This window comes from Cryomorphaceae bacterium, assembly GCA_007695365.1.
In the GTDB taxonomy this organism is placed as follows: domain Bacteria; phylum Bacteroidota; class Bacteroidia; order Flavobacteriales_D; family SKUL01; genus SKUL01.
In genome coordinates this window covers 1-57671 of record REDV01000078.1, presented here as the reverse complement: position 1 = coordinate 57671, position 57671 = coordinate 1, and the positions used below count along the sequence as shown (strand labels likewise).

Sequence of the window (57671 nt, the reverse complement as noted above, 5' to 3'; positions counted from 1 at the left end):
GCAAACGCAAGACTTTGGGTGCATCGGGCTGAGCAGGAATGACAAAACGCAGGTACATGGGGTTGAGAGAGGCTATCAATGTAGCATCCACGTTGGTGTAAGCCGAAACCTGATCGAAGGTGAGACGCTGACGCACGTGCACGGTGTCAGTTTCATAGTATGCACAGGCATTGTAGAGGGGGTACAGGTTGTGCTCCTGGTGGTAGGTCATCATGTAATTTACCGCGATGAATGCAGGCACATAACCCCGTGTTTCTCTGGGTAAGTAGTTGCGTATGGCCCAGTAATCGCGCTTACCTCCTGAGCGACGTATGGCTTTGTTCACGTTTCCCGGACCTGAATTGTAGGCTGCCAGCACAAGATTCCAATCTCCGTACAGACCATAAAGATGGCGAAGGTAGCGGCAGGCGGCAACGGTACTTTGCAATGGGTCGAAGCGGTCATCTTCAAATGAATTCACCTTCAAATCGAACATCTTACCGGTACCATACATGAATTGCCACAAACCTTTGGCCCCGGCACGCGAGCGTGCGGTAGGGTTGAGCGCAGATTCAACAACGGCAAGGTGTTTCATTTCCTGCGGAATGTCAAAGCGATCGAGCATTTCCTCAATCATCGGATAGTAGAGTTCCGACAGACCCAAAACCCTTGACGACAACTCGCGCTTTTTGGACACATAAAGCTCAATAAAGCCGCGGATGTGCCCGTCATAGCGCATCTCCATGATGGTTTCCTCATCCATTTGCCTCACGCGCTCACGCATTTCGTCGTCCGATACTTTTGGCACCACAGAAGGTTCGTAACCGTAGATATTCAAGCACGCCGTGTCACTGTGTACAAACCACGCCTGATGTGCTATGGATTGCCACTGAGCATCTATTCGCTCCAGAAACGGATCGTCCGGAGCGATTTCTAAAGCAGGTGTTTCGGCACTATCGACTGGCTCGGTGTATTGCGCGAACAGCGGGAATGCAAGAAGAAGTGCAGGTGTCAGAAAAAGTTTGTGCATGGCAGCAGAATGATACGTTTATTACGGAATTAACCACGTTTTGTTATCCAAGCTTCAAAGATCAAGCTTAGACCTGATTTTTACTGATGCTGCCATGAAGCTTATGCACGGAGCCGTGTTAATCTCATTTTCCATGGAGGCCAACAAAAGAATCCCAAACCATACAGGGCGGGGTTTTCATTGAAAGATCCAATCTTATTTCTTCAGCAAATCGCGAATTTCGCCAAGCAGCTCTTCGGCAGTAGGCCCCGGAGGTGGCGCAGGAGCGGCCTCTTCGGCTTGCTTGTTTCGGTCTTTTATTTTGTTGTACGTGCGAATCAACATGAAAATGATAAAGGCAATGATGATAAAATCAATAACCTTCTGAATGAATGCGCCGTACCGAATCTGAACGGCTTCAACTGATACCGATCCATCGGCGGATAACTGGCCTTCCTGAATGGTAATTGCCAGGTCAGCAAAATCAACCCCGCCCAGAGCCAACCCGATAGGGGGCATGATTACATCGTTGGTAAAAGATGCGACTACAGCGCCAAAGGCACCGGCAATGATTACGGCTACGGCAAGCTCAAGTACGTTGCCCCGCATGATGAAATCCCGGAATTCTCTTAACATAACGTTGGTTTTTGGTTTGGTTATTTTTGGTGCAATCCATCCCAATGGATTGATTGCATGAGGCAATGTAGAAAGATTTTGCGTGCGGTGGCCGGAACCCGAGAAAAAATAATTTGGGCTTGCAGTTCCCGGTTTGCACGCCTTATGGCTTAACCAAAGCGAGGAATAGTTCTATCTTCACGGCAAGATTTACCAGATTATGTCCGATAAGAAAAAGCTGTACCTCATTGATGCCTATGCCTTGATATTCCGTGCGTATTACGCGTTTATCCGCGCACCCAGAATCAATTCAAAAGGCATGAACACTTCTGCTGTGTTTGGGTTTACCAATGCCCTGGTGGATGTGCTCAAAAACCACGAACCAACCCACATTGCCGTGGCGTTTGACCCGCCCGGGGGTAGTTTTAGGGTAGAAGATTACGCCGAATACAAGGCCAACCGCGACGAAACCCCCGAGGATATTAAACGGGCAGTGCCTTATATTAAGGCCATTGTTGAGGGGTTTAACATACCGGTGTTTGAGGTGGCAGGCTTTGAAGCAGATGATGTAATTGGTACCCTTGCCCACAAGGCCGCAGCAGACAATTTTGAGGTATACATGGTAACGCCCGACAAGGATTTTGCGCAGCTGGTCACCGATAAAGTGAAGATTCACCGACCGGCCAAAAACGGAGGTAGCGTAGAGATATGGGGCGTGGATGAAGTAAAGGAGAAGTTTGAGGTTGAAGACCCGCTTCAGGTTATTGATATTCTGGGTATGTGGGGTGATGCCGTCGATAACATTCCTGGCATTCCCGGTGTGGGCGAAAAAACCGCTAAAAAATTCATAGCGCAGTACAAAAGCATTGAGGGTTTGCTGGAGCACGCCAACGAGCTGAAGGGAAAAATGAAGGAGAAAGTGATAGAGAATGCCGAGCAGGCATTGTTGTCGAAACAGTTGGCCACCATTCGGCTGGATGTGCCTGTAACCTTCGAGCCGCAATCGCTCGAAGTGGAAGAGCCAAATAAAGAGAAACTACAGGAAATTTTTACCGAGCTCGAGTTTCGGACGCTGAGTGAGCGTTTACTGGGTGAGAAAATTCCTGTTACAGGGGGCAGAGGAACCCAGATGGATCTCTTTGCTCAACCTGCTGAAAACTCCGGCGAACCTCCTGCTGCATCAACCCAGAATGAAGGCTATGAACTGTTAGATACCGCTGAAAAGCGCGCCCGACTGGTGAAGAAGCTTTTATCGTCAGAAGCCTTTTGCTTCGACACCGAAACCACCGATATTGATGCCCACGAAGCCGAATTGGTAGGTGTGGCCTTTTCCACAAAGGCTGGCACAGGGCACTATGTTCCCATACCCGATAACCCAAAAGCCGCCAAAAGAATCCTGGAGGACTTCACTGAAGTATTTACCCATCCCAACATCACCAAAATAGCGCACAACCTCAAGTACGACCTCACCGTGCTGAAATGGTATGGGGTTGAGATTGAAGGCCCCGTGTTCGATACCATGCTGGCTCACTACCTGTTGGAGCCCGATATGCGCCACGGCATGGATATGCTTGCCGAAACCTATCTCAACTACCGACCTACCTCCATTGAAACACTAATCGGCAAAAAAGGCAAAAACCAAAAGAGCATGCGCGATGTGCCTGTGGAGCTGGTAAAGGATTACGCAGCTGAAGATGCCGACATTACCTTTAGACTCTACAAACTTTTTGCGCCTCAATTGGAGGAAACAGGTACATGGAAGCTTTTTAACAACATTGAAATGCCGCTGGTTAAAGTGCTTGGAGCCATGGAGGCGGCCGGTGTAGCCATTGATATCTCCCAGCTTAAGGTGTATTCTCAGGAACTTACCCGCGACATTGTGCAGTTTGAAAAACGAATCAAAGAGTTGGCCGGAACAGATTTCAACATTGCATCGCCCAAACAACTGGGAGAAATATTGTTTGACCACCTCAAACTGGTTGACAAACCCAAAAAGACCAAAACCGGGCAGTATGCCACATCGGAGCCTGTGCTCGAAACCCTGCGCGGAACGCATGAAATCATTGACCAGATTCTGGAGTACCGGCAAGTAGTGAAACTTAAGAACACCTATGTGGATACGCTCCCCGAACTGGTGAACCCGCGAACGGGGCGAATTCACACCACCTTTCATCAGGCCGTAGCTGCTACCGGGCGACTCAGTTCGCAGGGCCCCAACCTGCAAAACATTCCGGTGCGAACAGAGCGCGGACGAAAAGTGCGCCAAGCCTTTGTGGCCCGCGATAAAGAACACGTGCTTCTTGCCGCTGATTATTCTCAAATTGAACTCAGGGTTATTGCTTCCTTGAGTGGCGATAAGGCCATGATTGAAGCCTTCAGAAACGACGAGGATATCCACGCTGCCACTGCCGCTAAGGTTTTCGGAGTGCCGCTGAACGAAGTGACCAGAGAACAACGAAGCAATGCTAAAACGGTAAACTTTGGCATTATCTACGGCGTATCCGCATTTGGTTTAAGCCAGCAAAGCAGCTTGAGTCGCACCGAAGCGGCAGAGGTGATAGAGTCCTATTTCAAAACCTACCCGGGTATTAAAAAATACATGGACAACCGCATTGAGTTTGCCAGGGAACACGGCTATGTTGAAACCATCATGGGGCGGCGTCGCTATCTGCGGGATATTAACTCCAAAAACCCTGTGGTTCGAGGGCAGGCCGAACGAAACGCCATCAACACACCCATCCAGGGAAGCGCCGCCGATATCATTAAAAAAGCCATGATCGACATCTACAGGGAGTTCAGGGAAGAGAACTTCAAGTCGAAAATGGTGCTTCAGGTACACGACGAACTGGTGTTTGATGCGCAGAGAGATGAGCTTAACATCATCAAGCCCATCATCATTCAGAAAATGCAGGAAGCTGTAAAACTGGATGTTGAACTGAAAGTAGATATGGGCACGGGCAACAATTGGCTTGAAGCACATTGATCATAAGCAAAGTAAGGTGAGAGGCCTGGGTGTGAATATAAATTGTTTGAAAAATGCACTCAAAAACGAAACCGGGTGTACAGCCGCACCGTATGCATGCCTCAACAGAGTTCCGATGAACAGTATATTGTTTATAGTTTAACCCCTGAAATAGTGGCTTTGCGCCGAATACTACTAATTTTGTTATCCTAACCCCTAACGCAACCAATTATGTACAACTGTCGAAATCTCATCAGCGTTGTTCTTATCGCAACAATCGCAGTTGCTTTTAGCTCTTGCAAATGTGAAAACGGAGACTCAAGAAAAGCAATTAGCGAAGTAGATGACGATGTACGAGCAGATGACTCTGCTGCGAAGAAATTGCAGAAAGTACAGGAAATATTCTACACCATTCCTTCACCTATGGAGATGGCATCTCTTCTGAAAAAAGCCGGTACAACCTACGATGCAAGCATGCTAAACGATGTAAGCAACGTGGTTAAGTACACGTCTTCCAAAAGACAGGCCCTCAATTTGGGAATTTACGGAGCCAATCTCAGTTATGCTAGTATCTTCAATCAGAATCAGGAGAGTATTATTTACCTGTCTTGTGCGAAACAGCTTGCCGACAAGTTGGGAGTAACCAGTGCTTTCGATAATGAAACGATGGATCGCATCGAATCCAACATTGAGAACAGAGACTCGCTTATTGATATCATTTCAGACTCTTTTTACACACTTGATGCATACCTGAAGGAGAACGACCGCCAAAATGTGTCTGCATTGGTCATCACCGGAGGTTGGATTGAAGGCCTTTACCTGGCTACTCAAATCGCCAAAAACTCGAAGGATGTACCTCAGGAAATCATTCAGCGCGTCATAGACCAAAAGTACTCCCTGTCAGATTTGCTCGAACTGGTAAATGCATACAACGACGGAGGTAACCTCGATAGCATCATTGCCGACCTCGAATCCCTGAAAGTACTTTACGATCAAATTGACATAAACCGCGAGGCGGGTGATGTTACGACGGACGAGTCAACCGGTGTAACGGTGATTGGGGGAGCCTCCACTTACAGCTACACTGCAGATGATATAGCCGCTATTACAGCGCGTGTTAAAGAAATTCGTACTTCCTTCATACAATAAAACCGACCGAAAATGAAAACTGCATTCGCAATTATTCTCGCGCTTATCCTTACCGGATCGGCCTTTGGACAGTGCAAAAGCTTCACACGAAACTCGTGCAGGCCGGTACTTGAGGACTTTATTCCCAATGAAAACTACAACAGCACACTTTTGGTGCCCGGAGATGAAGCTGAACTGAATCTCACTTTTTTCAGTGGGCAGGAATACCGCCTTCTTGTTTGTAGTCATCCTCTGCTCGGAGAGGTAAACTTTACGATTCTGGACGACCGAAAGAATGAGATTTATGCCAGAAAATCTGACGATCAAAGTAATTATTTTGACTTTCGGCCGGAATCAACCCAGAAACTGAAGTTGCGTATCAACGTGCCCATGAAAGACAACCCCAACGAGCTTATTCATGAGGGTTGCGTTACTGTAATGATCGGCTTTAAGGAACTGTAATGACGGGATAATGTCATTCATAATAAACCGGCCCATTGAGGCCGGTTTTTTTTATGTCTTGTTCCAACAATGGCTTAGCGGGCGAGTACTACGCGTTTCACTGCACGTTGCCCCTTGTCATTTATCAGCACCAAATGATACATACCCGCTGCGTATGACCGGGTATCAAGCGTAATTTGTGCACTCCCTCCCGGGAAAGCGTTCTGCCCTGAGGCGTGCACCAATTGACCAACGGGGTTGAATAACTCAATGTGGTACATATAGGGGTCAGCTCCGTAAAGAGCAATATTCAATACATCGGTGGCGGGAACGGGAAACACAGATAAGTTCTGTGAAATGTCCATGTTCTCAATACTCGACACGAGTGGGCCGCTGATGTTTATGTCATCAACGAAGAAATTGTTACCGCCGTCGCTTTCAAAGGAAAACTTAAAACGGAAATTCTCTACAAGATGATTCTCCAGAATATTGGTGATTTCCACTTGTTCCCAATGGCTTGGGCTGTTCGGGAACCAATTCACATTTGTGAAAGGCGCTGTGTCGAAATTATTGCTCCAAATTCCCCTCAAACTCCAGGTTTCGCCACAATCGGCAGATACCCAAAAGCGCAGGCGCTCATTATTCGAAGGGTTTCGGCGTGCGTAGGCGTATTTGAATGAAATGGTAACATCGGTGGTGGTGTTCGACAGGTCAATGGGTTTACTGATGATTTCACTTACCGAACCGGCCGGCAGATTTCGGTTGGGCAGTCGAAGTGTGTGCGTTCCCGATGCCCCGGTTGCAAAGCTGGTAACTTCCCATGACGAAGATGTAATGGTATTCCCGTATTGCCAATCCAATTCAAAGTCAGCAGGGTTTGGTGATTGCGCATCATAAGACTCGAAATCCTGAGAGTAAGGCAGCGGCACTCCCACTGTGGGGCGCACGTGTACAAATCCTCCTTCGTTGGAACTGACAGAGTTGCTTCCGTCAGAAACCTGCAGGGTTACATTATAGGTTCCGGGCTCGTTGTAATAAACCACCACTTGCTCACCCGTAGCAGTTGAAGGTGTGCCTCCCTCAAAGGTCCAGTTTCTGGTGGTTACGTTGTGGTAAGACATATCTGTATATACCACTGAATCACCGGCGCAAATTTCACGCTGGCTTGCCGAAAACTTCGCATTACAAAGCACGCCATCTGTTAAAACCCCGGTTTCTGCCAGGTTGTTGGCAGTCCATAGGTTGCTTCGGCTGGCCGTGTTGCTGTTCAGTGCAGCCAGCATCCGTGTGCGCTGTCCGTTGGTGAACATCCTGGAGCAGAATGAGTATTCCATGAAATTCTGCACATTATCCAGCGAGCCACATGATGATCCATTGAGGTTACAGGATGTCCATCCGATGGTGTTTGGCGTATCGGCAACATCATCGTCTATGTCACAATTACTTGCGAGGCCGGGAGTATTGGAACCACCCCAGGGGTGACGCAGGTTGATCCAATGCCCAACTTCATGGGTCATGGTTCGGCTTGTAGTGGAATTGGCTGTACCAATGCTTCCCACATAGCTGTGCTGAACAACAATACCGTCGGCAGCAGCTCCCCAGGGGCCGGCTACAGTTCCGGGCGTATAGGTATATCCCGCGGCATTGCCTGAGATGTTGTTGCAAACCCAAACATTCATGTATTTGGCTCTGGGCCATGCCGGCGAAATGGATTTGAGGTTTTCGCCGCCATTAAATGTTGCCTGATTCTCAACACGAACTATTCCGTTGGTACAGTTTCCGTTAGGGTCGAGTTTGGCAAGGCGGAACTCTACACCTACATCAGCAGTAATGTTTTGGAAAGCAGGCACAACAAGCGAAATATCGCTGTTTTGAAGTGTAAAATCCTCGGTCATAATGCGTATGCAATCCTCAATCTGCTCTGCACTAATGTTTTCCGGGCCGTTGGCGTGAATCACGTGAAAAACCACAGGAATGATTTTCACGCTTCGCTCTCCGGCAGCACCACTCTCTTCAAATTCGCGGGTAAAGCGCTCTAGTTCATTGTTGGCTTCTTCAACCAGTGGAATCCACTCAGGATTTTCCTGCAGGAGTTGCTCAGTTCGCTCGTCTGTATGGCAAGGATGTATGGTTCCATCATGGTGATGATGGCTGTTTTGGCCAAAAAGGTTGACAGCACTCAATGCAAGGAGAGCGCCGAGAGTTAAGCTTAAATACTTCATTGGGGTGATTTGCAGGTAATGTTGCAAATATAAGCAAACGGGCCACCATTTGCAATGATAGCCTTGGCCAATATTGGAATTCTAAAACTAAGCCAGCGCTTGCTTCAGGTCTTCGAGCAGATCTTCTATGTCCTCAACACCAACGCTCAAACGTATCAGGCTATCCACCAATCCGGCTTTGAGGCGCTCTTCGCGTGGAATGGCAGCGTGGGTCATGGAGGCAGGATGGCCTGTTAGCGACTCAACCCCGCCAAGCGACTCCGCAAGCGTAAATACACGCGTTTTCTCAAGGATTCTGAAAGCTGCATCCTGCGTATCGTCTTTCAGGCTGAAGGACAACATCCCGCCAAAGTCGCGCATTTGCCGCTTGGCCACATCGTGGTTGGGGTGGTTTTCGAATCCGGGCCAATACACCTTTTGAACCCGTGGATGGCCGGCCAGATAATTCGCAACTGCTTTGCCGTTTTCGCAGTGGCGTTGCATACGCAAGTGCAAGGTTTTGATGCCTCGCAGTACCAAAAAAGAATCCTGAGGGCCAGGCACGGCACCGCTGCTGTTTTGAAGAAAATAGAGTTTTTCGGCGAGCGCATCGTCGTTGCACACCAGCGCGCCCATTACCACGTCAGAGTGACCACCGAGGTACTTGGTTACACTGTGCATCACGATGTCCGCACCCAAATCGAGCGGGTTCTGCAAATAGGGCGACGCAAAGGTGTTATCCACCGCCAGCAAACAACCGTTTTTCTTTGCTATGGCGGCCATGGCTTCAATATCAATGATGTTGAGCATGGGGTTGGTGGGCGTCTCGACCCAAATAATTTTGGTTTTTTCATTCATCAGCTCCTCTACCTTTTTGGGGTCACTCATAGAGGTAAAGTGAAATTTGAGTCCGAAGGGAGCAAACACCTTGTCGAATAATCGGTACGTGCCGCCGTAAAGGTCGTTGGTTGAAACCACCTCATCGCCGGGGCGAAGGCTTTTCAATACGGCATCAATGGCAGCCAGGCCAGAGCCAAAACAGAGACCGTGTTTGCCGTTTTCCAGGGCAGCAAGACTGCGCTCAAGTGCATTTCGGGTAGGGTTTTGGGTGCGAGAGTATTCATAGCCCTTGTGTTTTCCGGGGCTTTCCTGTACGTAGGTTGAGGTTTGAAAAATAGGAGTCATGATAGCTCCGGTGGAAGGATCGGGCTCTACACCCGCGTGTATGGCTTTGGTTCCGAATTTCATTTGTGAATGCTTGAATTAAATGTGTGCCCAAAGGTAAGGTTCTAAAAAGACTCTGGTTTGGGTTGGGATTTTCTACGGCGTATTTCAATGGCCGTTCTGCGCAACCACCGTGGAAGCACAATGACGCCAATAAAGATGTAAATGTAGTAGGTGAGCAATCGCCAGATAAAAGCAAGGGCACCGGCCAGTCCGAGCGGAATGAAATCGGCCAGAAAACCTGTAAAGGCAAATTCGGCCAATCCGCTGCTGCCGGGAGTAGGGCTGATGAGCATAATGACCCACATCACCAGCTGCCTTCCGTACAAAAGGAAGTGGTCAGAAACGGGAATCACGGCCATGATAAGCATGTTTACCAGCAAAAAACGGGCAGTCCAGCTAAAGTATGTGGCCCCGAGCGCCCGTGCCCAAAATCCTTTTGATTTCCCTTTCAGCTCGCGCGAAGTGATGATGATGTCATTTCCCAGCGCGATAATATCATAGCGCCACCTTCGTAAAAAAGGAAGGCGGAAAATCTGGAGCAGCACAAACTTGAACAATCGCGGTCGCCAGAATACAGCCAGTGCGATGATGGTGGTGAGCATCACAATAAAAAAGTAGCCCAGCCAGAAAATGCCTTGCGTGCCAAAAGTGATGCCCAACAACTCTTTCTCCATGTTCACCGGAAACAGCTGCCCCGTGCCAATCAGCAGCAAAATAGCCGGAACCATGGTGATGTAAAAAAGCTCATCGAGTAGCGCCGTAACCATCACCACCGCCGTGCTTCGCCCCATCTTGATGCCTTCCCTGTTCAATATAAAGAGCGCAATGCCCGAACCCCCCACTATCGATGGGGTGAGCGCGGACGCAAACTCCCACAGCATGATGGTGTCAAAGGACTTTCGCCACGACAATGCCTTGTCAGTGAGCACGCGTATGCGGTACATATATCCGGCGTCGCGCGCAGCCACACAGCACAGGGCCATAAAAAACCAGAACGCAGAATACCAGCTCCAGTCAAGGCTGCGCAAAATCTCCCGATAGGTCAGACGGATGTAATCTCCGCCTTCGGTGGGGGCGAAACTTTTTTCGTCGTACACATCGGGCTGCAAATCTCCTTCGGGGTTGAGCCACTCATAGGTGCCTGTGCCGGGCTCTACCGCCTCAAAGCGAACCTCGTTGAGGTTGCTCACCAGCAAATAGGTAGCCACCGCCAACCCGATAACAACCGGAATCATAATGCGCCGGAAGCCCAGCTTGGATCGAATATCGCTTTCTTGGGTTACCAATTTTCTTTGCAGATATTTGGGCCTCAAAGTTTCCCATTTTTTGACGATTTACCGCCATGAAGAAGGTTTATTTTCTCTCCACTTGTAGCACATGTCAACGCATTATGAACGACCTTAAGCTCGATGGTTTTGTTCAGCAAGACATCAAACACGAAAAAATTACACCCGCGCAGCTCAACGAAATGAAAGAGCGGGCAGGATCCTATGAAGCGCTTTTCAGCCGACGGGCCATGAAGTACAAAGCCATGGGGCTGGCCCAAAAAGAGTTGACCGAAAAGGACTATCAACAACTCATACTCGACGAGTACACCTTTTTGAAACGCCCGGTTTTTGTGGTAGATAACGATATTTATATCGGCAATGCGGCTGCAACCATTGAAAAGCTCAAAAAGCGCCTCTCATGAGGCTTGTGTAATAGAGCAAACACATTTTAAATTGATTGCGTTTAACGAAGACGAAGTTTGATTTTAGAATGTGAGGTCTACCCTTGCCAACTTTGCGCCTTCTGCGGACAGGCCCGCCTTCTGCGGGCGGGCGGGGAGGTGCAATGGGCGCTAAGAGAATGAATGCCAGTCATAGACTCTTATCTACCTGCGTTTGCCCTGCTTGTGTAACCCCTGTTACCGCGTGTGTCGAACAAAACCGCCACCTTCACCTCAACAAAAACTATCGAGATGGCCAGGACACACTATGAAGTGCTAATCATTGGAGGTGGAACCGGCGGCATTATGACCGCCGCTCAGCTTCGACGAAAAAACAAGAAACTTACCATTGGCCTGATAGAGCCTTCGGAAAAGCACCAGTACCAACCCGCGTGGACATTGGTTGGAGCGGGTACTTTCGACTTTGACAAAACCATCCGCAAGGAGGCCTCAGTTATTCCGCCCGATGTGGACTGGATCAAAGACTACGCAGAAAAGCTTGACCCGGAGAACAATGCGGTAATCACAAGAAATTCCGGAGACTTCACGTACAACTACCTGATAGTGAGCATCGGTGTGCAAAACCGGCCCGATTTGCTGCCGGGGTTGTCAGAAGCGCTGGGCAAAGGCGATGTATGCAGCAACTACACCGACCCCAAACACACCTGGGAGGTTCTGCAGCGCTTTAAAGGCGGAAATGCCGTTTTTACACAACCTTCTACCCCCATTCGCTGTGGTGGCGCGCCGCAAAAAATTATGTACCTCGCTGAGGAATACTTCCGAAAGCAAGGAGTGCGCGACAATACCAACGTGGTGTTTGCCACGCCGGGTTCCGTCATTTTTGGGGTGAAAGACTTTGCCAAAACGCTCAATAAAATACTGATTGACCGCGAGATAATCTTCAAGCCATTTTACAGCCCTGAGCGCATAGATCCCGAGAAGAAAATCATCTATTTCCACTACTCAGAGCCGGGCGAAAACGCCTGCGTGGTCACAGAAGACAACAAAATCAACGAGCAATTGGTAGGCGATACCGTGATTGCTGTTCCTTACGACATGCTGCATCTTGCGCCGCCACAATCGGCTCCCGAGCTTATTAGGAACTCGCCGCTGGCCCATCAGGAAGGTCCCCACAAAGGCTGGATGGAGGTTGATATCAACTCACTTCAGCACCCTCGCTACGCCAACGTTTTTGGTCTAGGCGACTCGGCTGCCCTGCCCACTGCCAAAACGGGCGCGGCCATCCGCAAGCAGGCTCCCGTTGTGGTTGGTAATATTCTGCACATGATGGAAAATAGTGGAGGCCTGAGTAATCTTAAATACGAAGGTTATTCATCGTGCCCGCTGGTTACAGGCTACGGAAAGATGGTGCTTGCTGAGTTTAAATACGGCAACGTGCGAGACTCTGATCCGCTGATTTCGAAGTTTGTGAATACCGCCAAAGAGCAGTGGAGCATGTGGGTCCTCAAAAAGTACGGCCTGCCGTTCATGTACTGGAACATGATGCTGAAAGGCCGGATGTAGGGTCTATTCCTCTCTGCGAACAATGTCGAGACTCAGCTCATCAAGCTGTGCTGCATCCACATGTGCAGGCGCATCAATCATCACGTCTCTACCCGCATTGTTCTTGGGGAATGCGATGTAATCTCTGATTGACTCGCTGCCTCCAAACATGGCGCACAAGCGGTCGAAGCCAAAGGCAATACCGCCGTGTGGAGGCGCACCGTATTCGAAGGCCTGCATCAGGAAGCCAAACTGAGCCGAGGCTTCATCGGGCGTGAAACCGAGCAGGTCAAACATTCGCGACTGAAGTTTGCGGTCGTGAATACGAATGGATCCGCCTCCAAGCTCAACCCCGTTGATGACCATGTCGTAGGCATTGGCCCGCACCTTGCCGGGGTCGGTGTTCAGCATCGGTAAATCCTCGGGTTTGGGCGAAGTAAAGGGGTGGTGCATGGCGTGGAAACGCTGTGAGTCCTCGTCCCACTCGAGCAGCGGAAAGTCAACCACCCACAGCGGTTTGAAGACATCGTTTTTGCGAAGGCCCAGCTCAGAACCCATGTACAGGCGCAACTCGGAGAGTTGTTTGCGGGTGGTGTGCAAGTCGCCCGATAGAGCCAGGATAAGATCGCCCGATTGTGCACCGCAATGCGCAGCCCACTCGGCCAGCGCGTCCTGGTCGAAAAATTTATCCACCGACGATTTGAAGGTGCCATCTGGGTTGCACTTGCAGTAAACAAGCCCTTTGGCTCCTATTTGCGGGCGCTTCACCCAATCGGTGAGGGCGTCGAGTTGTTTGCGGGTGTACTCGGCGCAATTCGGAACCACTATGGCCAGCACGCATTCTGCCTGATCAAACACATTAAAGCCTTTGTTTTTGGCTACCGAATCGAGGTTTTTGAACTCCATTCCGAATCGAAGGTCGGGCTTGTCTGAGCCGAATCGCTCCATGGCTTCGGCGTAATCCATTCGCGGAAAAGCAGGAAGTTCAACTCCCTTTACTACTTTAAACAAATGGCGAACCAGACCTTCAAAATTGTTGAGCACGTCTTCCTGCTCTACAAAAGCCATCTCGCAGTCAATCTGGGTAAACTCAGGCTGGCGGTCGGCGCGGAGGTCTTCGTCACGAAAACACTTCACAATCTGGTAGTACTTGTCGTAACCGCTTACCATCAGCAGCTGCTTAAAGGTTTGGGGCGACTGGGGCAGCGCATAAAACTGACCGGGGTGCATTCGGCTGGGCACCACAAAATCGCGGGCTCCCTCGGGGGTAGATTTTATCAGGTACGGAGTTTCTATCTCAAGAAAGCCTGCAGCATCCATGTATTTGCGCGTTTCGATACCGAGGCGGTGTCTGAGCATCAGGTTGCTTCGAACAGGGGCGCGTCGCAAGTCCAGATAGCGGTATTTCATGCGAAGGTCTTCGCCTCCGTCTGTCTCGTCCTCGATGGTAAATGGCGGGGTGAGGCTGGCATTCAAAACATTGAGGGCGGTAACGGCTATTTCAACATCCCCGGTAGGCATGTTGGGGTTTTTGCTTGATCGCTCAACAACCTTGCCCTCAATTTGCAACACAAACTCACGTCCGAGCTTGCGCGCTTTTTCGCAAAGAGCGGCATCTACGTCCATATTGAAGAGCAACTGCGTGATGCCGTAGCGATCGCGCAGATCTATAAAAGTCATTCCGCCAAGGTCGCGCGACCGCTGTAACCAGCCGGCCAGGGTAACGCTTTGACCGATGTGTTGGCTTCTTAATTCTCCGCAGGTGTGTGTCCGGTACATAGGGGGGTGTTTGGGCTGCGAAAATAGTAAATTTGACGCTCCGTAAATGAGGCTATGCTAACTGCGCAAAGCAACGAACACTTTATGAAACTGGCACTTGCCGAAGCACATCGGGCCTTTGAGCAAGATGAGATTCCGGTGGGCGCAGTGGTGGTTTGTAAGGGAATGGTCATCGCCCGGGGTCACAACCTCACAGAGCGTCTCCACGATTTTACCGCTCACGCCGAAATGCAGGCCTTTACCGCAGCAGCGGAGTTCCTCGGAAACAAGTACCTCAGCGAATGTACGCTCTACGTAACATTGGAGCCCTGCGTAATGTGTGCCGGAGCTGCCTTCTGGACCCAGATAGGAAAAGTGGTGTATGGCGCGTCGGATGAAAAGCGGGGATACGCCAGGTTGAGCGAACAACTGCTTCACCCTAAAACAGAGGTTGTTTCGGGCGTGATGGAAGAGGAGTGCTCTGCCTTGCTTCGCGAATTTTTTGCCAGACGCCGGGAACCATAAGGCTCTTTGCGTGTTCACAAGGTTGTACGAAATCGGTACCTTTGTACCTTCACCTTAAACCCAAGAGTTATGTATCCACCTGATTTAGTTGCTCCCATGAAAGCCGACCTCACTGATGTAGGTTTTGAGGAGCTCACCACAATAGAAGCCGTTGACAAAGCAATCAACGAAAATGCAGGCTGTACGCTGGTTGTCATCAACTCTGTGTGCGGCTGTGCTGCCGGAAATGCCCGGCCCGGTGTTAAAATGTCGCTCAACCATACCCGCAAACCCGACAACCTATGCACGGTGTTTGCTGGTGTTGACCGTGAGGCCACCGAGCAGGTGCGGAAATACACCCTTCCTTACCCTCCGTCGTCTCCGGCTATTGCGATGTTTAAAGATGGTAAGCTGGTTCACTTTATTGAGCGGCACCACATTGAAGGCCGAAGCCCGCAAATGATTGCCGAGAACCTGCACGCTGCGTACGACGCCTACTGTTAATTGCTTTTGATAGTCAGCACTGAACCCCGCCTTGCAGCGGGGTTTTTTTGTGCACTGCAGTAAAGAGGCGATAAACTTGCTTTTCGCGAACATTGTGTAACATTGCACCATTACTTATCACAAACAATCTATACAAGCAGGTATGAATCAAACGCGGATATCAGTCTTTCTGGATGGCTCTAACTTTTTTTTCATGCAGAAAGACGCGTTGGGTTGGTTTTGCGATCCAAAGAAAATTCTCGATTACATTGAATCGTACGGCACCATTGTAGATGCCTTTTACTACATCGGTACTGAGGGGCCGTCGGCTGTGAAGCAAGACGCCTTTTTACGCGCCTTGCCCCAAATGGGCTATTCTTTGGTTACCAAGCCTATTAAAACCATTTTCGACGCGAGTTCTGGTAAGAAAATCCGCAAATCGAATCTGGATATTGAAATTGCGCTCGACATGTTTAACACCATCGACAACTACGACAAAGCCGTGCTGATCAGTGGGGATGGAGATTTTGAGCGCGCACTGCGACTCCTTAAAGCGCGGGGCAAACAGTTTTTGGTGGTTGCCACTGAGCAGTTTGTTGCGCGTGAGTTGCGGGATGTTGCCGGCCGTCATTTCATTGACCTCGCTAACATCCGTGAGCACGTAGAAAAGGCTCAACGTAGCTACTCCGACAATGACGACGAGTAGTTATTCCGGCTACAAGGCAGACGCTTTGATTTCCTCTACAACCTCAGGGTCGAGCAGGGTAGAAGTGTCACCAATCTGGTCTGCCTGACCTTCGGCGATTTTGCGCAAAACACGTCGCATGATTTTGCCGGAGCGGGTTTTGGGTAACCCGCTTACGATTTGAATTTTATCAGGCTTGGCAATCGGACCGATTTGTTTTACCACCATGTCGGTAATTTCCTTTCGCATCTTATCCGGGTTATCAAGGCCCTGCGACACAATTACGTATGCGTAGATTCCCTGCCCTTTGATGTCGTGCGGATAGCCCACTACGGCACTTTCAATCACTGCTTCGTGTTCATCAATAGCGTCTTCAATTTCGGCCGTACCAAATCGGTGCCCCGACACGTTGATCACGTCATCCACACGTCCCGTTATCCTGTAGTACCCGTCGGCATCGCGTTTGGCCCCATCGCCGGTGAAGTATTTGTTCTCGAAGGCTGAAAAGTAGGTGAGGCGCAGCCGTTCATGGTCGCCCCAGGTAGTGCGGAGCATTCCGGGCCACGGAAATTTGATACAAAGGTTGCCTTCCACACCGGTTCCTTCCAATTCGTTGCCTTCAGAATCTACGATTGCGGGCTGAACACCGGGTAGTGGTAGCGTGGCAAAACTCGGTTTGAGGGGTGTGCGGCCGGCCAATGGTGAAATGAGAATACCTCCCGTTTCGGTTTGCCACCACGTATCCACAATGGGGCAGTTGCCTTTGCCCACTACTTCATGGTACCACTCCCAGGCTTCTTCGTTGATGGGCTCACCAACGGAGCCCAATACTTTGAGGGAGCTGAGGTTGTATTTTTCAACAAATTCGTTGCCGTGAGCCATCAATGCACGAATGGCCGTGGGCGCAGTGTAGAAGATGTTTACGCGGTATTTTTCAACCACGTCCCAAAAGCGACCTGCATCGGGATATGTAGGCACCCCTTCGAACATGATGCTCGTAGCGCCTGCCAGTAAAGGTCCGTAGATGATGTAGGTGTGACCGGTGATCCAGCCGATATCTGCCGTACACCAGTACACCTGACCGGGTATGTATTGAAAAACATTGCGAAAGGTGTACTCGGCATATACCATATAGCCGCCCGTGGTGTGCACCACTCCTTTTGGTTTTCCTGTGGAGCCGGATGTGTAAAGTATAAAGAGTACATCTTCAGCATCCATTTCTTCAGCCTCGAGATTTGTATTACAATCAGACACGAGATTGTGCCACCATATGTCTCTGACTTCGTTCATTGGCGGGTTCGATTTTACGTGTTCGTAAACCACCACTTGCCTCACCGAGGGGCAATCTGTGAGCGCATCGTCAACAATGCTTTTAAGATCAATGGTTTTTGCTCCGCGATATCCCCCGTCTGAGGTAACAACTACTTTGCAATCAGCATCTTGAATCCTGTCTCTTAGGGATTTGGCCGAAAAGCCTGCGAATACAACGGAGTGAATAGCTCCTATTCGGGCGCAAGCGAGAACCGCAACAGCCAACTGCGGAACCATGGGCATATAAATACACACCCGGTCTCCTTTCTCTACGCCGAGTTTCTTCAATCCATTGGCAAACCGATTAACACGCTCGTATAATTCGCGATAGCTTATGTCTCTGTGTACAACCGATGGGTCGTTCGGAATCCACCTGAGGGCTATTTTCTCTCCGTTTTCTGCGAGATGACGATCCAGGCAGTTTTCGGTTATATTGAGCTTGCCATCGGAGAACCATTCTACTCGTGGGGTATTAAACTCCCAATTTAAGACCTTTTTCCAGCGTTTTCGCCACCGGAATGTCGATGCAATGTCAGCCCAGAAAGCTTCAGGGTTCTCTACGCTTTTCTTGTAATGTTGGTGGTATTCTTCGAGGGAATTAATCTTCTGTATCATGCACTTTTTCTTTGAGCCCCCAAGGTAAGAAAAAGCGCGGGGCTATCGAATTAGCATGACTGTTCCGGTGCTTTCTTTGCGCAGGGTTGAGTAGCGGTCTTTGATGCGCAAAGTCCATACATACAGTTGGTTGTCGTCGTAGAAATCGCCGGTCATGTCGGCGCCATTCCATTTGGCTTCGGGGTCGGTGGTATTCCAAACGAGCTGGCCTCTTCGGTTAAAGATTTTGAATTCGTATTCCACAATGTCAACTCCCTCCATCACCGGATAGAAAAGATCGTTTATTCCATCTCCATTGGGCGAGAAGGCATTGGGGATGTACACAAACAGGTCGGCCTCAATCTCCACCACCTCACAGTATTGGTCAAAACAGCCGTCTTCATCAATCGCGGTTAAGCACACTTCGTACTCACCGGGCATTTCACTTGGGAATTCCACTTCGGGACTGAATGTAAAGTAGCTGCCCAGTTCGCCCATATCCCAAAAATACTGGACGCCCCCGTTGCTTTGGTTCTTAAACTGTACCACCGGATTACTCAGTGAAGGACGTTCCGGGATGTAGCTGAACATGGCTTGCGGCCCGATGGTATTGATGTAGTTGTATTCGGTTACGGTGGCCTTGCAGCCAAAAGGAGAGGTTACGGTGAGGCTCACATGGTACTGACCCTGATTCGGATAGTAGGTAGTAACACTTGGAACGCAGGTGTTGGCAATCATCCCGTTTCCAAAATTCCAGCTACAGGAACCCAGAAACCCGGGGCTGGTGAGGTTCTGAAAAGAGATAACTGCCGGGGCGCATGCGGTATCTATGGTTGAGGTAAACTGCACTACCGGCATAGGGTGTACGATAACCTGAACCTGGCCCAGTGCGTCGCACCCGAAATCGTTGGACGCTGTTACGGTGTAGAGTTGGTCCGAAGGCGGATACACCCAGGTAATGGGCGAGTTGGGCATGGCCACATTGGTTTCGGGCGACCATTGAACTTCACTGGCACTGCTTACCTGCAATTGTGCGGCTCCACCCTGGCACATACTCACTTGGTTGTTGGTTTGCAAAACAGGGGTAGGGAGCACAGTAATCGTTACTTCATCCGTGTCTGAACAGCCGTTGTTACTCACCGTAACTGTAAACGTATAGCTCATGGGAACCAAAGGAGCAGTGGGAGGCACAAATTGGGGATTGGATGCTTCGGGGTTGCTGAGGAGTTGCGGGTTGCTCCAAAGGTATTGCCAGCCGGTTTGTGAAGCTGTTCCCAGCTGAAAACCCTCCGGAGTGTAACAAAGCTCCTGGTCGTTTCCGGCAAAGGCTATAGGGGCAGGGGTAACTTCAATCTCGGCTTCGCCATTGGCATTACCCTCGCAGAACTGGTCTTCCACTTCCAGAAGTATAAACGTTCCAGGGTTACCCGACTCAAAGTTGTAAACCGTTTGGGGAGTTACTATTTCAGGCTGAGGCACACCATCAATGGCATACATAAATGTGAAGGGCGCCGTACCGCTAAGCTGAACCTGCATTTGTGCGTTCTCACCCTCGCACACCTGGCCACCACCCGAAAGAATTCCCTGCGGCAGAGGCGCGAACTGAGCATTGGCAACACCGGAAGTTGTACCCGAACAAAAAGCGTTGGAAACGAGCACGGGCTGTAATTGGCTGTTGGATACAAGGGGTATTTGAATAAGGGCTTCCTCCGAAGTAACAATCGGTTGAGGCACATTATTGATGTTGTACTGGAAGCTGTACGGACCGGTACCAGAGAATTGCACAGTGGCCCAAATGGTATCTCCCATACATGCAGAACCTGATCCCGACACGCTAGCCGTTGGGGTGTCGGCAAAAACCACCGGTGTTCCTACTGACACAGACAAGAGCGGGTCATTGAAGTCAACGGCTCCGGTTCCGTCGTCGTTGCCTACCACTGCGCAGATGTAGTAGGTTACCCCGTACTGCATACCCGGCTGAAAGGTAAATGAGGGTGTTGACCCCTGCGCATAAACGGTTCCCAGGGGTAAGCTGGGGTTGCTCTGCAGAATGAACATCAGGGCGTCATTTCCATCCAGCGTATGGTCGTTGTTGTGAATGGCTGCAGCGGGGTCTGCACCACAAACCTGCAGAGTTTGCTGGCTCATGGTGCCCGAGTAGGTGAGGTTGGGGCACACGTTGTTGCCGCTCACATTCACTACCTGACATCCATTGGCATCCTGCACATTGAAATTGTAGGTGCCTCCGTTGGGAATGGCATCGCTTACAAATTGGTTTCCGGTGAGGGTTCCGCTGCCACCTGATACGGAGTAGCTGTTTGGATCACCGCCCGAGATGGTAAAACTCACCTGGTAGTTGATGTTTCCGTCGATGCAACTAACCACAACATCTGAAACTTGCGGCGTACCGAAGAAATCTATGTTTACCTCGCCCTCATCGGTGCAATCATTGCCGGCATCAATGACCCAGATGAAGGTGTAGGACCCATATTCAGGAACGACTGCTGTTGCATTGGGCGCGGACGCGTTAGGGTTGAACACAACGCCGGGCGCACCCAGCCATTCGCCTCCTGCGCCGGTGGCCTGAAGCTGATAGGATAGACCGCACACAAAGTCATCGTTACCAGCGTCGGCAACGGGCTGTGAAGTGAAGTCTATTTCAATGCTGTCTTCGTCTGAGCAATTTCCGTTGGTTTCGGTCCATGTGAGGGTGTATGTGCCCTGTGCGGGAACTGTAACGATGGCGTTGGGGTTTGATGCTGCCGGCGAGAACGTTACTCCGGGTTCGGAGGCGGTCCACACTCCATTTCCGGCGGAGGGCGCGGCTGATAGCAGGTGATTCAGTCCACACACCGTGGTGTTGTTTCCGGCCTGGGCAATGGGCTGCTCTGTGAAGAGCACTTCTACCTCGTCTGAAGTGGCACAGATGGCTGAAGTTTCTGTCCATGTAAGGGTGTAGGTGCCATAATTGAGGGCCGAAACTCCGCTGGTGGGACTGGATTCATCTTCGAAAATAATCCCTGCAGGCCCGCTCCAACTTCCCTCGCCCCCTGCGGGTAAAGCGGCGAGTTGTGCTTCAAGTCCGCAAGCTACTACATCTGTACCGGCGTTGGCCACTGCCGCCTCAATAAAAGTAATGGTTACTTCGTCCTCATCCTCACAGCCCGGCCCAGCCGAAAGCTGCCAGGTAAGGGTGTAGGTACCGAAGTCATCTGCGGTTACCGTGGCACTCGCATCATTCGGATTGCTAAAAGTGAGGCCCGGAACGGGGAGCCAGCTTCCTGTGGGTACGTTTCCGGAAGCGCCAAGGGAATATTCGAGCCCGCATACTGAGGCATCCTCGCCTGCATGTGCAACGGGCTCATCAATGAAAGAAATCTCAACTGCTGCGCTGTCGATACACGCCCCCTCGGTTTCCACCCAGTAGAGGGTATAGGAGCCTACTAAACCTGCCTCAATCGCAGCACTTGGATTGAATACATCTGATATCACAATTCCCGAAGGCACATTCCAGTTACCACCTCCAGTAGCAGAAACCGCAGAGAGTTCGTGCACCAATCCGCAAACTCCTGCGTCGGGGCCTGCATTCAATGCCGGGAGGAGATCAAACTGAACGACAACTTCATCGCTGGCACTGCAATTACCGTTGCTCACTGTCCAGGTGAAGATGTAAGTGCCCGGCGTAGTAACCTCAACCAATGACTGTGGGTTGCCGGGGTTGCTCCATACTCCTTCTGGTCCGCTCCAAAGTCCACTTCCAACGGTTGGGTTCTGGGCATTGAGATTGATAGACAGCCCGCAGACATCAAAATCCTCACCCGCCACAGCTTGAGGGATCTCCAAAAATGTTAGGGTTATTTCGTCGTTGTCCGTACAGTTGTTGCCATTATCTTCGGTCCAAATAAGTTGAAAGGCCCCGTATTCGGCAGAGGTCACCAAGGCGTTGGGATCGCTTGGGTCGGAGAAGGAGATGCCCGGGTCAGAAGAACTCCATGCACCGGAGAGACCTGAAGGAATTGCGGCAAGGTTGGCCTGCAGTCCGCAAATACTGTCGTTGGCACCAGCATTGGCTTCTGGGAAAGCCACAAAGGTCACATCCACTGATGCGCTGTCAACACAGCCAAAGCCATTGTTTTCTACCCACCAAAAAGTAATGGTTCCGGGTGAGGGGGCTTCGACTGTAGCAAACCCTGCTACGCCCTGTGTTATATCTGCCGCGCTATTGGTGAACCACAGGCCAGTTCCCGATGAGGGAAGGGCTTGCAGTTCGGCCTGCAAACCGCACACTACGGCATCAGAACCCGGGTTGGCCGCGGGTTGCTCAACTAACTGTACAGTAACGTGCGAGGTATCGGTACACCCGTTGTTGTTTAGCTCCCATATCAGAGTAACAGGACCGTAGTCAAGAGCCTCAAGGGTTGCATCTGGACTGTTGATGTCAGAAACCGAGGCCCCAAGCGGAACAGACCAGGTGCCCGTACCCAGGCCTGTTTCGGCTTGCAGGTTATAGGACAGACCACAAGAAGCGGCGTCGGGGCCGGCGTTGGCTTCAGGAATTTCGGTGAACTCAACTTCAACCAAGCTCGAATCAAGACAGCCGTTGTTGTCGGCCAGAAATGTAAATGACCATGTACCGTAATCCGGAGCAGTCACTGTTGCTTCTTGCTGATTGGCACCGGGGTTAAATTCCGTTCCGGGAGGCCCCGTCCAGAGCGTGGTTCCGATGTTGGTGCTTCCTGAGAGCAGGGCTTCAGGGCCGCAAACCTGGGTGTCAGCTAATGCTTCTGTTTGGGGAATGAGCCAGAAGGTAACTTCGCGGGTGTTGCTGCTTATGCAACCATGCTCATTGTCTTCTGTCCACGTGAGTGTATAGCTGCCTTGTTGCGGGACTTCAATCTGTGGTGCCGGGTTATTGGCGTCAGAAAAAATGACCTCCGGGTCACTGGAAGTCCAAACCCCCTGCCCCACGCTTGGCACAGCTCCATTGGCGTTGAAGGCAAAGTCATAATCAAGGCCGCACGCTTCAACATCCTGACCGGCGTTGGCCACGGGTTGTTCCACAAAAAGAATGGTAACCTCATCAGCATCCTGACAGGTAAAGCCATTGTCTTCCTGCCATACAAATGTATGCAGGCCGTATTGGGGTGCGTTAACCGTGGCCTGCGGGTCGGCGGAGTCGGGCAGGAAAATTGTGCCATTGGGTCCGCTCCAAAAACCCGCTCCGAAAGAAGGCGTGGCGTTCAGCTGGTATTCCAGTCCGCAGATGGTGTCGTTCAAGCCGGCATCTGCCAATGGCGGGTCAATAAAAGTGATTTGCACGGTGTCGGTAGCTGAACACCAGTCGTCTGAGATGTGCCAAACCGCGATGTAAGTTCCTGCGCTGCCGGCAATGACTGTGGCATTCGGAGCGTTTACAATCGGCTCAAAACTTAGCCCAGCACCAATACCCGACCAGAACCAGCTTGTACCGCCTGTGGTGGCTTGCAGCCCGTATTCATAACCGCAAATGGAGTCTGCAGGTATGCCTGCATCGGCTATCAAAGGCTCACCAAATGTTATGAGCACCGAATCCACACCACCGCAGTTATTACCGAGGTCAAGTTGCCAGTAAAACCAGTAGGAGCCATATTCATTGACTGTGACGGTGGCTTCGGGGTCAAATGGATCGGGGTCAAATACTGCTCCGGGCGGACCTGTCCAGAAAGGTTCCCCAATAGGGGTTATTTCCGCAGAGAGCGTGTAGGTCAGCCCACAGATTCCGTCATTCGGGCCAGCTTCGAGGGCCGGCGGGTTGGCCACGGTTATGGTTACGCTGTCAACCCCGGTACAGGCGTTAAAGTCGTCTTCGTACCAATAAAAGGTCCATGTTCCGTTGTTGGCTACCACGATGGGTGCGTTGGGATCGAACCAGGACGTGAGAAAAGTGGTTCCGGAACCAGAGGGCGCTTCCCAAAAACCATATTGGGCATCAGGCACTGCTTGCAACTCGTAGAATACATCACAAGCGAAATCATCAGGCCCGGCATAGGTGTTGGGAAATGGCGGGAACTCTACTGAGAGCACGGTATCAATTTCGCAATTTAGGATATTGTCTGATACCTGTATGCTATAGTCGCCGGCAGGAATGTTAAATAGGTTTGGCACAGTGTCGCCGGTATCCCAGAGATATGAGTAGTCACCCGACCCCCAGGGTATGTTGAGCAATATGGAGGCATCATTCAGAAAGCAGCTTTCACTTGTGAGCTGTATGTTCATGTCTTTGAGGGCAATTGCCACCACAACAGTATCGGTGTTGATGCAAGCAGTGTTGTCGTTCAGGCCTGTAACAAGATAGGTGGTTGTTTGAGTCGGAGTGGCAATCGGATTAGGGCAATCAGTGCACGAAAAATTCACTCCCGGAATGATTGGATCACCACTGAAAGATTGCCAGATATAATCTGTGTCTCCGGTTACCTGAAGTTGGGCAGATTCGCCCTCGCAGATTACGATATTAGGTCCTGCATTAACTCCAACGGTGGGCGTGACAATGAAGCTCCAATATGCCACCCCAAAAACCGGACAAGCATCATCCTGAGCAGCCAGGTTTACCTGAATACTGTTTGAAAAGCCCAAAGGTACATCCCAGCAAATTTCAGCTACGGCGGGATTTGTACCCGATACATTGAAAGTGCTTCCCGGCAGGATGTTCTGCACTTGAGAGCTCAGGGTGATTTCTGTTGCGGGGTTTACCGATGAAAACGATACTTCGGCGCAAAACTGGTCTCCACCACACACTTCAATGATATTGCCGTCTACAAGAGTTCCGCTACCTGTGATACTGGAAAAACCGCCGTCCTCAGGTTGCGGAACCGGTTGCGGGCAGTTCTCAACAACAAAAATAAAGTCCTTTCGGATTTTGCCAATCAACACACCTGCTGAGTTGAATTCTTCTACCTCTATCACCACGGTGTAAAGCCCTGTATTGGTGGCGGTGAATGAGAGTTGGCCCGTGTTGTTTCCAATGGTAATTCCCGGTATGGGAGCTATACCAGAGAACCCCGCCTCATAGGGCACAGGAAACCCACCGAAATTGAGAGCGGAAACAAGGTAGTATCTCAAGCTGTCTCCGTCAAACTCCTGAACCCCCATGTTGTAATTAACCTGTTGGTTTACGCAAACGTAGGGTATGTTTTGTTCAGTAATGACAGGAGAGTTGTTGCAAGGGGCCTCGAGATTATTCAAAAACGCATTAACCCGATAGCATGGACCGTCACTGTCGTTCACATTGTTTGTTTCAGTCCGAACACAAAGCTGCCAGAAAATCTCCCAATTGAAGCATGTTTGAAGGGTCACCACGGTTTTGTACTGATGGATTTGAATACCCGGCCAAAAACCACCGTTGCAAGTTGAGTTCGGCAGCGCAGATGGACACAGCTGCGATACTTCGCTTGTGCTGGTTTGTTGCGCAAATTGATTAAGAAAAAACCCGCAAGAGGAGGTGAACTGAATCATTTGCTGGTTTTGCAGCGTTGCTTCAGCACAGTTTCGATAAATGGTGAGTGTTATTTCATATTCGTTTCCGCCCAGACATTCATAAGTGATATCAGCACCTGCAATATGGCCTGCCTGCAGCTGAACCCCGCTAAAAAAAAGCAAGGGCAATAATGCCCCTATGATTCGATTACGCAACAGCCTCAAAACCGCGATTTGATGAAATAGTACTACATACTACGTTGACCACTCTTATTGGTTGTCTGTGTTGGTCAACATCTTGAACAAATATAACGAATCTCTTTCCTATGGCGAGTGCTCGTCAAGCTCGCGCACCAGGATAATATACACAGGAAAGTGGTCGCTGTAGCCTCCGCGAAATGAGTCACCCACATAGGTTCTGAATGGATAGCCGGCAAAAGGGCCGTCGGCCTGACGCAGGTATGGTTTGTTGAATACCCTCGCTCCAAAGTAACGAAAGGCACCGCCTTCGCCCGTTACAAGTGCTTCAGATAATATAATTTGGTCAAAAAGATTCCAGGTGTCGCGCCATGCAAGTGTGCCTATGCCCTTGTGGTACAGGTCTTCCATGGGGTTATATAGGCGCCCCTTCACCGCATCCTCTTTTCTCCTTTCCGAACGAAGACCGCGCCGCACACTAATGTTCACCGGGTCATCGTTGAGGTCGCCCATGTACATGATTCGAGCTAGCGGGTTTTCGGTTAGTAAAGAGTCAATGATGCTCCGACCCAGTTCGGCCGCGGCCACACGCAAATGGCGGCTTCGTTTCTCTCCACCTCGTCGTGAAGGCCAGTGGGCAACGAGTACATGCACGGTATCGCGCTTATCCAATACTCCGCTTACAATCAGCTGGTCGCGGGTGTAAAAGTTAGGCATGTCGGGGATGGTGAGCGTGTAGCTTTTATGGTTCAGCACTTCAAAGTACTTTGGTTGATAGATAAGTGCCACGTCCACCCCTCTTTTATCCGGTGAGTCGTAGTGTACAACATCGTAGCCGCGTTCTTTCAAAATACCCGTATTCGCCAAGTCTTCAACAACATCGCGGTTTTCTACCTCTGCCAGCCCAACAACAGCCAGCCCATCGGGATGAATATCTGCGCCCATTTCGCCAATGACGCGCGCCAGTTTTTCGAGCTTGTCGTAGTAACGCTCAGTATTCCATTTCTTGGGGCTGTCGGGGGTGTATTCGCTATCGCGCACACCCGGAGTATCAATCGTGTCAAACAGGTTTTCAACGTTGTAGAACCCAATGCAGGCTGGCACAAACTCCTGTGCCCGAAGCTCACAGGAAAGGACTATTTGGAAGCTAATAAGGGCTATAAAGTGAATCAGACGGAAAATCATCGTGAAATATTTGAGTCAAAAGTAATGATTGCAGCTAGTGTAGCTTGTTGGCAAAGATGGTTCCAAATTAGATGAAAATCCTTGAAAGCACCGATTACTGTTTTGTTAACTTTGATGTTGTGATGTAAAAAGTTGAGGGGCTTGCGTACTTTTGGCGTCCCAAATCAGAACCGAACAACCAGATGCAAGTCTATTTCCGCGGAATAGTTGTATTTGTACTCTTGTTGAGCACATTACACTTATCGGCCCAAAGGGATACCACGCAGGTTACCCTGACACCTGACACGGTCGATTATTTTTCTCAACCCATGACACCGGATTTCGCCATCTCAGCTGAGGATCTTGAGGCGGAGATGGAATCTCAGGACATTTCAGGAATTCTGCAGTCTTCGCGAGATGTTTTTACCGCCACTGCAGGATTCAATTTCGGGGCTGCGCGTTTCAGGATACGGGGTTACGACTCCAACCATATGCCTATCTCTATCAACGGAATTCAGGTAAATGACCTCGAAACCGGCCGCACTACCTGGTGGCGCTGGGGAGGTCTGAACGATGTTACCCGTTACATGACTGTGCGAACTGGTATTCAACCATCACCCTACAACTTCGGTGGGTTGACTGGCTTTTCGGAAATTGACGTTAGAGCCACCAATTTCAGGCCAGGAACCAATGTATCCTACGCAGCTGCCAACCGCACCTATCGCCATCGCATAATGGCCACACACAGCACCGGGCTAATGGACAACAACTGGGCCTTCACGGTTTCTTTAAGCCGCCGCTGGGCGGGCGAAGGCTATGTTGAGGGCACCTTCATGGATGCCTATGCGTACTTTCTATCAGCGGAGAAAAAAATTAACAACAAGCACAGTTTTGGATTTGTGGGCTACGGGGCGCCCACCATGTCGGCCGGAGCAGGACTCTCGGTGCAGGAAGCCTATGATCTGGCAGGGACCAGTTTTTACAACCCTTTTTGGGGTTTCCAGGCCGGGCAAAAACGCAACGCCCGGGTGCGAAATAACCATCAGCCCATGATGATGGCTACGCACTATTTTACCCCAAACAAAGACACTAAGCTCCAAACATCTGTGTTCTATTCATTTGGACGTAGCGGACAAACCGGGCTGAACTGGTTCGATGCCCGTGACCCACGCCCCGATTTTTACCGATACCTGCCCAGCTTCTACTCGCCCGACGACCCCATGTTTGCCGTTACCACCAACGCCTGGATGAATGATGTGAATGCCCGGCAGATTAACTGGGACGATATGTACTTTGCCAACCGAAAGAACCTGTACACCGTTGAAAACGCCGATGGTATAGAAGGCAACAACATCACCGGAAATCGCAGCAAGTACATTCTGGAGGAAATTCGCGAAGACCTGCAGTTCTATGGGTTTAACACGCTCTACTCTAAACGACTTTCAAACAAGTCGATGCTCAACGGAGGTGGTAGTGCTCAATTTCACCGTAGCCGTAATTTCAGAGTAGTTGAGGATTTGCTGGGGGGCGATTTCTGGGTAGATATAGATCAGTTTGCGATTCGCGATTTTAACGATGACGATCTTGCTCAAAACGATGTGGACAGGCCCAACAGAGTGGTACGTCAGGGAGAGAGTTTTGGTTTTGATTACGATTTGCATGTACACCGGTACAATGTGTTTTTGCAGTACACTTACAGTCTGCGCAAATGGGAGTTTTATGTGGGTGGGGATCTCTCCAACACCTCTTTCTGGCGCCACAGCCGCATGCGCAATGGGCGCTTTCCGGATGAATCGTTTGGAGATTCTGACGTTCAAAGCTTTCTACACTACGGACTCAAGGCGGGGGCTGAATACCGCATCACCGGCCGTCACTACATAACGGCCAATGTTATTCACCAAACCCGTCCGCCGGCGCCCCGGTTTTCTTATCTCTCGCCACGTACGCGTCACGAAGTGATTCCGGGCCTCACTCCTGAGAGCCTCTCGGGTGGAGACCTGAGCTACCACATGCGTTACCCAAAGCTCAAGATTCGGGCAACGGTGTACTATACCGAAATCAACAATCAGGTATGGTCGCGGAGTTTCTGGCATGATGAACTTCGCACTTTTGTGAACTACAGTATGACCGGGGTGGATCACCTCCACATGGGAACCGAGATTGGCGTGCGCGCCAACGTTACACCCACTGTTGAGTTTAACGGGGTGTTTGCCGGGGGGCAGTTTTTGTGGAACTCGCGGCCCACGGCTCAAATCACGCGCGACAATGCCCCTGAAGTGCTTGCAACAGATCGTCGGGTATACCTCAAGAACTTTCGCATTGGTGGAATGCCGCAAACGGCTGCATCCATGGGATTGCGCTACAATTCACCAAAATTTTGGTTTGCCGGTTTCAACGCCAATTTCTTCGCGCACATTTACCTCGACCCGAACCCCGATCGCAGAACCGAAGAGGCTTTGGGCAACTTTGTAACCGATGACCCGCAGTGGAATGAACTGCTGCAGCAAACAAGGCTGGACGACAACTTTACGGTTGATATGTACGCCGGAAAGTCGTGGAGGGTGAAAAGAAAGTATTTTGTTAATTTTAACGTGAATGTTACCAACGTGCTGAACAATCAAACGTTCGCTGTGGGTGGCTTTGAGCAATTGCGCTATGACCGTACCAACATTGACCGGTTTCCGCCGCGCCTAAGCTACCTTTTTGGCCGCACGTTTTTTGCAATGGTTTCATTCAGATTTTAAGCAATATGAAAGGTATTTTTCAAACGGTTTTGGTTGCATTGGCAGGGATCACCTTCCTGGCAACGTCCTCATGCAAACGTGAGTATGATTCTCCGCCCGAGCGCATCATTCCCATAGGACAGATTCTAACCATCGACTCACTGCGGTCCTTACATCAGGGAGAGTCTGTTCGGTTTGACGATGATTTCTCGGTTTATGCAACCGTTACGGCCGATGAAGCCAGCGGTAACCTGTACCGAAACATTCACATCGAGGACGCCACCGGAGCCATCGTGCTACGCCTGAACAACCCCGGAGGACTTTACGAAGGTGACTCTGTTAGGGTGTACTTGCCCGGAACCGTACTCAGTGTTTTTCAGGGAATGATGCAGCTGGACTCGGTGAGCGTGGACAACAATATCATCAAGCAGGCCACACAGCGGTTCAGACAACCAACCACATTAGCGTTAAGTGAAATAAACCCTCAAACCCAGTCGAAATTAATCCGACTGGAGAACGTGGAATTTGCGGCCAGTGAACTGGGCAATACATACGCTGATGCCATTAACCAAAGCTCCCAAAACCGCATCCTTACCGATTGCAACGGCAACTCAATTATTGTTCGAACCAGTGGCTTTGCCAATTTTGCCAACCAGCAGATTCCAGGAGGAAATGGCTCTCTCATCGCCGTGGTGGGTCAGTTTAACAATGATATGCAACTGTTCATTCGCCGTGCTTCCGAAGTGAATCTTACCGGTGAGCGTTGCGACGGAAGCAGCGGAGGCGGAGACTGCGACTATAATGTAAGTCCTGTGCAGGGAGTGGTACAGGACTTCAATGACGTGACCTCCGACAACACTGACTACCTCAATCCGCAATGGCTCAATATCAACGAACAGGGTAATCGCTTTTGGCGAGGCAGAATTTCCACGCAATCCGGGCAAAAATACCTGAGAGCTACAGGCTTTGCCGGGCAAGGTGTTTCCGTGCCGCCTACCGAGATTTGGTTTATTACTCCGCCTGTTCAAACATCTGCCGGTCCGGCCATGTATTTCGAATCGGCTCAGGCTTTCTGGACACACAGCACCGATGACCCATTCCGTGTTTTTATCTCTACAGATTATGATGGATGCGAGATTTCTGATGCCAATTGGACAGAAATCACTAATTTCACAAAACCAAGCAGTTCAAGCGGAAATTACCAGTGGATACAGAGCGGCACCATCAACCTGACCCCCTACCTGCCTCAAGGCTATGACGGCACTTACCACGTGGGCTTCATGTATTATTCAGAAGGAACACAAACCACTACCATCGACATTGACAATATCAACATACAATAACCTTTCAAAAACCAAACAACATGAAACATTTTACCTTACTTTTAATCAGCACCTTATTCGCTTCGCTCGCGTTTGGTCAGCTCATTGACAGCGACTTTAGCGAGTGGGAGAACGGCGATCCCGTGGGGTGGAAAGGGCTGCGCACCAACCTTCCCAATGCAGGCATCATCCAGGTAAACAATGATGAGGGCTTTGGAGATTCTGCAGTACAACTGGTTCGCGAGCAGAGCACCCACCAGCGCTTTTCATCTCAGCCGCAAACGGCACAAGCCGGTGATGTGTATGAGATTACTTTTTGGGCCCGCGGCGCAGGAGAGGTGCGCACCGGACTTTACGACGGACGTGAAACAGGATTTGGATATGCGCCTTACAACGATTATGTGGTGCTTACACCCGAGTGGACACAGTACAGCCAGGTTGTAACCGTGGAGGTAGATACCGATGAAGCTGAATTTATTTTCTCAGTGCGCAACACGGTTGCGCCGGCCCATGTGCAAATTGACAGGGCAATTATTGGTGAGCCTACCATTGACAGCTATTCCATTTTCGACATTCAATTCACCGAGGATCCCGCCGGGGCGTCACCGTTGGTTGGTCAGGTTGTGAGCACCGGAGGTATTGTAACAGCCATCCTTCCCGATGAGGGATTCTTTATTCAGAACCTCAGCGGTCCGTGGCAGGGTATTTTTGTCTTTGGAAACACTTCTGTTTCTCAGGGAGATAGTGTAATTGTGGCAGGTACTGTTCAAGAGCAATTTGGTCTTACTCGAATAGGAGCTTTGCTCGATGTGTCTGTAGAGTCTAGTGGAAATACCTTGCCTGAGGCCGTAGTGGTAGCCACCGGAGATGTGGGTAATGAACCCTGGGAAAGCGTTCTGGTTCAGGTAGTCAATGCCCTTTGCACCAACGCAAATTCCGGCTTCGGTCAATTTATCGTGGATGATGGCACGGGAGAAATACTGATCAACCGCGACATCTATGACTTTCCCGCTTTCCTGAATGAAATTTACTCTATTCGCGGACCACTTTACTATTCTTTCAGCGAGTTTAAGATCATGCCACGCAACATGGACGACGTAGCGATTACTACTTCTGTTCAGGAGTGGAGCTCTGCAGACGTTCGCGTATTCCCTATTCCGGCAACAGACAATGTTACCATCGACTGGAGTGGCCTGAACACAGAATCGCTTGGATACCGTTTGTTTGATCAGCAAGGCCGCGAGGTTGAGTACGGGTTGCTTCGAGACGGTTTGAGCACCATTTCGGTGAACAACCTTCCTGCCGGGGTATATCTGCTTCGTTTGGATAATGACCAGCAGGCCATTCACCAGCGCATCGTAGTAGGTCGTTAAATACCTGCCTTATGAAATGATTAAGCGGAGTGCCATCAACCCGGCACTCCGCTTTTTATTTGCCCCAAATGTCTTGTGGGTGATTCAATATAGGAATGGTCCAAGAACCAGTCTCTTCGCTTTTGTTAGGCATCGAATCAGGCCTATACCAAGGCCTGGGCCAATGGTAAACCCATGAAGTCAATCAGTCTTTTCATCGCGAGGCAAAAGGTACTTTCAGCGCGATGCGCGTACCTTGAGCGCAACCCGGTGTGATTATCGGTGTTTCCTCCCTGCAGTTGGATGCCCGCCAGTACCGCAGACCGGCGTTGCTTCTATTTACAAACCGAGTAGAATGTGGCCGTCTTTGGTACTCGCAAGGCCACCGAAAACAAAAAAAGCGCACCGAAGTACGCTTTTCAAGTCCGGCTGTATTGACAGCTTAACGTCGTTTTCTCTCCGACGTTGAATAGTTAATTTTCAGTGCCATGTACTCACGAAGCTCCTGCTTCACGTCGGTTACAATTCCCATTTTGGTTTCCTTGTCAACCTTCATGGAAGTTGTAATCAGAGGTCGTTCTGCCTCCTGACGTGCTTCGCGGTTTTGTTCAATCCACGGTCCTATTTCGCTCACTTCTGCGAAGGCATCATCGAGCTGAATACGGGGTAATGTTCCGAGACGCTCGTCAATAGGAGGTCCAATGTTGATGTAGTCAACAAGGGCTTTTTTCTCCAGTTTATGGATTTCGGAGGCGGCCGGTGGATTCACACGCACCATCAGTTCCTGCTCGCGCATCACGGTGGTTACCATGAAAAAGAACAGCAGCATGAACACGATGTCTGGCAGCGATGCAGTAGAAATCGCACCAGAGCCTTTGCTTTGTTTTTTCTTGAATTTAGACATGGTTACCTGCGGGTATTTACGGGTTCTGCTTCAGAAATACGTTGAGGGAACACCTGCCTGATAGCAGTAATCTTGTCCTTATCGTCGCGCAGCGGGTTGAGTTGATCGTAGGTGACTCCGAATTTCTCCATCGAGAGGTCATCCCGAAGTTGGTTTACCGCGCTTTGCAGCTCGTTCTGCACCTGAATATACATGTCGTAGGAGGTTCCGTTGTCATTTTGCAACGATATAAGCGCAGAGGATGGTAACTCCTTGAATTCACCGAGCAGTTCAACGGCCATGAGGTTGTTTTCCCATTTGTTCAGAGCGCTTTTGGCTTTATCATTGTCGGGGTTTTCTGCCAGCGCTGCTTTTGCTTCGTTGATTCTTTCCAACGCATCGGCGCGTCTTACCCATGTGCGTTCCGGTAATTCGGGGTCAACGTATTCGTCGCTGAAAACTCCGCTATTGGTTAAGAATTCCATGGCGCCGGCTTTGAGGTCTTCAATGCGCATGGGTTCTTTTTCTACCAGTAGCTGGTCATTAGCATTTACGAGTACTTCGTACACGTTACGCTCGCGAACAATAGGGGGGTCTGGGTCTTCTTCATCAATGGGCGGAGGAAGGATTCGCAAAATTCCTCTGTCAGTATCCATTGTGGTTGTTACCAGAAAGAATATCAACAGCAGGAAGGCGATGTCTGCCATCGAGCCGGCATTGATTTCCGAAAGTTCTCTTCTTGCCATGAACAGTTTTTTGCTGTTACTTGAATAAACGCGCTATTTCCGAAAATACTGCGGCACCTACGGTTAAAATTCCGAAGATATACACCGCAATGATTCCGGTTCCTGAAAACTTCACAGTTTCAGGTGATGGGGGCTCGGTGCCACCCATGGAGTATGCACGCAACACTTCATCGGAGGCCAGCAGGTAGCTCACAAATATGACACCCACAAAAATGGCCGCTCCCACCAGTGCGCCTTTGGATTTGCCAAAGTTGGTGAAGAAGTGGTACACGCCAAAAAGGATTCCGAACAGGGCAGCCGCAATAAATCCGATGTAACAAACGTACATGGCTGCTCCAACGTATCCGTCAATTTCCGCGCGGTTCATGTTAACACTGTCCCAGTTAAGATAGGTCAGCATCACGAAGAGCAAACCTATCCCGGCAACAGCGTACATGAGGCCTTTGGAAATGATTCCTACCATTTTCTCACTCATGACTATCCGTTTTTAGCGATGTTGTGCTTAATCAGCATATCTACCAGCGCAATCGAGGCGTCTTCCATGTTGTTCACGATGCCGTCAATTTTTGCCAGAATGTAGTTGTAGAAAATTTGCAGAATGATCGCCACAATAAGACCTGATACCGTGGTGATCAGTGCTACCTTGATACCGCCTGCCACAATTGCGGGAGAAATATTGTTTTCTGCTGCAATGTTGTCGAAGGCGCTGATCATACCGATTACCGTTCCCATGAACCCGAGCATCGGTGCCAGTGCGATAAAGAGCGAAATCCAGCTAAGTCCTTTTTCGAGCAGACCCATTTGAACACCTCCGTAGGCAACTACTGATTTTTCAACCATTTCGATGCCCTCGCTTGAGCGGTCAAGTCCTTGATAGAAGATGCTGGCAACCGGCCCCTGGGTGTTGCGGCATACCTCTTTGGCCGCCTCTACACCACCCGACTGAAGCGCGCTTTCGATGTTGTTCAGCAGCTTTTGAGTGTTGGTGGTTGACATGTTGAGGTAAACGATTCGCTCAATGCACAGGGCGAGGCCCAGAATCAAACAAACCAATACAAACGACATAAAACGAGGGTCACCATCAATAAAGAGGCGTTTTACCTCCTGGTGGAAGCTCAAATCCTGAGAAGCTTGTTCTTCTGCTTTTTCGAGAGCAGCCTGCTCAGCGGCGCGGCGGCTTTCTTCTTTTTGGGCAGCTTCAGCCGCAGCTCTTTCTTCGGCTTCTTTCTGCGCTGCCATTTCCTCCTCGGTCAATTCAATTTCCCCGGTGTTGTCCTGGGCAAAGGAGTGATAAGCAGGTGTGAAGATCAGGAAACCTGCCAACGTTAAAAGTGAGAGTAACTTTTTCATGTGTTTGTTGTTTGTTGACTTCTTATCGGATTGTATTAAGTTTTCGTTAAATAGCGGAGAGGAAGGGATTCGAACCCTTGATCCCCTTTCGGGGAAACACGCTTTCCAGGCGTGCGCCTTAAACCGCTCGGCCACCTCTCCCAACGGGTTCATTCAACCGCGCAGGCACTTGGGTCTATCCAGAATCTCTCCTTCAAACCGGTTCAATTCGGAAGAAATAGCTGCATCAGCCCCGCCTGAATAAATTTCAAGTTGGACTGTTGCACTCCTGCTCCTGAAAAACACCCCGGTTTAAACGGGTTGAAAAGAACGTCCATTTTCAGGGCGGCCAAATTACAAATTTTCCTGCAACGGCAAAAAGATTGTGGGCAAACGCTATCAGTGGTTTTGCGCAACGGAACATCTGCATCCGTAAACGGTATTTTCAACGGAGTTATTCATTTTCCGAATCCTCAGTCATCTCACCGCGCAGCGATTGCATCACGAGCCGTTTCAGCGCAATGTTATCGTTGGCATTGGCCAACAGGAACATCAGTTTGGTAATGGCCGCTTCGGTGGTAATATCGGCACCGCCCAGAACGCCTGCCGAGGCCAGTCCGGAACTGGTTTCATAGCGCCCCTGCTGCACAAAACCTTCTCCGCATTGGGTTACATTCAGCACTACGAGTCCGTTGGAAATGGCTTCGCGAAGTAACTCAATAAACCACGGAGCGCTCGGGGCATTACCACTGCCGTAGGTTGAAAGCACCAGTGCTCTTAACCCCGGTGTCTCCAACTGGTGTTTCACGGTAGTTTCGGAAATACCCGGAAACAGTCGCAATACCATCACACGGTTGTCCATTGCGCGGTGAAACTTCGTTGGCTCGTTGTCGGGTAATCGAATGGCTGACCGATTAAACCGCACTTTTACACCGGCTTCGGCGAGCAAGGGATAGTTGGATGACCGGAATGCTTTGAATTGCTCTGCGTTGTACTTGTGGGTGCGGTTTCCGCGGTAGAGTTTGTATTCAAAATACACACTTACTTCGGGTACCACGGCCTCACCGTTTCTGTAGGTGGCGGCAATCTCAATGGCGGTGATGAGGTTTTCTTTGCCGTCGGTGCGAATAATGCCAATAGGAAGTTGCGACCCGGTGAGAACGACAGGCTTCTTTAGGTTTTCGAGCATGAAACTCAGGGCCGAGGCCGTATAGGCCATGGTGTCGGAGCCGTGCAGAATCACAAAGCCGTCGTAATCTTCGTAGTGGGTTTGTATGATGTCAACCAGCCGCGCCCAAACCGTGTGATCTACATTGGAGGAGTCTATCGGATGCTCAAAAGCGTAGCTGTCGATGTTGGCCTCTATCATGCGCAAATCGGGAATTTGCTCCTCGATATGACCAAAATCAAACGGATGATAGGCACCGGTTTCGTGGTTTTGCACCATCCCAATGGTACCTCCGGTATATATCATCAGCACACTTCGTTGTTGCATGGCTTAATTGATTTGAAACATGGCACGGGCATTTTCTGATGTGCGTTCGGCCACAAGCGTTTCGGGTAGTTTTTTGATCTCGGCCAGCCTTTTCAGCACAAACTGTACATAGGCGCTTTCATTGCGACGGCCCCTGTGAGGCGTTGGTGCGAGGTAGGGAGCATCGGTTTCGAGTACAAAATGCCGCAGGCTGAATTCCGATACCACTTTATCCAGACCGCTGTTTTTGAAAGTTAGTACACCACCCAATCCCATGAGAAAAGTACCGTACTCTTTGATTCTGGCCGCGTCTTCGGCCGTGCCGGTAAAGCAGTGAAAAACACCGCGCAGTCGCTCATCGTGTAGTCGGTCCAACACCTCAAAAATCTCTTTGAACGCCTCTCGACAGTGAATCACAATGGGCAGATTTCGCTCTTTGGCCCAGTCGATTTGCGTTTCAAAAGCTTCTATTTGAAGCGGTAATGTTGATTTGTCCCAGTGGAGATCAATACCTATTTCGCCAACAGCCACAAAAGGGTATTGGTCGAGTAGTTCACCTGCCATTCGCAACTCCTCCTTGTAGTTATTGGGCTGCACAGAGCATGGGTGCACGCCCATCATGGGTTTGAAATACGCTTGGTCACTTTGCCAGAGTTTAACCAGTGCGTGGTGGTAATCAGAGTCTATTGCGGGCAGCAACACCTGCGCCACACCGGCCTCTCGGGCGCGCTGAAGCATGTCCGGCCGGTCTTCGTCAAAAGCGGGCAAGTATAGATGGCTGTGGGTGTCAATAATCACGCTGCAATGATAGTGAAAATGGGGGGCACAGCGGATGGGCCTTTCTTGCTAACTTCGGCCCCGCAATGATTACCACGCGCTTACTGGTTGTTCGTTTTTCGTCTATGGGCGATATTGTGCTCACCACTCCGGTGCTGCGCTGCGCCAAGGAGCAATGGCACGGCGAGCTGGAGATTCACTATCTCACCAAAAAGCCCTTTGCTTTCCTTCTGCAAAACAACCCATACGTGAGCAGGGTGCACACCATTGAGCGCAGTACCAATGAAATCATTGAAGAGTTAAAGAACATTCAGTTTGACTACCTGATTGACCTCCACCACAACGCCCGGTCATTTTTCCTGAAGCGAAAACTCAAGGTGCTTGCTTTCTCGTTCGAAAAGCTCAATTGGGAGAAATGGTTGCTGGTGCGTTTCGGCATTGATCAATTGCCGCGTGTGCACATCGTAGATCGCTATCTGGATACACTCAAGGCCTTTAAAATTGAGAATGATCACCGCGGACTCGATTACTTTCTGCCCGATGAAGAGCGAATTTGCATTTCAAAGCTCCCGTCAGACTTCAAAAATGGCTTTTTGGTCTTTGTGATGGGCGGTCAGCATAGGGGTAAAAAGCTGCCTCCCGAAAAGATTGCCCGCATCTGTGACGCGCTCAACTATCCGGTGGTGCTGTTGGGAGGAAAAGAAGATGAAGAAGCCGCCGCTGTTGTGGCGCAAAAAGGCGGTACCAAAGTGTGGAGCGCGGTTGGAAAGTATTCTTTTCACGGTTCTGCATCCTTGATTGAGTTGAGTAATGGGGTGATTTCGCACGATACGGGTTTGATGCATGTGGCCGCAGCTTTGAAAAAACCCGTTATCTCCATTTGGGGCGGAACGGTGCCTGAATTTGGTATGTTTCCCTACCTGCCCGGGGCTCCTTCGGCAATGGTAGAGGCGCGGCATTTATCCAAAAGGCCGTGCTCCAAACTGGGCAACCACTGCAAGTACAAAACATGTCGTTGCACGGAAGAAATCAACGAAGCCGAAGTAGTGGAGCTGGCGCTGCGGGCCTTGGAAACGCCCTGAGAATTTTCTGCCTGTTATTCGAACAGCTTTTTAAGCTCGGTGGCATTTTCGGGCTTGAGCTTGCCGGCAAGAATAAGGCGCAATTGCCTGCGCCGAAGGGCCCCCTCAAAACGCATATTTTCCACATCGCTCTCAGGAACAAGTTCAGGTACAGGAATAGGGTTGCCAATCTGATCTACTGCCACAAAGGTGTACATGGCTTCGTTACAACGGGTCTTCTCGCCGGTGCTGTGATTCTCCACAAAAACCTCCATAAATACTTCCATCGATGATGAAAACGCACGCGAAACCTTGGCCTCAATGGTTACAATATCGCCGAGTTTGATGGGGTGTTGAAACGACACGTTGTTTACGGCTGCGGTTACTACAATCCTCCGGCAATGCCGATGGGAAGAAATGGCCGCAGTAACGTCCATCCAGTTCAGAAGCTGTCCGCCCATTAGATTTCCCAGCGTATTGGTGTTTTCCGGAAGCACCATGTGGGTGGTGGTGGCAACAGTTTCGGATGCTTTCACTTTTTTGCGCGACATTTACCCTGATTTTGGGGCAAAGATACTTCATTTGTACTGCTTCAAACAGAGCCATGGAAATAACCAACCTGTACGGAATTGTTAAATCGCTGCACATCATTTTTGTGGTGACGTGGTTTGCCGGGTTGTTTTACATCGTGCGCCTGTTTGTGTACCACGCCGAAGCCGATTCGCGAGAAGAGCCCGAACGCAGCATTCTTATCAGGCAGTTTCAACTGATGGAGTGGCGCCTGTGGTACATCATCGCGTGGCCATCCAAGGTTCTGGCGCTCATTTTTGGCTTGTGGATGCTGTACCTGCTGCCGGGCTACCTCACTCAAGGGTTCATGCACGTAAAGTTGGCCATGGTAGCCATACTGGTGGTGTACCACCTCTATTGCCAACGGTTGTTCAATCAGTTGCAACAAAACCGCATTACCAAAACATCTACAGGATTCAGGGTGTTGAATGAGGGAGCCACCCTGTTGCTCATCGCTATAGTGTTTGTAATTGTGCTGCGCTCTACCCTTGACTGGATTTGGGGCGTTTTGGGCATTATGGGCGTGGCGGTGGTAATGATGATTGCCATTAAATGGTACAAGCGAATTCGCGAACGAAACAACTGAAAACATGCTTCAAGTAGGCCAATCGGCACCCGATTTTACGCTGAAGAATGCGCAGGGAGAGGAGGTGAGACTGTACAACTTGCTCAGTCGCGGAGATGTGGTGCTATACTTTTACCCCAAGGATGAAACCCGCGGTTGCACGGCTCAGGCGTGTGCTTTTCGTGATTCTTATGAAGAATTCAAAGATGCCGGTGCCGAGGTGGTGGGGGTGAGTTCAGACGGCGAGCAGGATCACGCGGGGTTTGCCAATAATCACCGGTTGCCGTTCATTTTGTTGAGCGACCCCAACAAGGAAGTGCGCAAACTGTACGAGGTACCCAACAGCTTGTTGTTTATTCCGGGCAGGGTCACCTATGTAATTGGCACCGATCAAAAAATCCGAATGGCGTTTAACTCCATGTTTAAGCCTGAAGAGCACATTCAGCAGGCACTGAAGGTTCTTGGAAAGTAGCAAAGGCGGCCCTGAGGCCGCCTTTGCAGAAAAGATATGAATGAAGGGTGCCAGCTTACCTCGCCACCACAATTTGTTCGTTGGCCACGCGGGTTTCACCGTCGTATATCACCAGAGCATACACGCCTGAAGGCAGGTTGCTGATGTCAAACGACTGACGGTCTACGCTGAACTGCGCAGATTGAATGACACGACCTGTGAGGTCGAGCAGGTGGTATCGAAGATTTTGAGGGTTGAAGCCGGTTTGGCTCAGATCAACCCAAAACTGGTCGCTGGTGGGGTTGGGGAAAATGCTCACACGACCTGCTACGGCTTCATCCACACTGCTTACATCATCAACAAAGATGCAGTAGTCTTCTGATTCTCCCCACTGATATACTTCACATGGTTGGGCAGGAGCATCGGGGGCTCCACCCCATATACCTCCACCACCCACGTACTTCATTGCAATTCGCATGCGGGTAGCACCGGTTGGTGTGCCGGGTTCTATGGTAAAGCTGCCTGAAACGGCAGCAGTAATGCCGGTCCCCGAGTCATACACTAACTCGTCTGCTTCAAACTCACCATTTTGGTTGATGTCAATCCACATGGTGAAATGCTGATTAAAAGTACCCGCGGCAAAGCCTGGTGTGAGTGTAAACTCGTGCGGCACGCCAATCATAAACAGGTGGGTTTCGTCGGTAAAGTCACCGTAACCGCCGTCGTTTCCTGAAACATTGGTGAAAGAGGTGAATTCAACAGATTCGATCCACTCGTCACTTGAGTTTTCACCACCTGTGGCGCAAAAATCCAAATCGGTGCATGAGCCACAGCCCGTTGTGTTAAAGTTTACGCCGGCGGTAAAGGGCTCTTCCTGATTTTCAATACACACAGTTTGCAGTTGCACTTCATAGAAAGTGCACTCAACCAACCCATTAATGGTGAATTCGGTGTCATTGATGTCATTCACAACTGTCCAGATGGTGGTTCCCTGTGGGCGGTAGCGCAGGTTGAAGTGCGTAGCTGCCAGAACGGGCTCCCAGCTCACAGTTACAGACTCAACGGTGGCACCTCCCACAGAAAAGGCGGGATTTTCACAGCAGCCATCTGTTTGCCAAACAAAAGAGTTGGAGTATTCTGAGTTTTCTTCCTCGCAGTTGGCCTTTACCTGAAATTCATACTCGGTGCAGAAGATGAGGTCGGCGGCAAAATAACTGGTGCTAACGAGTCCTTCAACTTCTGTCCACTCCGTTTCTCCTGTTGGGCGATAACGCAGGTCGTATGACTCGGCATCCAGTCCACTCCAGCTCAAGGTGTAGTTGGATGTGCCTGTTTCCTGAGCACCATTCAGCGCAAAGGGGGTAATACATCCGGCATCAGCGCAGTTGTTCAGAATGTGCATCAGGCTGTTGTAGGCATTGATACGACCACCGGTGGCTACTTCATTGATAAGGTTAGGAATGATATCCACGCCCTCGTAAAGCGCTTCCATTACCAAATCGGCACCCATTTGTGGGTTGGCTTTAGCAATTTGAATGAGTGACGGACAAGGCGCAGAATAGAGCAGCGCAATAACACCTGCCGTAAGAGGGCTTGCAAAGGAAGTTCCTGAGGTTGAACCATAGCCATTAGTTCCGGAGGTAGTAACCACGGCAGCTCCGGGGGCTCCCACATCAATGGTGTTTACTCCATAACCGGAAAAAGTTCGCACATCATTGTGGTTAGTAGCTGTTACACTTACCATGTATGGGCTTGGACACGCGGTGGGGAGGTCTCCTACGTTGTCGATGTTTACGTTGTTGTTGGCAGTAGCTCCGCAGTTCAGAATTCCTGATTCACCAAGCGTTTCATAAACCCCGCACCACAAGGGAGAGTTATCGGGGTTTCCTCCGTCAATACCCCAGGAGGCATTGGTAGCGACTACAAACGCTCCAAGTGCTCCATTGGTGGCGTCGTACTGTTCGCGCATTACCAGCGGATAGGTGTAGGCGGCTACTACGGAGGCCTCATTGAAGAGGTTTTCTCCGGCTACCGACATGAGTTTTACATCCCAGTTGATTCCGGCAACACCCAGGTTGTTGTCGCCTTTGGCACCAATCATACCGAAAACCTGGGTTCCGTGGCCTCCTTGCAGCACACCGCCGTCGGTGTTGGATGCCACATTCCAGCCGAGGTAGTCGTCGATGTAACCGTTTCCGTCGTCGTCAATTCCGTTGCCCGGTATTTCATGCACATTTACCCAGGCGTTGTCCGCGAGGTCCGGGTGATTCAGGTTTCCGCCTTCAATCACACACACTACAATTTCGTCGCCCAAAGCGGTAAGGCCTCCGGTGGTGATATCCCAGGCCAAATCGCTGTCAATATCTGCATCGGCGGTTCCACCGGTCTGGCCGGTGTTTACATGGTGCCACTGCTGGTTGAATTGGGGGTCGTTGGGAATGGTTTCACGTCGTGTAACGAGGTGATTGAACTGGGCTTCGTCAATAACGGGGTGCTCCTTTACGAGGCGGAGCATTTCAAAGGGGCTCACTTCATCTTGATTGAACTCGAGAAGATAGATGCTGAGACGCTCCGAAACTACACGGCCGAACTTGAGGCCGGTGGCTGTTCCGTTGATTTCAGCGAGGTCGTTGAAGATGCGCTCGGCTTTTTGCGTGTCCGTAATGCGAACCAGAATTTCTCCGGGTTCAAACGGTGTCTCGCCGTGGGCGGCGTAGTCAATGTATCCCGATTGGGCAAGCAACCACCCGGGAAGGAAAAGTAGTGAAAGTAAGAGTGTACTGATTTTCATGATGATTTATTTTGAGAGTATTACAGGTTTTCTGAAGAGAATATTATCATCGCCCATCATGAGCAATTGATACTGGCCGGTTGAGAGGTTACCGGTGTTCCAAAGAATTTCGTGTGTGTTCACAGGTTGTGAGCTCACGAGCTGTCCGGCTGCATTTACCAGGTGAAGCGTGTAGGCGTTGTTGAGGTATTTTTCAGGCAGGTTTACCCTGAACTGATCTCGTGCCGGGTTGGGAAAAACCACCACATTGGGGTCGTCCAATTGGGCCACGCTTGTAACCGGGTCGGCAATGAGTACGCAGTAGTCTTCAACTTCGCCCCAACTGAAACCTTGCTGGCATGGACCGGCCATTTGTTCGTATCGCATGGTGATGCGCATGCGGGTTCCTCCGATTTGCGCATCTTCGGGCACGGTAAATTCACTGGTGAAAGTTGTTGTGGTCACGCCGTCGGTGTCGAGTACAATTTCCGAAGCCTCGAAGATACCATTTTGGTTGAAATCAATCCATGCCATGATGTATTCATCCCATTCGTCGTCTGCGTAGCCGGGTGTTACACTCAGCTCGTAGGTTCCGCCTGCGGTAAGGGTGGTGCTCATAAAGGTGTAATCTCCATAGCCGTCATCGCTACCCGAAACATTGTGCAAGGTATTGAGCTGCACTTCGGCAATCCACTCTTCTGAGGAGTTGGAGGAGAATGCTTCACAGTAATTGGCTTCGGTACAGGTGCCGCAGCCGTCAGTTCCGAGGGTGACTGCCCCTGAGTATTCTGTGAGCACATTGTTAGCGCAATGGGTTCGGACTTCAATTTCGTAGGCGGAGCATTCCTGAAGTCCGGTGATGCTGGCCTCATTGTCTGTAAGGCCCTCCAGCGTTGTCCAAACAGCGTCACCTAACATTCGAAATCGAAGGTCATAGCTGAGTGCGGCTAGCACATCGGTCCAGGCTACGTTAATAAAGTCATCTCCAATTTCGGTTGCGGTTAGCTGTTCCGGGGCATCGCAACAACCGTCGGTAGTCCAAACAAAGATCGACGAGTATTCACTTTCATCTTCTGTGCATACAGCCTGCACCCTGAATTGATATTCAGAGCAAAAATCGAGGCCTTGAAGTACGAATGCATTGTTCAGGAGATTGCTCACGGTGGTCCATTCAGACTCACCGGCGGGGCGGTATTGCAAATTGAATGATTCACTTTCTACAAAGGACTCCCATTGAAGTGTGTAGGTAACATCAGTCTCCGACGCACTGAGCAGGCTTGTCCCTAACCCAAAGGGCGCAAAACAACCACTCGTCGCACAATCTGCCATCAGCAGATCCAGGCTGTTTTTCAGGTTCAGTCGTCCGCCAGTGGTAGTGATTCCCTGTAGGCTTTCATTGGGGTCAACACCTTCAAGAATGTATTGGCGGGCCAACATAGCGGCAGCTTCGGGATCGGCCTTGGCGAGGGCTATAAACGAAGGGCATGGCGCTGAGTAAAGCAGGGCAATGGCTCCTGTAACGTGCGGTGTGGCTCCTGAGGTTCCTCCGAAAGTTCCGTAAGGAGAAGTGCCGGCGGTGGTGGTAAAAGTGCCTGCTCCGTGCGCACCCAGATCAATGGTTTCGGCACCGAATCCGGCATTGGTTACCTTGGTGTCGGTGTTGTTGAGGTTGGTAACGGAGATCATGAAGTCACTCGGGCAGGCAGTGGGCAGATCCCCCACCACATCTACGTTGTGATTGCCGTTGATGGTGGCTCCGCAGCTCAATATACCGTGCTGCCCCATGATGTCGTAAAAGCCACACCATAGAGGCGCATTGGCCGGTTGGCCGAAATCCACACCCCAACTGGCGTTGGTGGCCACTACAAATGCTCCCTCAGCGCCATTGGTTTCGTTGTAAATCTGGCGCATGGTAAGGGCGTAAGAGTACGCTGCGAGGACCGCAGCCTCATTGGTGTTGAAGTTGTTCTTGATAATCATCAGCTTCACGTCCCAGTTCACGCCGGTAACACCAATACCGTTGTTTCCTTTGGCGCCTACAATGCCCAAAACGGGAGTGCCGTGTCCGCCGCCCGATACATTATCACTGTTGGTCACAATGCTCCAGCCGAGGAAGTCATCAACGTATCCGTTGCCGTCGTCGTCAATGCCATTGCCGGGTATCTCTCCGGTGTTCACCCAGAGATTGTCTTCAAAGTCGGGGTGATTCATATTGTGTCCATCGTCCAGAATGGCAGCCACAATTTCGTCGCCCATGGGGGTTAATCCTCCCGTGGTGATTTCCCAAGCGGCTTCCGCGTCAATATCGGCACCTGCCACGCCACCACCGGAGCCGTCGTTGTTGTACTGCCATTGCGAAGAGTAGAGCGGGTCATTGGGCACGGCCCTGTGCGTTACCATATGGTTTACCTGTGCAACCTCCACAAGCGGGTGTTCTTTTACGGCCCGCAACATGGCGTCCATCGGCACGGCCTGCTCATTGAAGCCAACCAGCCAGATGTTCATGTAGGGGGTAACTTGTTTGAGCACCTCAAAATCTGTGAGGGCGCCGTTTACGCGGTCCAAACTGCGGGCTACCTGGTAGGCAGTTTTGCCTTCCTGCAGGCTTACGAGGATTTGGCCGGGCACGTAGTTGACTTCAGCATTTTGTGGGGCTTCAAATTTTGAAGGCTGGGCAATAAGAATTACGGGCATCAAAGCCAGAAGTGTAAAAAGTTTTTTCAAGGGTAATTTATTTGGTGATGATTACAGGTTTTCTGAACGCAATGGATTGGTTGTTCTGGAGAATCAGCTGGTAATGACCCGGCGCCAGATGGCCTACATTCCAGAATAATTCGGGATGGTTGGCAGGCATGGAAGCTACTGGCTGACCAAGTGAGTTAACAAGGTGCAGCGTACCGGTTTCACTGACCATTTCCGAGGGCATCACAACCCTGAATGATGTGTTGGCCGGGTTGGGAAAGAGTTGAACGTCTGCACCTTTATTTTCGCGAACAGACGTAGTTGATTCAATAATCTCCACACAATAATCTTCCACTTCGCCCCAGTCGAAGCCTGTCATACAAGGATTTTGAAGTTCGCCCCATGTAACTGGAGTTCCGTGTAACATCATCACGCGCATGCGGGTTGCCCCCAACAGAGCGTCTGACGGAATGGTGATATCGATACTCCCTTCCTCGGTCTGAATTGCCCCCGGTGTGTAAAAGCGCTCTGAGTTTTCAAAGATGCCGTTTTGATTGAAATCAATCCACACCCAGATGGTATACCACATCTCTCCAAAATCCAACCCTGCGATCATAGCCAGCTCATAGACTTCACCTTGCTCCAACTGAGTGGTGAGATGGGTGTAATTCCCATAGCCACCATCGTTGCCTGAGATATTATGCAGGGTGTTGAGCTGCAGCTCATCAATCCACTCCCAGGTAGAGTTCCCGTAGGCCTGGCAGTAGAATAAATCCAGACAGGTTTCACAACCCGTTGCTCTGAACTGTAATGATGGAGAATACCCACTTTGTTCTTCATTGCTGCAATGACTCATGATCTGCGCTTCATACTCAGCGCAAAGCTCCAGGTCTGAAACGGTGGTTTCAATAGATGTTAAGTCGGCCAATTCAATCCATTCTTCCTCCTGTATCTTGCGGTACCTGATGGTATAGCTTTCCGCAGCAGTTATGGGCTCCCACTCAAGCGTTGCACTTTCGTCGGTGGCACCTGCGAGCACTAAAAAAGGAGCATCGCAACATCCGTCGGTGGTCCAGCTCAAGGGTTCAGAAAACGGAGATTCGTCTTGTTCACACACGGCTTGCACACGAAATTCCATTTCAAGGCAAAGCTCCAGGTCGCTCAGGTCGAAGTTATTTTCAGCCAAACCGCTGATGGTGGTCCATGTGTCCTCACCCAGCTCTCTGAACTGCAGATTGAAACTTTCATCACCACTCCAGCCTTCCCAGCTAAGTGTGTAAGAGGAAGGTGTGTTTTGCTCCACATTCAGGGCAAAAGGAATGAAACACTCGTCGTTTGCGCATGCAGCGGTAAGCAGGTCGAGGCTGTTTTTGAGATTGAGTCGTCCTCCGGTAACCGTAATATTCTGAAGGCTTGCGAGTGAATCAACCCCGGCCAGAATGTAATCTCTGACCAATAATGCAGCTGCAGAGGGGTCGGATTTGGCCATCGAAGCCAATTGCGGACATATGGTGGAATAAAGGAGTGCTATAGCCCCAGTTACGTGAGGCGCTGCAGCCGATGTTCCGCTGAAGGTGCCGTATGGCGCCGTCCCACCCAATGTGGTAAAAACTCCCTCACCTGGCGCACCGAGATGAACGGTTTCTGCACCGTACCCCGCATTGGTAACTTTTGTGTCGGTATTGTCGCAACTTGTAACCGCGATGAGGTATTCGCTTCCGCATGATGCCGGAAGGCCTCCGAACTGGTCCATGTCGATGTCTGTGTTGGCCGCTGAGCAAACGCTCAAAATACCTTCCTGGCCCATGAGGTCGTAAAAACCGCACCATAGAGGCGCGTTTGCAGGATTGCCCGGCATCGCTCCCCAACTGGCGTTGGTAGCCACTATAAAAGCGCCCTCCTCGCCGTTGCTTTCGTTGTACAGCTGCCTCATATTTAGCGCATATGAATAGCCGGAAAGCACAGCGGCCTCACTGGTTAGCAGATTGGTTTTGATGATCATGAGCTTTACATCCCAATTTACCCCGGCAACACCAACGCCGTTGTTTCCTTTGGCGCCTATAATGCCCAGTACTGGTGTTCCATGTGATCCGCCATGAACAAAGTCGTTGTTTAGCTGAACGTTCCACCCCAGGTAGTCATCAACATAACCGTTTCCATCATCATCAATTCCATTTCCGGGTATTTCAGCGGTATTCACCCAAAGGTTACCTCCAAAATCCTGATGGGCCATCACATGCCCGTCGTCAAGAACTGCTACCACTATATCGTCGCCAAAAACGGTTTGACCCCCTGTGGTGATTTCCCACCCTTCTTGAGCCCGAATGTCCGCTCCCGCAACACCGTCGTTTGAGCCGTCGTTATGGTATTGCCACTGCTCAGAGTACAAAGGGTCATTGGGTGTGCTGTGTGCCTCGATCTTGTGATTGAACTGAGCATGATCAACCCATGGATGACCCTTTACGGTATGAAGCATCTTGTCCATAGGAATCGCCACGTGGTCAAAACCAACAAGCCAGATATTCATTTGGGCAGCGATTTGATCCTTCACATAAAAACCGGTGGTCTGTCCGTTCAACTCGCGAAGGTCATCCGTAAGTTGCTCTGCGGTGACTCCGGCTTTCAGGCTTACCAGCACATCACCGGGCACAACTTCAGGGCTCTGTGCATTTGCACAAAACGGCAACATGAAACTGATTACACAAGAGAAAACGCGGTACATCCTGAAGCAGAATTGTGTGCAGTTCCAAAAATACGAAAAGACGATGCGACGTTCATGACCGCTCATCACAAAAGGGTATATGGCGGCACTCAAATTTGGGTATGTCTTGGAATTCTAATCGTGATAGTATACACGTTTTACGCGCTGCGATATGCCGCTGATTACCTCGTAGGGGATGGTGTTCAGACGTGTGGCCATCTCGTTCAATGGCACATCAGACCCGAAAATCTCTACCTCATCACCTTCTCTGCATGGAATGTTGGTGACGTCCACCATGCACATGTCCATACATACATTTCCTACCGTGGGCGCTCTGAATCCTGCAATGGCTACTTCACCTTTGCCGTTGCCCAATGCACGCGGAAAACCGTCGGCATAGCCCACGGGAATGGTGGCAATGCGCCGGATGGAATCTACGACGGCGGCACGCTGATAACCCACGGACTCGCCCGGCTGGAGGGTTTTGATTTGCGAAATCACGGTTTTCATTCTGCTGCTCTCCATCAGTTCTGCCTTCAGTTCCGGGGGAATGCCGTAACCGTACAGACCTATTCCCAACCGCACCATATCGAGCTGGTACTGCGGAAATCGAAGAATGCCCGAGGTGTTCAGCAGGTGTCGTAGAAATGAATAACCCAGTTGGTTTTTCAGATTCTCTAAGGCTGTGATGAATTTCCTGGCCTGCTCATGCGTAAAGTCATCGTGAAGGCCATTGTCGGCAGCGGCCAGATGCGAAAAAACCGACGCCACGTGCAGACCGGGGTTCTGTTGTAACACCTGCGCAAGCTGATTCAGTTCCTCTTGTCTGAACCCGAGGCGATTCATTCCGGTGTCGAGCTTTATGTGTATCGGGTAGGGTGGGTTTACCATGGAGGTTTTGGCCGCGTCGCGAAAAGCCTCCAGCGTGCGGAAGCTGTAAATTTCAGGCTCTAACCTGTGCTTTACCAGGGCAGCATAACCCGAAACTTCGGGGTTCATTACCATAATGGGCAACTGAACACCTGCCTTTCTCAGCGCAACGCCTTCATCTGCATAGGCCACGGCCAGGTGTGATATTTTCTGGTACTCCAGCAAGTGCGCCAGCTCGTAGCTCCCCATTCCGTACGAAAAGGCCTTTACCATAGCCATGATGCGCGTAGAAGGCTGCAACTTCGAGCGAAAAAAATTGAGGTTGTGCACCAGTGCATCGAGGTTGATCTCGAGCATGGTTTCGTGCGATTTGTGCTGCAGCAATCGGGTAATGCGCTCAAACCGGAACGGCCGTGCCCCTTTTACCAAAATCAGTTCGCGGTTGAACCAATCGGGTTGAAGCGCCGCCAGCAAAGCGTCGGTATCGGGGTAAAAGGTGGCCGGAATGGTAAAGGCATCTGCGTGCTGCGAAATCACAGCGCCCACCCCGATGATGCGCGCAATGCCTTTTTGAACACACAGCTCGTTAACCTGTTTGTACAGCGCTTCGGGTGAGGCGCCACTTTGCAGGATGTCGGAGAGAATGAGCGATTTTTTGGGCAGAAAACGCTGCCTGTTGGCAAAGTCTAGCGCAATTTCGAGCGAGCCCATATCGCTGTTGTACGCGTCGTTGATCAGGCCACAGTGGTTCACGCCCTCCAGCAGTTGCAGGCGCATGGCTACGGGTTGCAGCGACTCCAGTCCGCCCGTCGTTTCTTCCGGCGAAAGCCCCAATACACTCGCTGCGGCAAAGCAGAGCAGGGCGTTCTCCACCGAGCCTTCGTCGCCAAAAGGAATGCGCACGGAATACTCCTTGCCACTTGCATGTAGCGCAAGAGTGGTGCCGGCGTCGCCCTGCATTTTGACTTCGGCAAAGTAGTCGGCATTGGGGTCTTTCAGGCTGCAGCGCACCAATTGGATGTTTTTTGTCCAATCTGCTTCAGCAATACTCTCAGAAATTTCTGTGTAATCGCCCTGGTAGATGAGCGTTTGGCAATGGCGAAAAAGTTCCAGTTTCTCGCGGGCTTTCTGTTTCCTGTTTTCAAATTGTGCGTCGTGGGCATGCCTGATGTTGATAAACACACCCACATTCGGCTGAATCACCGAGGCAAGGCGTGCCATTTCGCCAGGTTTTGAAATTCCGGCTTCAAATAACCCCAGGCTGTGCTCGCGCGAAATGTTCCAAACCGAAAGCGGCACACCCACTTGCGAGTTGTAACTCCGCGGACTCCTTACCACGTAATACCTGGCTTGCAATAACTGATACAGCCATTCCTTCACCACTGTTTTTCCGTTGCTGCCGGTGATACCCACCGCGGGTAAATCAAAGCTGCTGCGGTGGTGCGCTGCCAGTTTCTGGAGGGCCTCCAGAGAGTCTTCTACCTGGATGACATTGGCTTCGTAGAGCAGGTCCACATTTTCGCGGGGCGAGCTCACCACAAAGTTGCGCACACCGCGCTCATAGAGTTCGCGAATAAAATGATGCCCGTCGTGACGCGGTCCCCTGAGTGCAAAAAACAGTGATGACTCAGATTGGTGCAGCTTGCGACTGTCAATGTCAATGCGGGTAATCCGCGTATCAGTGGCCATGCGCAGCACCTGCCCGTTCATGATTTCAGCCAGCTCGTTGAAGGCATAGCCCCGGTGAAGCTGGGTGGAGGCGGATCTAACTGGTTCCTGCATGGGGTGTAGTTCAGCACGAAGGTACAGACCGCGGGGCTCTCAAACAAGTAGTCGGTAAATACCCGCTACACAGCCACCTTGCGCGGAAACGCCGAATGTGGAAATTCCGAAAGGAGCTTTGCATCAATGGCTTGAAGCCTTTTCAGCAGATGCCCGTCGAGCGGCTTGTGCTTGTTTTTCTGGTAGGCTTCATAATTCCTCACCACCGAGTCCATGGCGCGGTTTTCAACACCTAAAAAGCGGTAAATACTTGCCAGCACCTCTTCGGGCTGCTTCAGAAAAACCTCGTGCGAAACCTGCATCAATTGGCTGGCATCAAAAGATTCCGACTGCCGGTGATAGGCGCGGTGAAAGGTTTCGTACATGAAGAAAGCGTGGTCGATAACGGTTTTTTCGTCAATGTACTGAAAGCTGGTTTGTGGAAGCACCTCAGCAAAAAGGTGCAGCGTAGATTGCAGAATGCGCTGTGAGTTGCGGTCGATAAAAATGAACTTCGCATGGGGAAAAATCTCCCGAATAGCCTCCAATCGCGCCATATTGGCGGGGCTTTTCAAAATAAGTCTGCGATTGCCACATTGCGGCTGGATGGCCCGCACAAAGCGCAACATAGACTGCTGCCAAACGCGTTTGTCTTTTTCGTTGCGAAACAACACGGCCTGCTCCACAATTTGCCTGAACTGTTTGGGGTAGTAGAATCCGTTGATAAACGACAAGCCGGAGGTGGCGGCCAATGCAAATTCTTCCTCCTGGGGTGAATCGAGGCTGAGTGAAACGTTATCCTGGGGTCGCGTTTTGGGGAGAAAAGGAGCGATGATACCGCGAAGCAATCTCGCAAAGGTATTGTTGTAATTGGGAAAGAGCACTTCGTAAAGCTTCGGCGTGTAGAACCGGGGATCTTCCGACAGGATTTGCTGAAGATGGGTGGTTCCGCTGCGTGGGTGTCCGATGATGAACACAGGGTCTTCGGCGGGTTTTGCGGGGCGGCGAATCAAGCGGTAAACCTGCTCAATAAGGATATTGGGAAGGTTTAGCACAGACATCAATCCCACAAAAACAAACTTGGGCAGGAAGTGCCAGGTAGGCCAGGCCCTGAGCGAAAGCGGCGTACGCAACCACGCCAGCGGCTGCGCTCCCAGCAGGGGGTGCATAAAAAAGCCGAGGTAGTGGTTCCATTTAAAACGCAGGCGCATGGTGGGGTGCTTTGGCGGTGTTTAATGCAGGCGATTCAAGGTTGTTGAAGGCGACTAAATTCAAGGCTTGCAACAAGGCAGGTAAAGAATTGTTCAGGTTTTGACAGTCCGCATGTTGGCAACAGAAGCCTGTTAAGGCCGTGTAATTATCCCTTATTTTCGCCCTCATGTTCAACAAGAATCTCTTTCAGTCGGTCGTTTCAACCGGGTACTTGCCAGATTAATGCGTGCAAATTTAACATACCGGTTGATTTTGATGGTTTTTGCTGTCAGCATTTCAGCTTCTGGCTTGCTGGCCCAGCGTGAGGTGCAGGGTTTCGTGTACGATGCCTACACCGGTTTGCCGGTGCCCTTTGCCAATGTTTCGGTGCTGGCAGGCACGCGCGGAGCTGCTACCGATACCCTTGGTTTTTTTCGCTTCAATGCAGGTGCCGGATCGGATTCGCTGCGCGTGTCGAGCCTCGGCTACCGCACCAAAAGGGTGGCTTTACCCCTGGTGAACGATACCATTCGGCTTACTCCGCAAGCGGCCGACCTCGGTTTGTTTGAAGTGCGCCCCGGCATTAACCCTGCCTTTGCTGTGCTCAATAGGGTGGTGGCGGCAAAGCCCCAAAACCACCCCTTCGCCATGTCGGAAATTCAGTTTGAGGAGTACCAGAAAATCCGCTTCGACCTCAATCACTTTACCGACAAAATCAAGCGAAATTTCCTGCTTCGGCCCTTTGACTACCTGTGGGAAAACGAAGGCGTGGACACCAGTGGCATCCGCTACCTTCCGGCCCTGCTCGTTGAAAAGTACATTGAACATTACCGCAAAAACAACAACGAGCGCAGCATTGTGCAAGGCGAAAAAATTACGGGACTGGCCGGACCGCGGCTCATGGATTTTGTCAGCGATTTGTACATCATGCCCAATGTCTATGAGAACTTTGTGCAGATTTTCGACAAACAGTTTCCCAGTCCTATTCACGATAGCTATCAGCGCTATTACCGCTACTACCTGATGGACAGCGTTGAGGTGCACGGTCGAAAAACCTACCTCATTGCCTACAAACCGCGCTTTGTGAGTCAAAGGGCTTTTACCGGGTTGATGAAGATTGATTCGGTGAGCAGCGCTGTGCGCGACATTACGCTCAGGTTCGATGTGCAGGCCAACGTGAACTTTGTGCGTAGCTACCTCATTCGCCAATCCTACAAACCTTTTGAGGAGCACTACTGGGTGGTGGATACATCGGCCGTGCTTGGGGACTTTACCGTCCTCGAAAACGCAAGCGACCTGACAGGTTTCTTTGGCAGGAAAATTTCAGTTTTTGGAGCCTACTCCAGCGATGTGCAACCCGACAAATCGCTTTTTGCCGGTCCGCTGGCAGTGGTCAGCGCTGACAGTGCCCGCTTGCGCGACCGCGATTTCTGGGAAAGGCGTAGATCGGTAGAGCTGGATAAAGACGACGCCGGTATTGAGGCCGTTTCCGACCGGCTTGCCGAAGACCCCCGATTCATTTTCCGCAAAAACCTGCTGTTGAGCATCGGTACAGGTCACATCCCCTGGGGCCCCTTTGAGGTGGGTGATTTCTACACCTTTTACAGCTACAACCAAGTGGAGTTTGGCCGCTTTAAGCTGGGCGGGAGACTGCGCGAAACCGACAAGCGCCCCTTTGAAATCAACGCATACGGAGCCTATGGCGTGCGGGATGAGCGCTTTAAATACGGACTGTCTGGCTACTACCGGCACGACATTGACCAGTACCGCAAAATATGGGTGGGAGGGGAGCTTCGCGACGACATTGACCAATTGGGCCGTAGCTTCAATACTATTCGCATAGATCATATCTTCTCGTCGCTCGGTCAGTTTTATGGCGACGATTCGCGGTACTACAGTCAGCGGGCGCGGGGATTTTTTGCCGTGCAACCTTTGGTGGGCCTCACCCTCATGGCCGATTACACGCGCGAGCAGTTTGAAACCATTTGGCTGAGCGAAGCACTGTTTGGAAAACCCCATGTGCACGAGCGCTACAACGCTGGATCGGTTGGCATTACGGCCAAACTGAGTTGGCTCAACACCAAACTTCGTCCGTTTTACAACGACCGCAACGACGTACAAAAACGTTTCGGGCCCATTCCGGACATCTATCTGGAGGCGCGTATGGGAGCTCCTGAACTCGGCTCGGAAGTGGGATATCAGCAAGCCAGGGTGGCGGTGCAGCAATACATTCCGGTGGCCAACGCAGGATACTTTCATTTTCGCATTGACGCAGCCAAAACATGGGGAAACATGCCGCACGTGTTTGCCTTTATGCCGTTGGCAAACCCCATTATTTTCAACGATCAGCTATCGTTTAACCTCATGAACTTCATGGAGTTTTATGTGGACGAATACGCGCAACTGGCCATGGCGCACCACTTTGAAGGCTGGATTCTGGATCGCGTTCCGCTGGTGAAAAAACTCAAATGGCGCTCCTTTGTATTTGCCAAGGCATTGATAGGCGACGCACGCGCAGACAATGCCTACCTCGCTGATTTACCGCGGGCCACCACCATTCTCCGTCAGCCCTATTACGAGTGGGGCTTTGGAATTGAGAATATCATCAAATTTGCCCGTGTGGATTTTGTGTGGCGCTACACCGATCAGCCGTCGTTGCAGGGTCATTACTTCTTCCTGATTAAGCCGTCTTTCAGGTTTCAGTTCTGATTCAGGAATTGCTTTGCTCCCGCTCTTTTTCCGCCTTCAGGCACCTGAAAAATTCTGCGCGGCTCAGTGGCTCGTAGCTTTCCTTTTCGCCCAAAGCCACCAGGTCTTCTCCGGGCACAATACGGTGGCTGTAATTAGCGAGATGACCACTGCGCACACAAATAGCGTGCACCTTGGTAACGTACTCAGCAATGGCAAGCAGGTGCGGCATAGGCCCGAAAGGCTTGCCTTTAAAATCCATGTCGAGACCTGCAATCACCACCCGAATACCTCTGTTGGCCAACTCGTTGCAAACATCAGGCAGGTCCATGTCAAAGAATTGAGCCTCGTCAATGCCCACCACGTGTTCATCGCTCACGTACTGCAAAATATCGCGCGAGTGCTCAACGGGTGTAGAGTGAATGGCGTTTTCATCGTGGCTTACCACCTTTACTTCGTCATACCTGCGGTCGAGGGCGGGTTTAAAAATCTGAATCTTTTGGTTGGCAATGCGCGCGCGCTTCAACCTGCGAATGAGCTCTTCGGTTTTACCCGAAAACATCGATCCGCAAATCACTTCAATCCAACCTAAGCGCTCTCCACCAGCCGGGGTGTACTCCAGAAACATATTCAAATGATTTTTGCGTTCAAATATAGGCTGCGCGGAAACCGTAACTTTGCGCAAACCGTGCCTTATATGGCAAATGTAACCGAAATTCCAAGGCATGTGGCCTTTCTCTCATGTCAACATCATTACTGATATTCGTACCATGGAAAAATTCAAATCAATTCCGGAGTTAATACAAAGTCTCAACTTACTCGCTTCGCGTATCAACAATGGTACTGTTGGTCTCGAAGAGTTTGAAGTGACCCTTCGCGACGCGCGAGAGCTATATGAGCGTCTGGTTATTTTGCGCTACAAAGCCATTGAAGACCGCAACCTGATGGGGATGGGTGGGACGAGACCGTCGGCCTCAAAGGTGGAAGAACCGCAGGCGCCCCCTCCACAGCCATTGGCGCCCAAACAAATTTCCCTGATTGACTCCATCGAGGAGATTTCGCGCGAGCAGCAGGATGAACCTGAGCTACCCCAGCCTCCACCACCTCCACCTCCTCCTGCTCAACCTGAACCCAGGGCTGCGGCACCGAAGCCCGTGCCACCTCCCACACCGGAGCCCGCGCCTGCACCAGTTCAAAAACCTGTATCGCGTTCCCGCTCGGAGGTGATTCCTCCCAGCGAAGGCCGACCTGAGTCGTTGGCAGATAAGCTGAGCCACACCAAAATTGCCGACCTCACTGTGGCCATCGGGCTCAACCAGAAGTTCCGTTTTATCAAGGAGCTTTTTGGGGGAGATGCCGACGCGTACAACCAGGCCCTCAAAAAACTGAATACCTGCAACGATATCAGCTCGGCTCGACAATGGGTGGAGCAGGAACTCAAGACCACCTACGAATGGGACGAAGAAGATCAACTTACGCTTACTTTCCTGAGCCTGATAGAGCGACGGTACCTGTCATAAGAGGTCTCGGGCTGCTGGTAGGGCTGTTGTTGGCCGTATCCGGTCAGAGCCAAAATCTCACCTATGCGCGGTACCTGTTAGACACCCTTTGCAGCCCTCACTTTGCAGGCAGGGGCTATGTGGACAACGGCTTGCAAAAAGCGGCCGATTTTATCGCCTTTCAACTGGACAGCCTCGGTGTTGAGCCCTTGAATGAGGTTCGTTTTCAGCCCTTTCAACACCCTGTGAACATTTTTCGCAGACCTGTTTCTGTGCAGATAGACGGTCTTGCGCTCACCCCAGGCCGCGATTTTCATATGCACCCCAACAGTCCGTCTTTTTCCGGTCATTTGTCTGTGATACAGCTCGATACTAGCTACATCGACCGTCCGGGGGACATCATTATCACAGGCGAGGCTGTGTATGTGCTGCATCCGGTATCTCCGTACAATCGCGATGGCGCTTCAAAAAGAGCGGGTATTTTGCGGGAGCTCGCTGCATGGGTGCCCGTGATTGACCCTGTGGATAAACTCACCTGGAGCGTGGGAACGAGCGTGTTTAAGCAGCCGGTGATTGAAGTGAACCGCGAAACCGTGAATTGGCAACAGGCAGAAACGGTGGTGCTGAGCGTAGAAAGCACCTTCGAAGAGGAATTCACCTCGCAAAATGTGATGGGAGTGGTTCGCGGAACCGGAACTTCCGACAGTTTGTTGGTTATTACAGCCCACTACGACCACCTGGGTAAGATGGGCAATGTGCTGTTTCCCGGCGCGAACGACAATGCCTCCGGTACGGCCATGATGCTCGATTTGGCGAGGCACTACAGGCAGAATCCACCGGAATACACGGTGTTATTTTTGGCCTTTGCCGGTGAGGAGGCGGGGTTGGTGGGCTCACGGTATTTTGTGGATAACCCGTTGGTTACCTTAGAGAAAATCAGGTTTTTAATGAATCTCGATTTGGTAGGAACCGGTGAAGACGGCATTACGGTGGTGAATGGAAAAACCTTTCCCGAGGCCGCTGAACGACTTGCCCAAATCAACAAAGAGCACGAGCTGGTGCCGAAAATCAAGGTGCGGGGTGAGGCCGCCAACAGCGACCATTACTGGTTTTCGAAAAACGGAGTACCGGCTTTTTTCATCTACACGCTGGGAGAACGCACGGCCTATCACGACATGTACGACGTACCCGAAACCATTGGCTTTGATGGTTATGAAGGGCTGTTTAGCTTGGTGGTGAAGTTTTTGGAGCGGGAAGGGGGTTAAGGACTCTGCTTCAGAGAGATTTCTCCCCCGAAATTCTTCGGGGCAGGCTACTCCGTGCTTCGTACCTCA

Annotated in this window: 38 protein-coding genes, 1 tRNA gene and 1 pseudogene (1 of these 40 running past the window's edge); 17 read left to right on the top strand and 23 right to left on the bottom strand. The window is 50.8% G+C overall.

Going from position 1 to position 57671, the window contains the following annotated elements; translation table 11 throughout:
- Together EA392_06540 and mscL are read right to left on the bottom strand one after the other, a co-directional pair.
- Positions 1-1009 carry the 5' portion of a LysM peptidoglycan-binding domain-containing protein gene (locus EA392_06540; protein TVR39397.1) on the bottom strand. The gene continues 494 nt to the left of window position 1, outside the view, so the window shows 1009 of its 1503 coding nt (coding positions 1-1009); it begins with the start codon at positions 1007-1009; the stop codon falls past the left edge of the window.
- A gap of 195 nt (positions 1010-1204) precedes the next feature.
- Positions 1205-1624 (bottom strand): large-conductance mechanosensitive channel protein MscL, encoded by a 420-nt coding sequence (gene mscL / locus EA392_06535; GenBank protein ID TVR39446.1) that lies wholly within the window; start codon positions 1622-1624, stop codon positions 1205-1207.
- 199 nt (positions 1625-1823) lie between these two features.
- On the opposite strand from mscL, the gene polA reads away from it, so the two are divergent.
- From polA to EA392_06520, 3 genes are all read left to right on the top strand, one after another.
- Positions 1824-4586, top strand: coding sequence for a DNA polymerase I (gene polA / locus EA392_06530; GenBank protein ID TVR39396.1), 2763 nt, complete (start codon positions 1824-1826; stop codon positions 4584-4586).
- Positions 4587-4796: 210 nt separating this feature from the next.
- On the top strand, positions 4797-5714 hold the full coding sequence (locus EA392_06525) for a hypothetical protein (protein TVR39395.1): 918 nt from the start codon (positions 4797-4799) through the stop codon (positions 5712-5714).
- Between the two features lie 12 nt (positions 5715-5726).
- Positions 5727-6155, top strand: coding sequence for a hypothetical protein (locus EA392_06520; protein TVR39394.1), 429 nt, complete (start codon positions 5727-5729; stop codon positions 6153-6155).
- Positions 6156-6229: 74 nt separating this feature from the next.
- Here the strand turns inward: EA392_06520 and EA392_06515 are convergent, their stop codons facing one another.
- From EA392_06515 to EA392_06505, 3 genes are all read right to left on the bottom strand, one after another.
- Complete coding sequence (locus tag EA392_06515; protein ID TVR39393.1) at positions 6230-8356, bottom strand: PKD domain-containing protein; 2127 nt, start codon at positions 8354-8356, stop codon at positions 6230-6232.
- Positions 8357-8443: 87 nt separating this feature from the next.
- On the bottom strand, positions 8444-9583 hold the full coding sequence (locus EA392_06510; GenBank protein ID TVR39392.1) for a cystathionine gamma-synthase: 1140 nt from the start codon (positions 9581-9583) through the stop codon (positions 8444-8446).
- Positions 9584-9624: 41 nt separating this feature from the next.
- Complete coding sequence (locus EA392_06505; protein TVR39391.1) at positions 9625-10848, bottom strand: UPF0104 family protein; 1224 nt, start codon at positions 10846-10848, stop codon at positions 9625-9627.
- 56 nt (positions 10849-10904) lie between these two features.
- Between EA392_06505 and EA392_06500 the strand changes: the two genes are divergently transcribed.
- Entirely contained in the window at positions 10905-11252 is a 348-nt protein-coding gene (locus tag EA392_06500) for an arsenate reductase (protein ID TVR39390.1), read from the top strand.
- A gap of 270 nt (positions 11253-11522) precedes the next feature.
- On the top strand, positions 11523-12794 hold the full coding sequence (locus tag EA392_06495; protein TVR39445.1) for an NAD(P)/FAD-dependent oxidoreductase: 1272 nt from the start codon (positions 11523-11525) through the stop codon (positions 12792-12794).
- Between the two features lie 3 nt (positions 12795-12797).
- On the opposite strand, the gene aspS is transcribed toward EA392_06495, so the two are convergent.
- On the bottom strand, positions 12798-14552 hold the full coding sequence (aspS, locus tag EA392_06490; GenBank protein TVR39389.1) for an aspartate--tRNA ligase: 1755 nt from the start codon (positions 14550-14552) through the stop codon (positions 12798-12800).
- A 54-nt stretch (positions 14553-14606) separates the two neighbouring features.
- Between aspS and EA392_06485 the strand changes: the two genes are divergently transcribed.
- The 3 genes from EA392_06485 (at position 14607) to EA392_06475 (ending at position 16224) form a co-directional block, all read left to right on the top strand.
- Positions 14607-15056: a nucleoside deaminase gene (locus tag EA392_06485; protein ID TVR39388.1), complete on the top strand. Its 450-nt coding sequence runs from the start codon at positions 14607-14609 to the stop codon at positions 15054-15056.
- 69 nt (positions 15057-15125) lie between these two features.
- Positions 15126-15539, top strand: coding sequence for a BrxA/BrxB family bacilliredoxin (locus EA392_06480; GenBank protein ID TVR39387.1), 414 nt, complete (start codon positions 15126-15128; stop codon positions 15537-15539).
- Between the two features lie 142 nt (positions 15540-15681).
- Positions 15682-16224, top strand: a complete 543-nt coding sequence (locus tag EA392_06475; GenBank protein TVR39386.1) for an NYN domain-containing protein — start codon at positions 15682-15684, stop codon at positions 16222-16224.
- A gap of 9 nt (positions 16225-16233) precedes the next feature.
- Here EA392_06475 and acs read toward each other — a convergent pair whose 3' ends face one another.
- From acs to EA392_06460, 3 genes are all read right to left on the bottom strand, one after another.
- Positions 16234-18129 (bottom strand): acetate--CoA ligase, encoded by a 1896-nt coding sequence (gene acs, locus EA392_06470; protein TVR39385.1) that lies wholly within the window; start codon positions 18127-18129, stop codon positions 16234-16236.
- 42 nt (positions 18130-18171) lie between these two features.
- Entirely contained in the window at positions 18172-25749 is a 7578-nt protein-coding gene (locus tag EA392_06465; protein TVR39384.1) for a hypothetical protein, read from the bottom strand.
- A gap of 135 nt (positions 25750-25884) precedes the next feature.
- Positions 25885-26943 (bottom strand): endonuclease/exonuclease/phosphatase family protein, encoded by a 1059-nt coding sequence (locus EA392_06460; protein TVR39383.1) that lies wholly within the window; start codon positions 26941-26943, stop codon positions 25885-25887.
- Between the two features lie 182 nt (positions 26944-27125).
- Here EA392_06460 and EA392_06455 point away from each other — a divergent pair, with 182 nt between their 5' ends.
- From EA392_06455 to EA392_06445, 3 genes are read left to right on the top strand one after another with little or no spacing between them, the layout of a single operon-like run.
- The gene (locus tag EA392_06455; GenBank protein TVR39382.1) at positions 27126-29666 is read left to right on the top strand and encodes a Plug domain-containing protein; all 2541 of its coding nucleotides are present in this window, start codon (positions 27126-27128) and stop codon (positions 29664-29666) included.
- Between the two features lie 5 nt (positions 29667-29671).
- Positions 29672-30988, top strand: a complete 1317-nt coding sequence (locus EA392_06450) for a hypothetical protein (protein ID TVR39381.1) — start codon at positions 29672-29674, stop codon at positions 30986-30988.
- Between the two features lie 20 nt (positions 30989-31008).
- Positions 31009-32340 carry a T9SS C-terminal target domain-containing protein gene (locus EA392_06445; GenBank protein ID TVR39380.1) on the top strand — a complete coding sequence of 444 codons (1332 nt, stop codon included), beginning with the start codon at positions 31009-31011 and terminating at the stop codon, positions 32338-32340.
- A 421-nt stretch (positions 32341-32761) separates the two neighbouring features.
- Here EA392_06445 and EA392_06440 read toward each other — a convergent pair whose 3' ends face one another.
- From EA392_06440 to EA392_06410, 7 genes and pseudogenes are all read right to left on the bottom strand, one after another.
- The gene (locus EA392_06440) at positions 32762-33223 is read right to left on the bottom strand and encodes a biopolymer transporter ExbD (protein TVR39379.1); all 462 of its coding nucleotides are present in this window, start codon (positions 33221-33223) and stop codon (positions 32762-32764) included.
- A gap of 446 nt (positions 33224-33669) precedes the next feature.
- A pseudogene (locus EA392_06435) lies at positions 33670-33948 on the bottom strand (biopolymer transporter ExbD).
- A gap of 16 nt (positions 33949-33964) precedes the next feature.
- Positions 33965-34423 (bottom strand): hypothetical protein, encoded by a 459-nt coding sequence (locus EA392_06430; protein ID TVR39378.1) that lies wholly within the window; start codon positions 34421-34423, stop codon positions 33965-33967.
- Between the two features lie 2 nt (positions 34424-34425).
- On the bottom strand, positions 34426-35298 hold the full coding sequence (locus tag EA392_06425; GenBank protein TVR39377.1) for a MotA/TolQ/ExbB proton channel family protein: 873 nt from the start codon (positions 35296-35298) through the stop codon (positions 34426-34428).
- Positions 35299-35349: 51 nt separating this feature from the next.
- A tRNA-Ser gene (locus EA392_06420) sits at positions 35350-35439 on the bottom strand.
- A gap of 292 nt (positions 35440-35731) precedes the next feature.
- On the bottom strand, positions 35732-36772 hold the full coding sequence (locus tag EA392_06415; GenBank protein ID TVR39376.1) for a type I asparaginase: 1041 nt from the start codon (positions 36770-36772) through the stop codon (positions 35732-35734).
- Positions 36773-36775: 3 nt separating this feature from the next.
- Positions 36776-37549: a TatD family deoxyribonuclease gene (locus tag EA392_06410; protein ID TVR39375.1), complete on the bottom strand. Its 774-nt coding sequence runs from the start codon at positions 37547-37549 to the stop codon at positions 36776-36778.
- Between the two features lie 65 nt (positions 37550-37614).
- On the opposite strand from EA392_06410, the gene EA392_06405 reads away from it, so the two are divergent.
- On the top strand, positions 37615-38610 hold the full coding sequence (locus tag EA392_06405; GenBank protein ID TVR39374.1) for a glycosyltransferase family 9 protein: 996 nt from the start codon (positions 37615-37617) through the stop codon (positions 38608-38610).
- 14 nt (positions 38611-38624) lie between these two features.
- On the opposite strand, the gene EA392_06400 is transcribed toward EA392_06405, so the two are convergent.
- Complete coding sequence (locus EA392_06400) at positions 38625-39140, bottom strand: acyl-CoA thioesterase (protein TVR39373.1); 516 nt, start codon at positions 39138-39140, stop codon at positions 38625-38627.
- A gap of 53 nt (positions 39141-39193) precedes the next feature.
- Between EA392_06400 and EA392_06395 the strand changes: the two genes are divergently transcribed.
- Together EA392_06395 and EA392_06390 are read left to right on the top strand one after the other, a co-directional pair.
- A complete protein-coding gene (locus EA392_06395; protein TVR39372.1) occupies positions 39194-39745 on the top strand; it encodes a CopD family protein in 552 nt (183 codons plus the stop codon).
- A gap of 4 nt (positions 39746-39749) precedes the next feature.
- Entirely contained in the window at positions 39750-40196 is a 447-nt protein-coding gene (locus EA392_06390; GenBank protein TVR39371.1) for a peroxiredoxin, read from the top strand.
- A gap of 55 nt (positions 40197-40251) precedes the next feature.
- Here the strand turns inward: EA392_06390 and EA392_06385 are convergent, their stop codons facing one another.
- From EA392_06385 to EA392_06365, 5 genes are all read right to left on the bottom strand, one after another.
- Positions 40252-42966 (bottom strand): T9SS C-terminal target domain-containing protein, encoded by a 2715-nt coding sequence (locus EA392_06385; GenBank protein TVR39370.1) that lies wholly within the window; start codon positions 42964-42966, stop codon positions 40252-40254.
- Between the two features lie 6 nt (positions 42967-42972).
- Complete coding sequence (locus tag EA392_06380; protein TVR39369.1) at positions 42973-45639, bottom strand: hypothetical protein; 2667 nt, start codon at positions 45637-45639, stop codon at positions 42973-42975.
- A gap of 37 nt (positions 45640-45676) precedes the next feature.
- Entirely contained in the window at positions 45677-48415 is a 2739-nt protein-coding gene (locus EA392_06375) for a hypothetical protein (protein ID TVR39368.1), read from the bottom strand.
- Between the two features lie 48 nt (positions 48416-48463).
- Positions 48464-50980, bottom strand: coding sequence for a bifunctional UDP-N-acetylmuramoyl-tripeptide:D-alanyl-D-alanine ligase/alanine racemase (locus EA392_06370; GenBank protein ID TVR39367.1), 2517 nt, complete (start codon positions 50978-50980; stop codon positions 48464-48466).
- 65 nt (positions 50981-51045) lie between these two features.
- On the bottom strand, positions 51046-52170 hold the full coding sequence (locus EA392_06365; protein TVR39366.1) for a sulfotransferase: 1125 nt from the start codon (positions 52168-52170) through the stop codon (positions 51046-51048).
- A 223-nt stretch (positions 52171-52393) separates the two neighbouring features.
- Between EA392_06365 and EA392_06360 the strand changes: the two genes are divergently transcribed.
- Positions 52394-54859, top strand: coding sequence for a carboxypeptidase-like regulatory domain-containing protein (locus tag EA392_06360; protein TVR39365.1), 2466 nt, complete (start codon positions 52394-52396; stop codon positions 54857-54859).
- A gap of 1 nt (position 54860) precedes the next feature.
- Here the strand turns inward: EA392_06360 and EA392_06355 are convergent, their stop codons facing one another.
- Entirely contained in the window at positions 54861-55466 is a 606-nt protein-coding gene (locus EA392_06355) for a thymidine kinase (GenBank protein TVR39444.1), read from the bottom strand.
- Positions 55467-55608: 142 nt separating this feature from the next.
- Here EA392_06355 and EA392_06350 point away from each other — a divergent pair, with 142 nt between their 5' ends.
- Together EA392_06350 and EA392_06345 are read left to right on the top strand one after the other, a co-directional pair.
- Positions 55609-56358 (top strand): hypothetical protein, encoded by a 750-nt coding sequence (locus EA392_06350; GenBank protein TVR39364.1) that lies wholly within the window; start codon positions 55609-55611, stop codon positions 56356-56358.
- Positions 56259-57602, top strand: coding sequence for a M20/M25/M40 family metallo-hydrolase (locus EA392_06345; protein ID TVR39363.1), 1344 nt, complete (start codon positions 56259-56261; stop codon positions 57600-57602). Before EA392_06350 ends, EA392_06345 begins: the two co-directional genes overlap by 100 nt.
- Positions 57603-57671: the final 69 nt, after the last annotated feature.

Coding starts and splice junctions, on each gene's coding strand:
- EA392_06525 (TVR39395.1), top strand. CDS start 4,797: ATGTACAACTGTCGAAATCTCATCAGCGTTGTTCTTATCGCAACAATC.
- EA392_06440 (TVR39379.1), bottom strand. CDS start 33,223: ATGTCTAAATTCAAGAAAAAACAAAGCAAAGGCTCTGGTGCGATTTCT.
- EA392_06415 (TVR39376.1), bottom strand. CDS start 36,772: ATGCAACAACGAAGTGTGCTGATGATATATACCGGAGGTACCATTGGG.
- EA392_06365 (TVR39366.1), bottom strand. CDS start 52,170: ATGCGCCTGCGTTTTAAATGGAACCACTACCTCGGCTTTTTTATGCAC.
- EA392_06495 (TVR39445.1), top strand. CDS start 11,523: ATGGCCAGGACACACTATGAAGTGCTAATCATTGGAGGTGGAACCGGC.
- EA392_06405 (TVR39374.1), top strand. CDS start 37,615: ATGATTACCACGCGCTTACTGGTTGTTCGTTTTTCGTCTATGGGCGAT.
- EA392_06395 (TVR39372.1), top strand. CDS start 39,194: ATGGAAATAACCAACCTGTACGGAATTGTTAAATCGCTGCACATCATT.
- EA392_06475 (TVR39386.1), top strand. CDS start 15,682: ATGAATCAAACGCGGATATCAGTCTTTCTGGATGGCTCTAACTTTTTT.
- aspS (TVR39389.1), bottom strand. CDS start 14,552: ATGTACCGGACACACACCTGCGGAGAATTAAGAAGCCAACACATCGGT.
- EA392_06445 (TVR39380.1), top strand. CDS start 31,009: ATGAAACATTTTACCTTACTTTTAATCAGCACCTTATTCGCTTCGCTC.
- EA392_06390 (TVR39371.1), top strand. CDS start 39,750: ATGCTTCAAGTAGGCCAATCGGCACCCGATTTTACGCTGAAGAATGCG.
- acs (TVR39385.1), bottom strand. CDS start 18,129: ATGATACAGAAGATTAATTCCCTCGAAGAATACCACCAACATTACAAG.
- EA392_06375 (TVR39368.1), bottom strand. CDS start 48,415: ATGAGCGGTCATGAACGTCGCATCGTCTTTTCGTATTTTTGGAACTGC.
- EA392_06515 (TVR39393.1), bottom strand. CDS start 8,356: ATGAAGTATTTAAGCTTAACTCTCGGCGCTCTCCTTGCATTGAGTGCT.
- EA392_06350 (TVR39364.1), top strand. CDS start 55,609: ATGGAAAAATTCAAATCAATTCCGGAGTTAATACAAAGTCTCAACTTA.
- EA392_06460 (TVR39383.1), bottom strand. CDS start 26,943: ATGATTTTCCGTCTGATTCACTTTATAGCCCTTATTAGCTTCCAAATA.
- EA392_06520 (TVR39394.1), top strand. CDS start 5,727: ATGAAAACTGCATTCGCAATTATTCTCGCGCTTATCCTTACCGGATCG.
- mscL (TVR39446.1), bottom strand. CDS start 1,624: ATGTTAAGAGAATTCCGGGATTTCATCATGCGGGGCAACGTACTTGAG.
- EA392_06380 (TVR39369.1), bottom strand. CDS start 45,639: ATGCCCGTAATTCTTATTGCCCAGCCTTCAAAATTTGAAGCCCCACAA.
- EA392_06400 (TVR39373.1), bottom strand. CDS start 39,140: ATGTCGCGCAAAAAAGTGAAAGCATCCGAAACTGTTGCCACCACCACC.
- EA392_06345 (TVR39363.1), top strand. CDS start 56,259: ATGGGTGGAGCAGGAACTCAAGACCACCTACGAATGGGACGAAGAAGA.
- EA392_06370 (TVR39367.1), bottom strand. CDS start 50,980: ATGCAGGAACCAGTTAGATCCGCCTCCACCCAGCTTCACCGGGGCTAT.
- EA392_06485 (TVR39388.1), top strand. CDS start 14,607: ATGCTAACTGCGCAAAGCAACGAACACTTTATGAAACTGGCACTTGCC.
- EA392_06430 (TVR39378.1), bottom strand. CDS start 34,423: ATGAGTGAGAAAATGGTAGGAATCATTTCCAAAGGCCTCATGTACGCT.
- EA392_06450 (TVR39381.1), top strand. CDS start 29,672: ATGAAAGGTATTTTTCAAACGGTTTTGGTTGCATTGGCAGGGATCACC.
- EA392_06455 (TVR39382.1), top strand. CDS start 27,126: ATGCAAGTCTATTTCCGCGGAATAGTTGTATTTGTACTCTTGTTGAGC.
- EA392_06510 (TVR39392.1), bottom strand. CDS start 9,583: ATGAAATTCGGAACCAAAGCCATACACGCGGGTGTAGAGCCCGATCCT.
- EA392_06480 (TVR39387.1), top strand. CDS start 15,126: ATGTATCCACCTGATTTAGTTGCTCCCATGAAAGCCGACCTCACTGAT.
- polA (TVR39396.1), top strand. CDS start 1,824: ATGTCCGATAAGAAAAAGCTGTACCTCATTGATGCCTATGCCTTGATA.
- EA392_06425 (TVR39377.1), bottom strand. CDS start 35,298: ATGAAAAAGTTACTCTCACTTTTAACGTTGGCAGGTTTCCTGATCTTC.
- EA392_06385 (TVR39370.1), bottom strand. CDS start 42,966: ATGAAAATCAGTACACTCTTACTTTCACTACTTTTCCTTCCCGGGTGG.
- EA392_06360 (TVR39365.1), top strand. CDS start 52,394: ATGCGTGCAAATTTAACATACCGGTTGATTTTGATGGTTTTTGCTGTC.
- EA392_06355 (TVR39444.1), bottom strand. CDS start 55,466: ATGTTTCTGGAGTACACCCCGGCTGGTGGAGAGCGCTTAGGTTGGATT.
- EA392_06500 (TVR39390.1), top strand. CDS start 10,905: ATGAAGAAGGTTTATTTTCTCTCCACTTGTAGCACATGTCAACGCATT.